This window comes from Gynuella sp. (assembly GCF_050297175.1).
GTDB lineage: Bacteria > Pseudomonadota > Gammaproteobacteria > Pseudomonadales > Natronospirillaceae > Gynuella.
On sequence record NZ_JBNKSF010000035.1, the window covers coordinates 402,985 to 460,655 of the forward strand.

Consider the following 57,671-nt stretch of genomic DNA (forward strand, 5'->3'; position numbering starts at 1 on the left):
TTATAGCTGTCAACATAACAGCAACCGCTCCCCGACCAAGCATGGTAACAATATCCAGTACACCACGCTGACGGTTAGCACTATGCGATGCACTGACGATCTGATCAGCTACATCGAGCCGTTCAATACTATGCTGAAACAGACCCTTGATCTCCTGTTCCAGCTTATCTTCCCCCAAATGATTCAAATCATACCTCTCAAATCAATAACAACGTCGCCGTACCTAAAAAAGCAAAAAAACCAACTACATCTGTGACTGTCGTTAAAACCACCGACCCAGCCAGAGCCGGATCAATTTTCATCCGGTCCAGAATGACCGGCACCAGAATCCCGGCACAGGCTGCCGCCAGTACGTTGATCCAGATCGCAATTGCAATCACAAAAGATAATCCCGGATTACCGAACCACCATGACACCACAACGCCGATAATCAATGCCCATATCAGACCATTGATCAATCCAATACGAACTTCTTTATGGGCCAGCAGAGTCAGGTTGGCATTATTGATCTGACCGGTAGCCAATCCCCGAATAGTCAGGGTCAGGGTCTGGCTCCCGGCAATTCCCCCCATACTTGCCACAACGGGCATCAGAACGGCTAACGCAACAATTTTCGACAACGCCAGCTCAAACAAGCCGATAACCCAGGAAGCTGCCAGCGCGGTAATCAGATTAATTCCCAACCAGACGGTCCGTCTGGCGACAGAAACTTTAACCGGCGCGAACAAGTCTTCGTCATTCATCCCCCCCTGGGCCAGCAGTTGGTTTTCATAAAAATCCACTGCCAGTTCCAGCGCTTCACGAATAGTGATCCGTCCCAGCAGTTCATGTTGCTCATTGACCACCGGCATCATCGCAAACCCGGAACTTTTCATATCCAACGCGGCTTCACCATAATCCTGGTCAGCCAGCAGCATATGTTTCTCATCGAGATCAGATAATTCTGATAATGCCTGCCTTGCGGGTGCTGACTGTAATATTTCCAGATCAACACTGCCTTTGAAAATGCCTTTGTCATCTACAAGCAGTAGCCGGTCAGTGTACTCAGGCACCTGTTGCTGTTTTAGCGCTGTTCGGGCCATAGCTGCGGTCGCTTCGGGTGTAACCGTCAATACCGCTCTGGAAACATAACGACCAATTTTCCGGTCGGTATAGGACAGCGCTTTCTGAACCAGTTCCTGTTCGTCAGAGTCCAGACGTTTTATGGCACGCAACAACACATGGCTGGGCATCATACCCAGGACTTCAACCAAGTGTTCTGACGAAGTCGATTCAGCCAGATTGTACAGCTCAGTCGCACTGAGCTGCTCAATCAGTCGCCGCCGTACGTCATCATTTGTGACGACCAGCACATCTCCGCGCAACTCCAGAGGGATTTCCTGGAACAACCCAAGACGATGGTCTGGATACATCCCTTCGATAAAAAAAGCCCAGTCATTGGGACTGAACTCCGGCGTCTCCAGCGGAAGAGCCGGTACACTTTCAGCAAACTGATCCAACAGCCAGCCGAGCAAAGATTCTCTTAAATCCGGATTAACCATAAACAGGTTCCTTAATTCTTTATGGTTGACTGATGTCGGTCATGACCACAATTGGAACGCAACTTAATACCTCGAAGCTCGTATCATCCACCTAATTACAGGAAATACGATTGAGTTGGACCATAGCACACCTGCTCAGGCCACATTCCGACAATGGCTGATTTATCATTCGTCCATCATGTCTGCTGATATTCATTTTTTTTTAACGACACATTCAGATTGTTTCTCTTTTTTTGTACCTGAGTTATTTAAGAGAATGTACCTCAACAAATCAGTGTCACAACGTTTTTTTTGGAGAGTAAAATGGCAACTTTATTACAAATTAATTCTGGCGTTTTTTCAGATAACTCCCAGTCGAGCAAACTGGCCAATCAAATTGTATCAACATGGTCTGCCAAGAACCCTGAAGGTACAGTGGTTAAACATGACCTGACGTCTTTTGACGTTCCCCATCTCGACAGCGCAACCGTTGGAGCTTTTTTTACTCCAGCAGACCAGCGCAGTGACGAGCAGAAACAAGCCGTAGCCCTGTCTGATCAGCTGATCGCAGAAGTAAAGGCAGCTGACATCATCGTTGTCGGAGTACCGATGTACAACTTGTCAATTCCTTCTCCATTAAAAGCTTGGATAGATCATATCTGCCGCGCAGGTGAAACTTTCAAATACAACGAACAGGGCCAACCTATCGGCCTGGTAGAAGACAAAAAAGTCATCATTGCAGCTGCGCGAGGCGGTCTTTATGAAGGATCTGCTTACGACACCCAGACTGAGTGGCTGAAGCACATTTTTGGTCTGATCGGTCTCACCAGCCTTGAATTCGTCTACGCTGAAGGCTTGGCAATGGGTGAAGAAAAAGCCAAAGAAAGTTTCTCAAGCGCTGAGAAACGTATTGAATCACTGGCAATCTAATTTAATCGGAGTGACTTATGGGCCTGTTAGTAAAAGGAGAATGGAAAGACCAGTGGTATGACACAGATGCCAACGATGGCGAATTCATCCGCTCCAAGGCCCAGTTCCGCAACTGGGTTACCAAAGATGGTAGCCCAGGCCCCAACGGCCGGGGAGGCTTCAAAGCCGAATCCGGACGTTATCATCTTTATGTATCGCTTGCCTGTCCCTGGGCACACAGAACTCTGATATTCAGAAAGCTGAAACAACTCGACGATCATATTTCAATATCTGTAGTGCACCCGGACATGCTTGAGCACGGCTGGAGTTTTGACGGTAATCCGAGCGCGGCTTATGGTGTTGAAATCAAAGACCATCTGTTTAACAGCCAGCACTATTACGAAATTTATACCCGCGCTGACAACCGCTATTCCGGTCGGGTAACTGTTCCGGTTTTATGGGATAAACAGAACAATACCATTGTCAGCAACGAATCGTCTGAAATTATCCGCATGTTCAATTCTGCATTTAACAAGGTGACCGATAATCAGCAGGATTTTTATCCGCCGCACTTGCGCGATTTGATAGATCGTTTTAACGAACGCATCTACGATACCGTCAACAATGGTGTCTACCAATGCGGCTTTGCGACGACTCAAAGAGCCTATGAAGAGGCATACAACAAGCTGTTTGATTCACTGGATTGGTTAGAAGCACATTTCACCACATCCCGTTATCTTTGCGGCAACGACCTGACCGAAGCCGACTGGCGGCTGTTCACCACGCTGCTACGCTTTGACCCGGTATACTACGGTCACTTCAAGTGCAATAAACAACGGATCAGTGACTATCCCAACCTTTCCGCCTACATGCGGGAACTGTTTCAATTACCTGGTATCAGTGACACATTCAATCTGGAACACTGTAAAAGACACTACTATTACAGTCATAAAACCATAAATCCGACTCAAGTGGTTCCCGTCGGGCCAAAAATTGATTATTTTGCCCCCTTTGATCGACAACAATTGTAAGCCTGACATGCCTGACTCAAAACTTATTTATATCATGGACCCAATGTGCAGTTGGTGTTTTGCATTTGCAGAGCCACTGAGACAATTACAAAAACAGACCGGATTGGATACAGAGTGGATCATGGGAGGGCTGGCAGAGGACAGTGATGAACCCATGAGCGCGGAAATGCAGTCTACGATTGCAGGATATTGGCGCAAAATCTCTGAAGTCACTGGGGTAACCTTTAATCTCGACTTCTGGACCCAAAATACACCGAGGCGATCTACTTACCCATCCTGCCGGGCAGTGATTGCAGCGGAAAAAATGTCCAAAGGAATGAGCCAGCCAATGGCGGAAGCTGTTCAACAGGCCTATTTTCAAGGTGCTGAAAATCCTTCAGACATTGATACACTGATTCAGTGCGCGAAAAGTATTGGGCTTAACCCTGACCTGTTTTTGAAAACAATAACAGCAGAAGAAGTTGAGACAACATTGCAGCAGCACTTGCATCTGGTGCAACAATGGGGCATTCAAGGGTTCCCGGCGTTACTCCTGACCAGACAACAAAAAGCCGTACCACTGGCAATGGGATATTGCTCAACGGACGAACTGCTCACCCATTACCAGAAAGCGCTAACACTATTGCAATAGGCTTTTTCTGACAAATGCTCTTAACTGATAACCATCCTGCTTGAGGCTTTTAGCCAGTAAAACCGTCTGTTCTTTACTGGTGAAAGGCCCAAGAAAAAGCTTTTCAGCTCCATCAGAATCACTAATAAACCAGTCAGCACCGGAAATTTTCCGTCCGATTTTAGCCATAACCTTGGCAACTCTGGCATTTTGCAATTCTATATAGTAGTAAGGCCCGGCTGCCGGAAACACAGAGTGAATAGGAGGCTTATACTCTGAACTCTCCAGTCTCCCGGATTTACGAAAAAAAGCCATTTTGGAGAGAGAGTTTTTCAAACCCGCAATACTGCTACGATCAGACAACGGACCGAGGAAAATGCGGTGTCCAGACTCATACGATGTTGCTGTCAACGGCACACCAAGAGCCAGAAGTCGTTTGTTCGTAAAATAACTGATCGTTGCTTTATCAGAATCTGTCACACCGAGATGAATAAAATAATGGCTACCTGATTTTAAAGCGGTAAATGGCTTAATATTACTGGCCTGAGCCGTATGGGTTTTGGGCTTTTTGGGCTTCTCTGCTTTCGGTTTTGACGCCCGTGACTTGACTGCAGTAGACCCACCCCAACCTTGTTGAATGCCCAGCGCCACTTGTAAACGCTGATCTTCTTCAAAACCAGTCAGACTTTCCGCCCGCAGCTGAAACAACCATGTAGGAGACACAGAAAAATCAGCAGACAGGCCATAACGGATACCTAGGGTCCCCAAATCCACTAACGTCAGATCCGTCCCATCCAGTACCACATCTGCCAGTGAATTTTGAATCCCTAGAGAAGGACCAACAGCGACTCGTCCAAACTTCAAAAATGGCCAATCTACACCAATATCTGAATACAACAACGCATGCTCAACATCGATACCATTATAATCGTATTGCAGACTGGGCAGATACTGAACAGTCGCATCCAACCTCGGCCCAACACCCGACTTACTCCCAAACACCAGGCCCAACCCGACTCCAGGAGCACCATTTGAAATATCGGAATAAGTGACCTGACCTTTCACACCAACACCCACACCTCCAACAGATGCAGCCTCAAGTGCTACAGAAGCAACAGAAAACAATAATACCAGGACGCAGGATTTGGTTTTCACAGTTATATTCCTTTTACAACACAGCAAATTGAGCAGTATATAGACCGCAGCCAGGATAGTTATCCCTTGAATAGTAAGCAGGTAAACAGCCATCAATATAAAACCAGAGAGTACAATATATGAAAGCCGTCACATCGCCAACGACGAAATCTGAATGTTGGGATTGATTTCTAAAAAAAGCTGCCCTTAAGTCACCCCCGGCCAAATTAAGAGGACTGACTCCCTGGATTAGAAAATGTCTTCGAACTGTCATTGTTGTAACCTGATTGTGCAGTTAACATTCCGCCCATTCAAACCTATCAAAAGGCTCCGCAATGCTTACCTACCCGAAAATTGACCCTGTTCTGATTCACATCGGCCCTGTGTCCGTCCACTGGTATGGAGTGATGTATCTACTTGGTTTTATCGCCGGTCTGTGGCTTGCAAAGGTCAGAGCCCGTAAGCCAGGCAGTGGCTGGACAGTAGATCAGGTCGATGACCTGCTGGTTTACATCGTACTTGGAATCATCCTCGGCGGACGCATCGGTTATGTTTTCATCTACCACATCGACCTGTTTTTTCAGAACCCTCTATACCTGTTTAAGATCTGGCAGGGAGGCATGTCCTTCCATGGTGGATTCATAGGCGTCACGGTTGCGCTATGGCTGTTTGCCCGCAAACACAACAAAAAATGGATTGATGTTGGTGATTTCACCGCCCCTCTTATTCCTCCTGGACTCGCATTTGGCCGTTTAGGCAACTTTATCAACGGCGAATTATGGGGCAGAACCACGGATGTTCCCTGGGGCATGGTTTTCCCAAATGCCGGAAATCTACCCAGACACCCAAGCCAACTTTACCAGTTCGCTGGAGAAGGAGTGTTGCTATTCATCCTGATGTGGTGGTTCAGCTCCAAGCCACGACCTCGATATGCTGTTACAGCGATGTTCATGATCGGTTATGGTGCCTTTCGAACAATGGCAGAGTTTTTCCGCCAACCAGATGCTCAACTGGGTTTCCTGGCGTTTGATTTTCTAACTATGGGAATGCTGCTGTCTGTGCCCATGGTGGTCATTGGCACAGCCCTGATGATCTATGCCTACCAAAAAGGGGAATTACGTCAAAAGCCGAACAAATTATAACCATACTGAGACAATATATGATGTTTTGTCTCAACTGTGTCAAACCTGAGTAAAACACTCTGGAGACTTATTGCGACAGTCGCAGTTAACCGTTATCTAATATCTGCCTTCAAGTTTGTTATGAGAAACAACTGATAATTATGATGCGCTCTGTCTTATTTCTGGCAACCAACCTCGCGGTTGTCCTAACGTTCGGTGTATTCCTGAACATCATTCTTCCGGCACTGGGTATCCAGACCGGAAACATGATGGGCTTACTCATATTTTGTATGCTGTTTGGTGTTGGCGGCTCATTTATTTCGCTCATGCTGTCGAAAAAAATGGCCCTAATGTCCGTCGGCGGCAAAGTCATTAATACCCCCCAAAACAGTGAAGAACGCTGGCTGATTAACACAATAGCCCGGCTGGCCAAACAGGCCGGTTTACCCATGCCCGAAGTCGCGTTATATCAATCCCCGGATATCAACGCTTTCGCCACTGGTTCCAGCAAAGATAAATCTCTTGTGGCGGTCAGTACCGGGCTGCTACACAGCATGAATCAGGATGAACGGGAGGCTGTCCTTGCCCACGAACTCAGCCATATAGCCAATGGAGATATGGTAACGATGGCGCTCGTTCAGGGAGTTTTGAACACATTTGTCATGTTTTTTGCGCGTATCGTTGCAGAAATTATCAGTAACTCAGTCAGGAATAACAGTCAAAGCGGAGAAGGTCTTGGGTTTCTCGCCAGAATGGGTATCATTTTTGTCATGGAAATGGTGTTTGGACTGATTGCCAGCATCATTGCAATGTGGTTTAGCCGGCAGCGGGAATACCGGGCAGATGCTGGTGCCGGATGCCTGGTTGGAAAGGAAAAAATGATCGCAGCTCTACAGCGCCTGAAACAGAGTCAGCCATCGCACCTTGAAGGCCAATTAACCGCATTCGGCATTATTGGCCGGCCACGGGATCTGCTTTCCTCACATCCAAGTCTGGATGATCGCATCCGGGCGCTGCAGTCACCCTCCTGATGCCCATGCCGTGGAACATGCTTAAACAATCAGTTCCATGGCTTTTTACTAAGATTTTTGATTGCACTTTCGCCTTCCAACACTTTTTGCAATCCCCCCTATTTACGAACACTACTCTCGTCAACCAATCCGCAGATAACCTATTCCATTCACTGAAAGTTACGTTACTATCGTCTCAGGGAAGCCAAATAACAACGCAGAGGCCTGACGACTTGGGCCGATGCTACATGTGGGGTTTTTATGCATCTGATTAAAGATTTGGAAGCGGCGTTGATAGCATGTCCATTCGATATTCTCGGCTGGCAACAGCACCAGGGAGTTGACCTTATACGAGCCTGGGTCCCCGGAGCTCAAAGCATTGCCATTAGCCCTCTGGAAGAACACAGTGAACAAATGGAAATGCAGGCACTGGGCGAAGGAGGACTATTCGAATTACCCTGGCCCGATAACAAATCCAAATTCACCTATCGACTACACATCACCCGTTCAGACACCACCTTCTCCATTATCGACCCTTACCAGTTCAAAGAGCGCAGTTTTCAGGATTTTCCCCAGGACGAAGACCATATCTATCAAAACATGGGAGCACATCTTTGCCAGGCCGAGGGAGTGGATGGTCAAACTGTCAACGGTGTCCGGTTCGCACTATATGCCCCGAACGCGAGAACTGTCAGTGTGGTGGGCGACTTTAATAACTGGGATGGCAGACGTACTCCCATGACCAGTGGTCATGATGGAATATGGCGTCTGTTTATACCTGCCCTTCAGGCAGGAGATCTCTACAAATACGAACTAAAAAACCAACAGGGGCATCTGCTGCCATTGAAGTCAGACCCTGTCGGCTTTTACCACGAACAGTATCCCTCATTTGCTTCAGTGGTGACCGACCACTCCAGCTATCAGTGGCAGGATCAAAAATGGCAGCAACAGCCTCTACCGACCTGGAAAGAAATCCCCATATGTGTTTATGAAGTTCATGTTGGCAGCTGGAAACACAACAAAGGCCAACCCCTTAGCTGGCTGGAACTCAAAGATCAATTGATTCCTTATGTAGTGGAAATGGGCTTTACCCATATCGAGCTGCTTCCGGTCATGGAATACCCTTACGATGGTTCCTGGGGTTACCAACCCCTTGGATTGTTTGCACCAACCAGCCGCTTTGGCAGCGTAGATGACTTCAAAACCTTTATCGATGCCTGTCACCAGTCTGGAATCGGAGTCATTGTCGACTGGGTTCCGGCGCATTTCCCGTCCGATGCCCATGGTCTTGCAAGGTTTGATGGCACCCCTCTTTATGAATATGAAGATCCACGTCGAGGCTGGCATCCTGACTGGAATTCCTACATTTATGACTTCGGTCGCAAGACTGTCTGCGATTTTTTGATCAGCTCAGCAGTAGCCTGGTGCGACCTTTTTCATATCGATGGAGTCCGGGTCGATGCAGTCGCTTCAATTTTGTATCTGGATTATTCCCGCGAAGAAGGGGAATGGATACCTAACATCCACGGTGGAAACCACAATTACGAAGCGATCAACTTCATTCAACGTTTCAATACCGCCGTTTACGCTCACTTCCCCAAAGCATTTACCGTGGCCGAAGAATCAACATCATTTGATGGTGTCAGCCGGCCGGTACACAACGGCGGCCTTGGATTTGGCTTCAAATGGAATATGGGGTGGATGCATGACACTCTGGAATACATGAAGCATGAACCAATACATCGTAAATACCATCACAACGAAATCTCCTTTCCGATGGTTTATGCCTATAGCGAAAACTACATTCTGCCACTCTCACATGACGAGGTGGTGCATGGCAAAGGATCGATTATCGGTAAAATGCCCGGAGACGAGTGGCAACAGACGGCCAACCTGCGTGCTTATTATGCATTCATGTACTGCCATCCCGGGAAAAAACTCAATTTCATGGGCAATGAAATTGGCCAGGTTGGAGAATGGCAGTACCAGCAAAGTCTCGATTGGCATATTTTAGAATTTGACCGTCATCGTGGCATACAACAGCTGTTTAAAGATCTAAACCATCTGTATCGCTCTGAGCCGTCGCTTTATCGACTGGACAGCAGCCCTTCCGGATTTCAATGGCTTAACTATGGCGATGCAGACGCCAGTGTTATCAGTTTTATGCGGTTTGACCATGAGCGCCAGAACCCGATCATCGTTATCACCAATTTCACTCCAGTTCCCCACGAACGTTATCGCCTCGGAGTGCCAGAGTCTGGGTCGTATCAACTGATATTTAACTCAGATGCCAAAGAATATTGGGGCAGCGGTTTCGATACAGGTATAGCCTTCAAGGCCGATGAGATCGCCCAGGACGATCAACAATTTTCCATTGAAGTCCGCTTACCGCCTCTGGCGACTATAGTTGTAAGAAAGCAACCTTAAATCATAGCCGGATCAACCGCTAATAATCGGGCAAGAGAGAATATTGGCACCATGACGATCACTTACGCGCATACGATCACCCAAGGGAAACTCAAACCTTTGGGTGCGACCCTGAATCATGTGGGATGCAACTTTGCAGTACATGCCCCCTGGGCCACCAAAGTTGAACTGTGTTTATTCAATAATGAAGACAGCGAAATTGACCGGCTGGCTCTGCCAAGCCGGACAGGCTCGATCTGGTATGGTTTTGTTCCGGGGATACAGGCCGGACAACGTTACGGCTATCGGGTGCACGGTACATTTGCTCCCAATGGCGGAATGATGTTCAACCCAAGTAAATTGCTGATCGACCCATACGCCCATGCCTTATCAGAACCCTGCGCGTTTGGCAGCCTGCAATTCGGCTATGATCGTAAACACCCCCATTCAATTAAAAAGTGTACCAAAGATTCGGCTAAGCAAATTCCCAAATCAGTGGTGGTTGACCATGAATTTGACTGGCAGGGAGTCGCCAAGCCCGGACACAGCTGGAACGACACGATTCTGTATGAAACCCATGTCCGTGGCATGACTAAAAAATTTACTCAGATTCCAGAAGAAATACGAGGTACCTACCTGGGAATGGCCCACCCAGCCACAGTGGCTTATTTAAGGCTGCTTGGGATCACTGCTGTACAACTGTTGCCGATATACGCATTTGTATCCGAGGAACGACTGAACAATCTCGGACTATCCAACTACTGGGGCTACAATCCAGTCAACTTTTTCTCACCCGATCCCCGATATGCCTATAAAGATGCCGTAACAGAAGTGAAGACTCTGGTCAGAGAACTTCATAAAGCCGGTATCGAAGTCATCCTGGATGTTGTCTACAACCACACTGCAGAAGGCAATATGTCTGGTCCAACCTACAGCTTCCGTGGGATGAACCGGGGGTTTTACCGCACCCAGCCTCATGATCGCACTCAATTTGTCGACTACAGTGGTTGTGGCAATACACCCAACATATACCGAACTTCCGTGCTACGCATGGTTATGGACAGTATGAGACACTGGATTACCCACTATCACATAGATGGATTCAGGTTCGATCTGGCTGCCGCGATGGGGCGCGAACAGTGGGACTACAACAAATCATCGTCATTCTTCAAAACCATTGCCCAGGATCCTGTTCTGACCGATATCAAACTAATTGCCGAACCGTGGGATATCGGTATGGGAGGCTATCAACTGGGTCAGTTCCCAGAACAATGGTACGAATGCAATGACAAGTTTCGTGACACCGTACGTTCATTCTGGCGTGGTGATCAGGGGAAACTACCTGACTTTTCCACCCGGATGATGGGGAGCCGGGACATCTTTCGCAAAGGCGCACGGGAGACATCCACCAGCCTGAATTTTATTACCTACCATGACGGTTTTACGCTTGAAGATCTGGTGAGTTATAACTTTCGCCACAACCATGACAACATGGAAAACAACAACGATGGGCACGGCAACAATATCAGCGCTAATTATGGCATTGAAGGCCCGACCACCAATCCACAGATCAGACATCTTCGTGCCCGACAAAAACGCAACATGATCGCAACCCTGATGCTATCCCAGGGCAGCGTTCATTTTCTCGGCGGTGATGAAATCAGCCGCACCCAGCAAGGCAACAACAACGCATATTGCCAGGACAACGAAATCAGCTGGTACAGCTGGAAACTCAATATTGAGGAACTGCGAATGCTGGAATTTGTCCGGCAAATGATCAATATCCGCAAAGCCTCTACATTGTTTGGGGACTTAATCCTGAACTCCAAACAAACCGAACACGAACCAGTAACCAGCGATGAAGTTCACTGGTTTCGCCCGGATGGTGAGGCAATGACCATTGCGGACTGGCACAACCCAGGCATGAATTCCATCACCATACTGCTCTCAACCAGTATTGCCAGCTTTAGCAAAGATGTTTTGAAGGAGTGTCAGGAGTGTTTTTTACTGCTCATTAACGCTGGCCGGACAAAACAGACGTTTACAATACCGGCCAGCCCAGCAGGTGGATGGAAAATGGTGTTCAATACAGCTGAAAACGACGGCCTGAGGCCTGCGGCCTGGTGCTTGATCAGTGATCAGATTGACTTATGCGATCATTCCCTGACCCTGCTAAGCCATCCAAACTGGGTGATCGGCACAGCCTATGACCCCTCAACCTTACCAATTCAGCTTGATGACCATACATCTGATTAAGGCCAGTTAAACATCACTTCCGACAATGGCTGGCGGCTCTGATCATAGCTTTTCCATAAATCCGCATAACTGATCCCACTGTGCGGATGCATTTCTGTCGGAGCCAGATCCGACAGCGGCTTTAAGACAAACGCGCTAGTCAGGATTTCTGCTCTTGGCAAAGTAATTCCGTCAATTTCACCAACAGCATCACCGTAAGTCAGAATGTCGATATCGAGAGTTCTGGCACTGAAACGCGCCATGGAACGGTCACGCCCATGTAAATCCTCAATGGCTTTTAACTGTCGGCTCAACTCACCACAGCCAATCGTAACATCCATAGACACCACCAGATTCAGAAAATCATCGCCGTCGAATCCTACTGCAGCACTTTCATAAACCGGCGATAAATCCAACTTGCCAAAATGTTCACTCAGCATATTCAGACCACTGGCCAGATGACGATAACGATCAATATTACTGCCAAGACTCAAATACACACGAATCATTGCGACGCCCCTACCTGACCATAATTCCGGTAAATCTGCACACCAACCGTCTGTGCGGCTTTAACTGCACCAGGTTTATACAGTGTCAGCAAAACAGCGGGAACAAAAAACTCTTCATGAATCAGTCTGGCAGTTTCTTCTGCCAGAGTTTCAATCAATCCGTATTGAGAAGCGCCGACAAATGCCAGCAACCGCTGGCTCAAGCGGTCATAATCCAGGGCCAGACTCAAATCATCATGACGGGCAGCCGGGCAATTATCCCAGTCCAGTTCAAGATCAAGAACGAGCTTTTGGGTAATATTACGCTCCCATTCGTAAACCCCAATAACCGCTTCAACTTCCAAGCCCTTGATAAGCACCTTATCCACGTTATACCTCTCTAACTGCGGGAATCTGTAATTCGGTTAACGGCCAACGGGCCCGTGGGCGGACAGCAAGATCAGTGTGCTCACCGGCCATTAGACGCTTGGTTCCAGCATACGCAATCATGGCACCGTTATCGGTACAAAACTCAACTCTTGGATAAAACAGCCGACTGCGCTGTTTAACTGCCATATCGGCAAGTTTTTCACGCAACCGCACATTGGCACTGACACCACCGGCAATCACCAGTGTTTTATGGCCAGTATGCTGAAGCGCCCGACGGCATTTGATCGCCAGTGTATCGACAACTGCTTCCTGAAAAGCCCATGCCACATCCGCCATATCCTGCTCGGCCACTGCCTCATTCACCGCCAACGCAGCAATCTGTACCCGCACAGCAGTCTTCAAACCACTGAAACTGAAATCCATTCCCGGACGATCCACCATCGGCCGTGGGAATACGAATCGATCCGGATGCCCCTTCTGCGCCAGTTTCCCCAGCAATGGTCCTCCCGGATAAGGCAATCCCATCATCTTGGCAGTTTTATCAAACGCTTCACCTGCCGCATCATCAAGGGTTTCACCCAACAAAGTATAGGCACCAATGCCCTCCACATTGATCAACATGGTATGTCCACCACTGACCAGCAATGCCACAAATGGAAAATCCGGGCCATTCTCCTCCAGCAAAGGAGCGAGCAAATGCCCTTCCATATGATGGACACCGATTGCAGGTACGTCCCAGGCAAACGCCAACGAACGTCCGACCATACCACCGACCATTAGCGCACCGATCAACCCAGGTCCTTCTGTATAAGCGACACCATCGATATCGCCCCAAGCCAAACCCGCCTCGGCAAAACATCCCCGGATCAAACCAGGCAACTTGCGAATATGATCGCGACTGGCCAGTTCAGGTACAACACCACCGAACTCGGCATGCATGTCGATCTGGCTGTATAACTGATGAGCCAGCAAGCCCTTCTCACTGTCATAAATGGCGACGCCGGTTTCGTCACAACTGGATTCTATGCCCAATACCCGCATTGGAACCTCGTCTGTTAATCAGGGCGGGCATAATAATCGTGCCATCTCAGACATTAAAGCGTTTATCGCGTTGAACCCATGATTTGATGGCCGTCACAACCCGTAATTATTATTATGTCAGGGAAATCTGGCAGGAACCGCATAACTCAGCTTTACTTAATCGCGACAGATCAGTAAAATCCGCCCCCCTTGGTCTACGCATCCCTGTCGATACCTGTGGAGTATCAATGCGATAACACCAAGGAACTCACTCATTAAATTAATTTGGTTGATCAACAAAGGTTTATTGAATGCCAAGCGTAAAAGTTAAAGAAAACGAACCATTTGACGTAGCCCTGCGTCGTTTCAAACGCTCCTGTGAGAAAGCAGGTGTTTTATCCGAAGTTCGCCGTCGTGAATTCTACGAAAAACCAACCTGGGTTCGTAAACGCAAAGCTGCAGCTGCTGTAAAGCGTCACCAGAAAAAACTGAGCCGCGAAAACCGTCGTTTACAGCGCCTCTATTAACAGTTTGATCTGTTAAATAAGTAATATCCCAACAACTTCCACGGAGTCCGGCATGAGTCTTAAAGAAAGACTGCAGGAAGAAATGAAGTCAGCCATGCGAGCGAAAGACAAAGACCGTCTTTCAACCATACGCTTGATGCTGGCTGAATTAAAACGCGTGGAAGTGGACGAAAGAATTGAGCTGCCAGATGAGCGCATTTTAGCCATACTTGATAAGATGCAAAAGCAGCGCCGCGACTCGATAAACCAATTCGAGCAGGCGAAACGCGAAGATCTGGCCGCTAAAGAAAGATCCGAACTGGAGGTGATCGCTGAATTCCTGCCCGAACCGTTGGGCGAGGCTGAACTCAATGCGCTGATAGATGCAGCCATTGCAGAAGTCGGTGCCAGTTCTATGGCTGATATGGGTAAAGTCATGGCATTGGTAAAACCAAAGGCTCAAGGTCGTGCAGACATGAGTGAAATCAGTAAGGCGGTGAAAGGCCGCCTTGGCTGAATCTTCCCATCCTGGAATAATATTCTCGCCCTGATATACCATCAGGTTAAACTGTGATCGGTTATAGATCTAAGAATCCATTGCCAGATAAACTGCTACTGGCATTTTTGTGATGCTGTGTTGTCGTCCACCCTTCATGATCGATTACTATATGAAAACAAAGTTTTTCCGTTGTACCCTGTTCGATTTAACTTTACACCGTTTCGTTTATGAACAGCGGTAGAATCCCACAAAGCTTCCTTGATGACGTATTGGGTCGGGTCGACATCGTCGACGTGGTTGGTTCACGCGTCAAACTCAAAAAGTCCGGAAAAAACTACATGGGCCTGTGCCCGTTTCATCATGAAAAATCCCCCTCTTTCAGCGTTAACTCAGACAAACAGTTTTACCACTGTTTCGGGTGTGGTGCCGGCGGCGATGCCATTCAGTTTTTGATTGAATATGAACGCCTGGATTTCACAGCCGCCGTTGAAGAGCTTGCCCGCTTTGTCGGTATGGAAGTACCTCGGGAAGAAAGCCCACAGCAACGGGAACAGCACAAACTCCAAAGCCAGCTCTATCAAGTTCTGAAACGGGCGAGCGAACTGTACTATCAGAATCTCAAAGCCCATGAACAGCGCCATCAGGCAGTGAATTATTTAAAAACACGGGGACTAAGTGGCCAGATTGCCAAACATTTTCAGATTGGCTTTGCACCTGAAGGCTGGCAAAACCTGAAAGACCAATTGCTCAAAGAAAATCATAGCAACGAACAACTGTTACTTGCCGGATTAACCGTCGAATCAGAACAGGGCACTCAATATGACCGCTTCCGCAATCGCATCATTTTTCCAATCCGCGATGCCAGAGGCAGAACAATCGGTTTTGGCGGTAGAGTACTGAATAATGACAAACCCAAATATCTCAATTCCCCGGAAACACCGGTATTTCATAAAGGTCAGGAATTGTACGGCCTGTATGAAGCCAAGCAGATCAAAGGCAAACTTGAGCGTATTTTAATTGTCGAAGGTTATATGGATGTCGTTGCACTGAGTCAGCATGGTATCCACTACGCAGTTGCCACACTAGGGACTTCTACCAGCGATACACACCTGCAACGACTGTTCAAACTGGTTGACGACGTCACATTTTGTTTTGATGGCGACGCAGCGGGTCGTAACGCGGCTTGGCGCGCATTGGAAATCGCCATCAACCATTTACAGGATGGTCGTCAGATTCGCTTTTTATTTCTACCCGATGGAGAAGACCCGGATTCACTGGTACGAAAAGAAGGCCCAGAACAGTTTGCTCTGCGAATTCGTGAAGCAACCCCACTGATCGACTTCTTATTCAATAAAATCAAAGAAAACATCAATATCAACACCCTGGATGGCAAGGCCAGTTATGCCAAACAACTGCTTGGCTGGCTGGATCAGCTACCTGGAAAGAGCCTGATTCGGGCATTAGCAACGACACGCCTGGCAGATATTACTGGGCTGGCGGAAGAAACCCTGAAATCGCTGACTGCAACCCAACCCGAACAAACAGCAGAGACTCTCGAGGAGGCAGAACAGCCACAACAGGCACCGACGTTCACGCCTGAAAAAAAGACTCATAACGATTTCTTCGGGGAAAACTATAAACCTAAACAATCTGCTCTCAATCAGGCACAAAAATTAATTGCCAACCTGATCAGACAACCACAACTGGCCAAAAACCTGACACTGCCGGAAGACTTCCAAAATACTACGGATGTTGACACCCAGCTGCTGTTACAAGTTATCAAGCTATTGAACCAGGCTCCGGCAGAGCATCTTATAAATCCCTTTCTAACCTGCGACTGGCTGCACAGTCAGGGACTGGACAAAATTCTCCGGCATATCGAAAACTCCGACTACTTCTGGCTGGTGAAATATAAGAAGCCAGAGGAACAAGCCAACTGGGAGGAATCGGAATTACAAAAAAATCTGCAGGATTTACAAGAAAAATTGCCTGATAAAGAGTATCTGCACTTGAAAAACAGGATCACACACCATAGTTCTGAGGTCACGGAAGAGGAACGCAATCGCTACAAAGAACTATTGGTTCAACGTAAGCGCTGAGGGCTATGACCCAGGACACTCCAGGCTGAGAGAAATCATAATCCAGCCAATCCACCGGCATTCCATGTTCGCCAGTTAAGTATTTTCAACTGGAAAATGAACCAGAAAAAACGTTATAATGCGCGGCTAAATTTTTCCCTTCCGATTTCATTAACCAAACATGGATCCACAGTTTATATGGCGGATAAGCAAAAACAGCAGTCACGCCTCAAGGTTCTGATTGCCCGGGGTAAAGAGCAAGGTTACCTTACCTACGCCGAAGTGAACGACCACTTGCCGGATGATATAGCCAGCCCGGAACAAGTGGAAGAAATCATTCAAATGATCAACGACATCGGTATTCAGGTGTTTGAACAGGCACCGGATACTGATCAGCTCATGATGGAAGGCGCCTCGTCACCAGCCGATGACGACGACGCAAGCGAAGAAGCTGCAGCCGCACTTGCAGCGGTAGAATCAGATACTGGTCGAACCACCGACCCGGTACGCATGTACATGCGCGAAATGGGTACTGTCGAGCTGCTAACTCGCGAAGGCGAGATCGTTATTGCCAAACGTATCGAAGAAGGCTTGCGTGATGTCATGCAGGCACTGGCTTTATTTCCGGGTAACGTCGAGCAGATTCTGGCCGCTTATGCCATGTCCCAGGAAGAAGAAGGTCGGTTATCAGATGTATTGGTCAGCTTCCTGGATCCGGATGACAACAGCTTATCCGTACCACCAGTGCCCGAAGAAACGCAAGACGACATCGCTGATGACGACGACATCAGCGATGATGATGACGATGACGATGACGACTCCACGGATGAAGAAGAAGATGTCGGCATTGACCCCGAATACGCCAGAGAGCGTTTTAATGAGCTTGCAAATATCTATAAGCAATGCAAGTCGGTCATCGAGAAACATGGTCGCGCATCCAAAGAGGCTGGCGTAGTACTCAAAGAGCTTGGCCAAATCTTTGCTCCATTCAAGCTCGCTCCCAAACAGTACGATGACATTATGTTGCGGACCCGCGGCGCAATGGCGATTATTCGTGAGCAGGAGCAGAAGTTCCTGGAGATCTGTGTTCGTAAAGTCAAAATACCGAGAAAAGTATTCCTGTCCGGTTTTATTGGCAACGAAATGAACGAAGAATGGCTGGAAAGTCTGCTTAACAATCCTACCTACGAAGATGCTCTGGTACGTTACGAAGTGGAATTGCGCCGGGCACAGCGAAAACTGCGTCAATTGCAGGACAAAGTGGGTCTGAGTATTGCTGAAATCAAAGACATCCATCGCAGCATATCCATTGGTGAAGCCCGTGCCCGCCGTGCCAAAAAGGAAATGGTGGAAGCCAACCTGCGTTTGGTGATTTCGATTGCCAAAAAATACACCAACCGTGGATTGCAGTTCCTGGACCTGATTCAGGAAGGCAACATCGGTCTGATGAAAGCCGTGGACAAGTTCGAATATCGTCGTGGTTATAAGTTCTCAACCTATGCCACATGGTGGATTCGTCAGGCAATTACCCGTTCAATTGCCGATCAGGCCAGAACGATCCGTATTCCGGTTCATATGATCGAAACGATCAACAAACTGAACCGCATCAGTCGCCAAATGCTGCAGGAGATGGGACGCGAGCCCACACCGGAAGAGTTATCCGAACGCATGGATATGCCGGAAGACAAAATCCGCAAGGTGCTGAAGATTGCCAAAGAGCCTATTTCCCTGGAAACCCCAATTGGTGATGACGAAGACTCAAGCCTTGGCGATTTCATCGAAGATGGTTCCATGGACAGCCCGGTGGATACCGCAACCGGTTCCAGCCTCGAAGAGTCAACCCGCGAAGTTCTGGCTGGTCTGACGGCTCGTGAAGCCAAGGTACTCAGAATGCGTTTTGGTATCGACATGAACACTGACCACACCCTTGAGGAAGTGGGCAAACAGTTCGACGTTACCCGTGAACGTATTCGTCAGATAGAAGCCAAGGCTCTGAGAAAGCTCAGGCACCCAAGTCGCAGCGATCACCTTCGCAGCTTCCTGGACGAATAGAGCCCATACGGGAGAGACAAATCGTCCATCCAAAAAAACCGGCCAAAAAAGCCGGTTTTTTTATGCCTGTCAGTTGGTCACGACTCAATTATTCTATTCGGCCTGGCGGCAATATTGTCACACTGGCTGGCGTCATAATACGCTCCAGCATTTCCATATGCTGACGCTGGGCCGTCAACGTTGGCGTTTTCTGGTACTCTGCGTAGTTCAGCAACAGTCTCTGCGTATCCCCTTCCGCTTTCTCCCGTTGTTCAGAGGCCCAGGCCTGAGACTGCAGCGTGGTCCTGTTGGCCTGACTGCGGGCTTCAGCCAGCCTTGAACTGCGCTCCCCCTGCTCTTCCTGTACCAGACGTTGACGTTCAGACCGGGCACTGTCAACGTCATCAAAAGCGCGCTGAATGGATCCCGGCGGGTCCAGTTTCTGGATCTGCACTGCTGTCACCTTAACTCCCAGATTCAAGTCATAGGCCTGCTTTTGAATCGATTGGCGTAGCGTCTGCTGTAACTCGTTGCGGCCGGTCGTTAACAACGTATCGATATCCAACTGAAGCAAACTGACAACCGCAGAAGCCATCGCAACATTTTTCAACAACTCTTCCGGCGCCTGGCTATGAGTGGCAAAAATACCAGGCTGCTGAATGGTGTATTGAACATTCAGCACCAGATTGACCAGGTTCTGATCGCCCGTGGTAACCTCACTCTGTACATCAACCTCACTCAATTCATTAAAATCCAACAGCATCGAACGTACTGACGAAACGGACAACAACTGAATACGTTCCAATGGCCAAGGCAGGTGATAATGAATACCCGGCGGAACCCGATCATCGACGATACGACCAAACCGATAAAGAATGCCGGCCTGTTCAGCTCCAACCGTATAAAACCCACCCAATATATATAACCCTGGCAACACCCCTAATATTAACACCCAAGCCAGCCTGCGGGTCTGCCGCCAGACCCGGCTGAAATCTGTTTCAACGCGCATGATCGGACTCCGCTGGCGGCGACCAGAAGTACTTCAATAATGGCGAATCCGTCGATAACACAAAGCGGGTGTCTTTGTTGAGGATTTTGTCATATGCATCCATCAGACGATAAAAACGGTAATATTCCGCGTTTTTCTGATAGGCATCAGCATAGATTTTCGCGGCTTCCGCCTCACCCTGACCTTTAACAATCTGACTGTCACGCCGTGCTTCCGCCAGCAGCTTGCGAACTTCCAACTCTGTTTCAGCTTTAATGCGAGCCGCCTGCTCCTGCCCTTCAGCCCGATACTGGCGGGCAATTTTTTCCCGCTCAGAAGACATGCGATTATAAATGGCTTTGAGATTCTGCTGCGGAAAACCAATACGGCTCGAACGCACCGCCAGAATATCGATACCAAAGGATTCCGTTGAACGCACCCGCACCGACTCAGTCACCTCGGTAAACAAAGATTCCGTTTGATTCTGTTCTGCTGCGGCAGTGAGCAGGCTGCTCAGGGGAGTACGACCGATGGCACTGCCAACCTCAGAACCAGCCAGATCCGCGAGGCGAATCTCGGCTGTGGTCGCATCCCGCACCGAGGCCAGAAATTTTTCCGGATCCTGTACCCGCCACACCACAAAACTGCGCACCACCAGATTACGACGATCACGGGTAACAAACTCTGCCGGCTCCAACTGCAATAGCTGCAATCGGCTGTCTACCCGTACTGCGGTCTGAACCGGATCAGGCCATTTGAATGCCAGACCGGAATCCTCTATCACCCGCACCGGTTTACCAAACTGCGTAATCACCACCTGCTCGGTGGCCGGAACAGCCAGCATTGATGTCGAAGCCAGATAAATCAACACAATCAATACACCCAAAGAGATCAGATACTTTCGCATTACGGTTTTAACCTTATGTCCGGTAACAACACATCTTGTTTTACTCCACCCCAAACCCGAAGATCCCGGTTATCGAATGACTGGTCGATAATTGTCAGCTGACGATCCGCCAGAGTGTTCTGAATGTGTTCAAGATAACGATTGAATTCGATGAGTTTCGGAAATATTCGATAAATATCAGCCATACTGGAAAACCTGCCAGCATCACCGGTGGCCATAATCTGCTGTTCCAATTGGCTGGCACTGGCTTCAGAGGCCAGCAGGATTTTTTCCGCCAATGCCGTATGCACCTGCTGAAAATTCTCCGCCTCCGCCAGCAGTTTAAGACGTGCACTTTCCTGCTGGGCCACAAACATATCCCGATAGAGAGCGACCGTCTGATTAGGTGGCTGCACCTTCAGTAAATGCATATTGATAATGGTCACCGTCAAACCAACGGCTGCAAGGGATTGTTCAACCTGCCGCCGTATGGTCAACAAAAAACCATCCGGAACACTGTTAAGCAAGTCATCGAAACGATGGCAGGCAACCGCCTGAGACAACGCACTGGTGGCATAGGCATTAATCATCGCGTCGACCTGATTGACCGAATTCCACTGCCGCCCCCAGTCTCCCAACCGATACTGCATGGCAATCGTGACATTGACCAATGCCTCATCCGCGGTAATGAAGTGCTTGCCGATGTCACGGGGGTCATCAGTGGATTCGCGCCACTGCTGCCACAACAACGGACTACCCGACTGTTCAACCGCCAGTGGTGTACCAATCAGCATTCGATGCACTTGTTGTTGTGGTACCTGTTTTATCGAGCCCATCGGCCACGGCCAGTGATAATGCAACCCAGTATCCAGCGGTTCACCCACAACCCTGGCAAACACCAATTTCACGCCTTGGTATCCGAGTGGGATCTGAGTAATACCTGAGGCAGCATAAGCCGATAGCAACCCAACGATATACAGCATCGGGGGAATCATCCTGATCCCACGCCAGAAACGCCATACCGCATCAACCAGTTTTCGCCCCGCAACCGACTTCTGCAGCAACGAAAAAAAAGCATCCGACACCGATAACTGCACCAGTGCCTGACCTAATAACAGGCTTCGAAGACCGGAAATCAACAGCTCTATGCCAGCAATTCCCACCAGCACGGCAATTAACACCGCCACCAGATGATCCAGGTACAACCCCATCAGCATGCCCACAAAAGACAGCAACACTGCCAGCGACGACAAAACATCCAGATGACTGTGATAGCCATCAGCCTCCAATGCCGGTGACTGGGTATCACGCCCCACTGAGGTTTTTAACTGCGCCATGAAATAGGCAATCAGAATCGTGATGATCACCCCAACGATACCAATCCAGATTCCGCCGACATTCCTAGCCACAGCGGTATCGGCCTCGCGCACCTGAGTGATAATTTCGTAAGGGACGTACAAGATACTCAGCGCCACGAACAGCGCCATCAGAGATTCGATCCGATAAGCCTTCTCGACACCTGTGGCAACAACTCTACGTTCTTGCACATAGCGGATCACCAGACTGGCCAGCAATACCAGAGATATGAGCAGGTCGGTAACCGAATGCAGAGCATCAGCCCATAACGCCGTACTACCGGTAAAGACAGCAAGCCCTGCTTTCAATCCGATCAACAGACTGTCAGCAGTGATGGCCACAAGAGAGGTACGAATACGACGATCAGACAAAAACGACATGGAATGAGAATGATTAGCAACCTGATTTTTGACAGGCTACCAATCAAATATGACACCGCCATGACAATGTCATAAGTTCGTCACATTACATTCTTTGCAATGCAACGCCGCTATCCCCTATGAAAAACAGCGGCGTTAGAGGTTTCGCCTCTGACAGGCGAAAATCAATGGCTAATCAAGTACTTTAATCAGCTTTTCCCGACAGATCTGCGCCAGCTCTCTGGGTTCGGAACTGGACAGCTCATTTGCTTCCGGTATCGCAAACATCCAGAGACCTATATCGTAACGGCTTTCCCATATGCTCCGGTGGCCGACAAAATACTTAATGAATTCACCTGTATCATAGTCACCATGACAATCCGGAATAATTTCCGTGGCTTTGACATAACCATTAGCATCAGTAATGGCGGATGCTACCACCGCATCCTCACCCAGTATGGGCAGAGAATATAAAAACTTAACCGTTGCACCACTGACACCCTCGCCGGCCGAATCGGTCAGCCTGGCCTGCCAGTTCAACTCATTGTGGACCTGGATGTAAGGACTCATACCATAGGGCAATCCAACCAAAGTCTCCGTGGTATCAATATCAAAGTTGCCGAAAGATTTTATCGGCGTAACCATGTTCAGGTGATAATACTGGGCCGGGTCATTTTCAATACCTGATTTCTGCGTCACCCGAAAATACAGAACATCTCCAGCCTTAGCGGGTAACGAATAACTTTTGCCCGTTTCCAGCACATACCATTGCGCATTGAGATACACAGCAGCATCCTGATCTGTTCCCGAAAATCCAAAGGCAATATCTTTATTGTGGGTGAGTGTATAACGGTAATAGTCCACGTCTCCGGACCAATCCAAATTGGCTTCGATGTAATTCATATCCTTGGGCATATCGTAGGCATTTGCCGGAGTATCATTGCCCTCATAGCCATCGACGTTGGTGTTCACCGCTACCGCAAAATGAACATCTGCACCATCGGACTCAACCGTCAACATCTGCATATAATAATGACCACGTTCTGCATAGATAGATACAGAATCTTCTGCCGAGGACAAACGGGAAGCCCCCAGCTGAGTAAACTCATAGTTCCCCTGAATATCCTGGTAGACCTCCAGATCCATCTGCCGGCCATCCGCTTGGTCGTAAACAAAAAAATCAGCTCTGGCATTTTCCGGCATATCAAAATAGGCACAATAGACACCATCGGTTTCCGGCGCCAGTGTATAAATGGTGTTGGTTTCCATTTGTGAACAGGCGGGTGTGTATTCATTGCTGTAACTACGGGCATGGAGCTCTTTGTTCACGGGGGAACGCGTCCATGGATGAACTTCTGTATCAGCGTTTTCCACCTCAGCGGCATCAAAATCCAGAGAGATGGAGGGCAATTGAAAGTTCTCTTCAACCGTCGCTGGCGCTACATCGACCATTCGGTCCGTTACCCTGATCGAGCTACCGACCTGCTGACTACCCTCCTGACAGGACAGCAGCAACACACCACAAGTCATCAATATAAATATTGTTTTTATATTCATCTATGTCTATCTCCATGTTAAAAACCCCAATTATTTTCAGGGTATATCAACATTCTTATATATCAATATTTACTAATTAAAAAAACACAGGCATTTACGACACAACCCAAAAAAACCTTCTGATCAAGTAAAAAAATCTTTTGAAACCCGGCTATCCATCGGATATCTCAAACAAACAGAACATTCATTATAGACAGCAATAATCCGTTATCATCAATTAGTATGAGGCATAAATTCCAAAGATATTTGATAGCCCGGCAAATAGCCGGCCGACAAACAACTCCCGGATTTTCACTCCAAACTCTCAGCTTCAAGAACACAAAAATTTACAGCCAGACAAAAATTTCACCGCCATGATAAATCGGCAAATGAGAATCCAGCTAACAACAAGAACCATAAGACAGTGCTGACTTGAAGAACCATCAGAAAAAGAGAGAGAAATAAACATGCTCATAAAATCTGCAAAAATCTGGGCGGGATGCATCATGCTAGTCACGATCATGTCCTGTAATGACACACAGAACTCATCTGCAAATACCCGCGTTGCGAGTATTCTGTCGTCCCCCATAACGGTCCAGGAGAACCTGTCAGTGCCAAGCAACCAGGCTTTGACCATTGACATGACCCCTACTCAGGCAAGTACCTGGCAGCCAGACCATTTCGACTCTTTGTCCGAAAACAGATCTGCGGTACCGGCTGTCCGTACTTATAGTTCCAACTACACCCCCTACTGCAACAAAGCTGAACTGAATACTTTGTACACGCTGACTCCCGCTGTGGGTAACACCTATTGCGTCTACTTCGACGTACCGGTCGACGCGCGAACTGTATTTTTCGTCGAAAACCAGACCAGTAATCGTCAGGTAGACCTGCAATTAATTCAGGATATCCAGGCCAACCATGTATTCACCGGTATTGGTTATTCCGCTCAATCCGGAACCAGCGACAACATTTCCCTGTTTGCTGATGCCGGTCACTACTATATACAGATCAGCGCCAGCGCAGCCGATGGTCAGTCAGTACAATTTGGTGTCTCCGCCAAAAACCTGTTTACTCTGAATCAGGACATGAATTACATCCAGCACACCCTCGACTACAACACCGATGTCGACTATTTCCGCATCAAGTCTGATCACGCCAAGGAAATGGTGCTGAAGTTTCTGACCGCAACAAATGAGTTTGACCCTGCTGACTGGCATCTGGAGATTTTTGATGGTGTGGATAGCTGGATGCAGGTGAGTGCCAGTACCGAAGCAAGCTTTAATGTACCGGCAGATCAATATGTGTATATGAGAATTTACCGCGACAATACCGCCAGTGTGGCCGGCACCGGGCTAACCTATCGCTATGCTCTGTTGACCAGCATTCATCACATGACAGATATGACCGCCAAGCCACCCGTCGGCAGCAATGTGACACGTATGCCATATGGCTCAACGTCACCCTATTTTCCCACTCAGTTTTATGACCAGCTGACCTTTCAGACCCGCGTCACTGATTCCGCCGGAGAACCCGTTGAAGGTGCCAATGTCAATTTCTGGATGGGCGTTCCCCCCATCATTCTGACGTTGCCGTCTCAAGGACCCGTGGCAACGGCCATATCTGATGCCAATGGCCTTGCTGTAGCGACCATCCAAGTGGACGACTGCAATGCAGACAGTGTTAGTGCCGTCTACAGCACCTATATCAATAACGGCTCCACCAGAGTCACCCAGCGGACCCATTATCAGCACCTGCAGTGGTCCATCACGGTTCCTGATGCCGCCGCTAACAGTGAGGTACTGAAGACACCGGCAGACTGGACGGCCAACACCACCCAGGAAGCCGCCGAAATCTGCGGCTCCGATATCATCAGTACCGACTGATTCACCGTTAACGGGCCGACAGGATTTGCGTCAGGCCCGTTTTATCACCATCTTCAAGAGACTGATGAACCGTGTCGAACAACGGCTCGATGACACCATCACGACCCTCAATATAACTTTGCTCATTGACGATCACCTTATACGCTTTGTTCAGCATCACCGCGCGTTCAGGGCTCGGTACCAGTAACTCACTGATATCGGTTCGCAGTCTGGCAAACGCATCATGTTTCGGCTGACCGTATTGATCAAAAAACCGGGCAATCACCTCATCGTTAGTGCGAAACTCATTACCCGATAAGTTGGCTTTCAGATAATAACTGTACTCTGGCTCACCATCGGATTCGCGCAAGGGGTCCGCAATGCCAGCAAGGCCTTTTTCCTGCCAGTGATACCAGCCAGACCGATAAGCCTCAAAATCAAACTTGCGGTCAAACGCAAACGTAGTATCCACCGTTACCCCGATGCCACCATGGCAGCCAAGACAGAACCCATGCTCCTCATAGGTTTGGGGGCGTAATTGTCCGTCCTTCTCTTCGATAAATCCCTGCAATACCCAGCCCTGGAGGTTTTCCACCCCCTCTTCCGGGTTGCCATAAATGGTTTTGGTGCGCGCGGGAAAATCATGGCGTTCCTTGGTTTCGTTATCAGCGATCACCCGGTTATCGTAATAATTACGCCACAGTTTTTTACGGGAATAACGCAGCTCTTTCATCCTCGGGGCCAACACCACCTCATCACTGGCATTCACATCCAGATAACGGACACTGTGCAGAAACTCGGTTCCCAGAGGATACAAACCACCGGACAAATGCTCACCCCCTTTTTCAAACAGAACCCTGGCCTTGCCAACATAAGACATAAAGCGCTTTTCTTTGGGAGCCCAGTCATAGGTCACCTGTGTGGCCATAGCCAACTGACCGTCCTTATCCAGATCGACCTTAAGCAGACGTTCATCCACAGCGGCTATTCCAACACTACGACGCTTGATCAACGCCTCTACAATTGCCAGATTAACCTTATACACCTGCAGGTCAAACTGCCCGGCCTCATTCTGCTGAAAACGCTCCGGCAGCCGGATCATCACATCATCCATCGAACCATTAGTCGGCATAAACGTGCCCGGGAAGGGATAATAGGCAAATACCCGCCAGCCACTGTAATCACCATTGGGTTTGTGATCAAAGCCATCCTGATCGAAGTGGTAATACATATCGGGCGTGTAGCCGTCCCAACGGCCATTCTGATTCACATCCCACTGCGGAAGATGTTGCTGGATGCGCTCTGCCAACAGCAACCGGCCGTCGGCATCGATATAGTTACTCTCTTTAACATAATCCATAATGCCCAGATCAGACATCATGGCAACCTCATGGCTTCTATCCTTAAACAGATTAGCCCAATGATTCTCTCTCGCCGGTTCCGGCAACGTCAGCTCAACCTGAAGACCACTGTCATCCAGATAATTAGGCACCTTATTTTGAGTATGACAAATGTAACAAGGGTTATGCCCATAACCATGACTATCAATCGTCTTGGTATAACACTGTGGCACCAGATACGCCGTTGGGTTATGCAACGCCGTAGACGCCAGCCGAACATCCACCTTGCCCAATACCGGTGCCACGGTGGCTTTCGACTCAGTGACCTGAACCGGATCAGAAGATTCACAAGCGGACAATACCGCCATCATAGCGAGACACACAAAACTGAAGGGATGTTTGATCATGGAATTATTCTTACAGAAAAAGGAGTTCAGATAGCTCTGAACTCCGAACGCGATTAACCTCGACATTAATCGAATGTTTTTTACTATTTCATTTTCTTGGCAGGAAATGGTCCGATATATCCGGTGTAAGCAGACGCTTCACCGTGACCGGTATTCTTGTCTTCATCAGACTCACCGTAAGGGTGCTGTACCACACTCATCAGATACGCCCAGCCATTGATATTAGGGTACCAATACGGAGAAGTGGTTTCAGAACCGTAAGGAGTCGTCTCAATACGAGTCAGTTGAGAGTTTTTCAGGTTATACGCCCAAATCGCATCATTCTGGTGACCGGAACCAGTATCTTCACCAATGATCAACGTGTCATAACCGCTCATATAAGTCAGGTTATCGGGGTTGGCAATACCATTCATATGACACGTATTGTTCGCCTCAAAACCTTCCACCTGCGGCGCACGGTCAGTCACAGGACGACCCACTACCAGACCAGTCATGCTTTTCACAACATAATCAGAACCGATGTTTTTATCTGTTCCAACCGGCAACTGATACACCGCACCACACTTATTAGGGCTATCCAGACGAATATCATTCGGTCCACCCAGGTCATAAGATTTGCTTGGCTTACCACCTTTCTTGAAATCCTCCATGCCACGCTCAACTGAAGACATAGACATGAAAATACTGTTGTATTCCGGCGCAAAGGTAATACCCTCTTCCTTCCGGAACTCAGTCGTCGCCCCCATCATCGCCGCATAACGACGAGATTCCAGACGTGAAGCCACCTTCTCCATACCCGGCTTAACCTGCAAACACTCAAAGCCATAACCCCCGGTATTCACACCAGTAAAGCCCGTTGGGCACTGACCCTGCTTGTTGCCTTCGGCGGTTGCAAAGATATCATCGAACGTGACTTTCTTAGGACCCTCCAGATAAGGCTTGATCTCCTCATCGGTCGCGTGGCCCAGATTGATCCACTCAATATCCGCTGCGCCCACACCGTAAGAACTGGTTTGATTCCACTTCAACGCATACAAGGTACCGGCAGACAGATCTTTCTTCTTATCGGCAACAAACATAAACAAGCTAACGTTTGTACCGTCATCGGTGATATACGCAGTTTTCTTATCCGGCATCACATAAGACAACTCAATCGCCATACGTCCCATGGCAAAGTGCTTTTCAATCGTAGTGGTTGGATCTTTCTTACCCTTGGCCTTAACCGTAATTTCAGTATTCCAGCCATAATAATAAGGGTTCCACTCCATACCGTTAGTGTAATAATCCAACTGAGTTTTGGAGTAATCGTCTTTTGCCACATCAGCGTTGGTTTTCAGTACCGCCGCATTCGGCTCATACTCTTCAGACGCCAGATGCGTATTCCAAGGCGTCACCGACGCAGCACAATGCACCCAACCACCCCAAGTCTTGGACTGATCCAACTGCCACTGATTAATCGGTGTCAGCTCACCGGTTTTTTTATTCTGATCCAACTCCAGCAGGAAGAACGCACCCGGACGGGTTTCATGCTGGGAAACAGAGAACAAGCGCTTACCGACTGGCAGCAGAGACGTATGCTCATTGGCATTGGAAATTCTGATTTCACCGTCTTCACCGCGGATAGGATTGCCATCAGCATCGATGATCTGACCAAACTTAATACCGTTCAACTCCTGACCAGAACGCATCAACGTATGAAAACCAAAATTGGCAATAGGCTGACCATCGATCTCAGCCGCAGAAACACGCACCTCACGCTTTTCGGCGTCAGTCATTGGAGCCGAAACACCATCGAAAGTCAGAACCGCGTCGGCGCTCAGCTTCTTGGCGGCATACGCAGCAGTCGCCACAGACATGCCAACAACGCCAGCTATCGCAACGGCAACCGCTAGGCCCTTCACAGCAAATTGCTTGTTCATGGAAAGTACTCCTAAATCATTGTGCTGCACGAATTGCAGTCTTGTAGTCGGGGGAAATCCGAGTCGTTCAAATATCCGGATGGCGACACACTAAAGGGAAAAAATGACAGAAATATTGCAGAACGCTGACAAGATAATTTTTCAGCCGGAAAACCCAGAAATACCAACAATTGCTCAAAAAACAACCAAAAAGCCGTAACAAAGAGCGATAACAAAGCTCATAAAGCCCCAAACGACGCGAAACAAACCCTTTTAAATCAAAGCACTAGCACTTCAGCAAAAGCCCCGTTATAATCCCCGCCCGCAGCTGAACGAGGCACCCGCTTCAGACATCAGCTGAACCTACCAAGGTTAAATGGGCCCATAGCTCAGTTGGTTAGAGCATCCGACTCATAATCGGCAGGTCCCCCGTTCAAGTCGGGGTGGGCCCACCATTTTTCCTGATTGTTTTTTTACTAAATGTTGTTGCGACCATAGATTGTCCGCTTTGGCCAAACTTTGGTCCCATAGGGGACCTAAATTGTCCGCCTACTTTCTGGTATTGAAACCACAACTTGGCCGCTTTAGCCGGGTTATGCTTCCATAAGTAAGCAAATTTGGCCGCAAGCCAAATAGTAAAATCCAGCCATAACCCCCAATCCTCTTCACCTTCGACAGTCAAGCCGTCCTTTCCAATCTCCAACTTAGCCATAACTTTTCCCCTACGCAGGCATGAATGTCTTCACTCAATTAAAATTACGCACGATTACGCATGGTTTGCGTAATTACGCATATGGCGCGCAACTCTGTGTAATTTGAAAAAGTCGCAGGTTATTGGGGAACGTCATAAAGGTTGGCCTGAATTGGGATTCAACCAACCCATCAAAAATGACAAAGGCCGGAAAAATCAATCTGTTATGATTTTTCCGGCCTTTGTCATTAAATCTACCAACTTCAACGCTTTTAAACACCTAAAACGTTAGAAAGATTCACAAGTCTTGGCCAGGAAATCTGCGTATCAAATTAGACGCTAGTCGTACTAATGTACACATAACCGCCAAACTCCACTTAACGACTTGGACAACCAGCTTAACCAACCTTCGCCGCTCACTAGCTGGACGTGTATCCAACGAAGCTAGCTTTGTTGTTGCATTTGCTATTTTCCCTCCGGCAACCAGTGAAAACAATAGAAAATACAACCATTTAAAATGCCTATTGCGTAAATCGCTTTTGACTTTGGAAACCAAACCCTCCTGGATTGAACGCGACCTTACTAGCGTAGGAACAATGCATTCGCTTGCCAAAGCCACCGTCTGAAGAGCAATCGACTCATTGACAAAGCCTTTAGGTGGCTCAGGAAATGATCGGCAAAAATTGGCAGGCGCTCGTTCGCAAACAGTGGAAGACTTTGAGTACTGCCTGGAGGTGAAGCTTAATTGTCTAACGGGGCACTTTAACTCATTGTAGGCTCTAATCTCCCCCCGGATTTTTAAAGCATCCTTCGAATTAACTCCATTTAAAAACGGGAAATAAATGTCCGAAGTTTCTTTTGGCCCAAATTCAACAAATATCACGGGGTCAGAATAAATATAATCGGTAAGCGTTTGCTGAACATTGGATGCCCATGCGCACGAATCAGAATCCGTTATATCTTTCTCAATACAGAAGCGATGATAATCTCTAAGCTGTCTTGCCAGGTAGGCACTAGCTTGCTTGCTGAATTCACTTTCCATTGCCAAATCTTGATTGTGTTTATTGACGCTCGAATCAGCAATAAAAAAGAGGCCGGCCGCTATGGCTGAACAATACCAAAGATGGTCATACACGTTTCGAAACTTATCACTCAGGGAAAAAGAGTCATAAATGATTACAGTAATACACCACCCAGTTATCAGTCCGACAATAAGTAACGGAAGATAGCCAAATGCTTCACCCATGACCCCGGCACCACTTATAGTAAACTCCTCTGGCGCAAAATTTATACTTGGCCACCAACCGATCAGATTAAGAATGCCAGGAAGCATCAAAATGCCTAACGAAAATATGGCTCCCTTCCTTCTATTCAGAACGTATCCCGCCGAAAGAGCTAACGGCAGTAATACGAAAACGAAATAGGCGGTCATAAAAAATGCAGGAACAAGTGCAGCTTGAGCAGGAGACCAATAACTTTCAACAATCTTGCCGGAGCCATCAAACTCAAGAAAATTTGATGAAGATAATCCATATCCCTCTAGTGATTGCTGGATGTTATAAGCGGCCCCGTAGAACATCTGAATATACGGCTTGATAAACTCATTGATCACTATATACACTCAACTTACCTTGACTTTCTAATGAATCCAAAATAATTCTAACTTCCCGAATCATTCGGCTTTTAAACGGTGATTTCGCAATTTTCTTGGATTCAGCAGGATGGCAGCGTAAGGCTTTTTTCCCGCTTCCGCAGGCACATTTTTCATGAGGCCTGTAACCGTCTACTAACAAACCAATCACGCCGCGCAGTACAGAGTTCACATTTTTTGTATTGAAGAGGTCTAGGTAGTACTCCAAATAGCCTTTTGCACCGTGACTCCTCTCTCCATACGGCATTTCTTGAAACTTTTCCCAATAACAATAACTGTACAAGTACGGGATCAGCAGGTTATCGACAAAACCAAGAAGGCTTGGGTCATTACTAAGCACTTCATTAATATCCAGCGGAAGTGCAAGACAGAAACTTCCATCAATGTTGACATGAGTAAAATCCTTGTTTATTCGACACCCAGCCTCCCAAACCACTGGATGCGCGTCAGGAAACTCATGGGGAATAAACATCTCAACATCGAATACGTCGGAAATTTCGCGGCCTCCAAATGAGGCCTCAAAAGCCACTGATCCGGAGACAGTTACACCAAACTTTGACTGATTCGTCTCGCTCAAACCTGGGTAAAATTGAATCAGCTCTTGAATCTGCTCCTGAAGCAACCTAACCGTTCCTCCAGGGTTTTGGGGCTGCCGATATGCTCACATTCCTTACTGGTGGAGGAACCACTTTTGGTGTGCTATTGGGTAGGTATTTGTTAGCAATTGCATTATCAAAGAGACCTTCCATTTTCTCCTTAAAAACCGCATCACCAAATGTGGCTGCACTAACAAAGTCCTCTTTAAGCATTTCTACCCATTGAAAAAAGGCTTTTGCCCTGGCATTGCCATCTTCATGCCATCTGTCAGCAAAATTCTCATCGGGGTTAACAGGATTTCCGATATACCAGGTTCCGTCAGGCAATCTGTGGATGATCTTTTGGTTGAAAAAATTTGCACTTACTTCTCGTCCATGCAGTAAAGGAACATGAGCATCAAGGCTTAATATGATATTTTGCAAGGCCTGAAAAACATCACTTTCATTTCGGTAAAGATGTGCTGCGATCGTTGTAATGATCATTGAGATTGGTGCGCATTTCCAGTTAGCTCGATCGCTAAACCTTACATCCCTATGTCGCTTTAGTAGCTGTATTGCACGTTGCAACGGCGTCCTTACCAGAAGATCGGGCACATCTTCAATAGAGGCATAAGTATCTTGAAAATTTAATGAAATAGACCGCTTCTGACGCAGCGCATCGCGTTCGAATGCTACTCGGTTTCGATGCTTGAACCATTCCGCATACCCTTTTGGGTCGCTGGAACACCATTCGTACCCATCGTCGATCTTGCTGGTAATTGAAATCGTTGTTTGAGACACACCCGTCAGGGACAGCACAGATGGAAGCACATCCATATGAAAACCGACACCATCTTGTTCTGCATAGTTCAATGTCCAACACCGCTTACCCTCTTTATCCAGCATCTGCCGATAACGCTCGTGTTCTTTTAATCTGTTACCCACCAGATGTTTGGTCTCTTCTGCATCAGAAGATGTAACTGCAGCGCCTAATTCACAAACAAGGTCTATATCGTAGTCCTGATCTTTATGGTCCTTATAGGGGCGAATCACCGTGCCAAGCCGGAAAGAACCTTGCGGGTATATGCACACCCCTTCAATCTGACCATTATATTCTCCACTTTCCAACCAAGTGCCGACCGCTTCATATCGAGAAACAGCCTGCTTATATTTACTTGGTGGTATATCAAGTGCTTCTGCCGCTTTTTCCAAGAAAATACTGTACTGCTTACTCATCAAAACCATCCTCCAAACCAATGTCGACAGCCTTAATGAAGCCATCACGTTTTTTACTCTGATCATAAATACGAAGTGAAAGATCGGCCTTCGGCATATGAACTCGTCCGAACTCAATTGCGGCAGAAACCGGCATCGCTGGAAATACATGGAGAACTTTCCGATCACCAGCAAGCCTTTTAATCTGATCGAGAACAACTCGGATCTTCTCGCGCAACATAATTAGCTGAGCTTCAGTGCGTATCAGATCACGATGAGGAGAGTCAACAGTCAATGTCCAGATGGAAACATCATCACCAAGGACACGATAAATTCGATCATTGTTGATTGAGGCACTTAGCGATAGGTTAATCGCTATTTTTTCACCTGGGTTTTTCGGCACTTCAAGGATAAAGTGCAATTCAGACTCATTATTCTGCCATTTCCATGTTTGTGGCTCTCGGTGCCTTTGGAATACTCTTATTTCTGGAATATCGGTAAGGAGCGATCCTAGTTTCATCAGCAGTGGCTGTGGGGCAAGGCCAAAAATGGACAAGTGCGATATAGCTCCGGAAGTGATCCCTGGCTTTACCTTTTCGTTAAAGGCTTTCGCAAGGTGTTTGCTTTCCAAGTCCCAATAGAAGTCGTCGTGATCCTGAAAATTGCTGTTTTTTAAACTGATTTCCAATGGTAGGTTACTTACTGGATAGTAATCAGGAATCATAGCCGCCGCTGTATTTTCAAAACGCAGTACAGCGCCTTGATCACCAATATTGGCGCCATATAAGAGTAGGTGAGATTTCATGTTTTGCTCAACCGAAGTCACCAACTCAACTCGATGCTCATGTTGCCTTTTCATACCCTGGAGCAACTGAACAGAGAACGTGTCCCCATCTAAATCATCATCAATCAGCTTGTGGCAGCCATGACAAACAAGCATCAGGTTGTCGATACTATTGATATCTTCCTCTGCGATGCCTTCATTTCCTCGTGGCCCATCATCGCTGAATGACCAAATATGTGCTTTCTGTGCAATGTTTGCTTGCAGATTGGTTGCTTCGTTTTTCCAAAGCGGCTTATTACAACCGCGAAACTGGCAACGGCCAGCCGCAACACCCCAAAGCATGTTTTGCACCTGTGGCTTAATGTTTCTGGCTGGCTTAGCTCTCATAATCACACCTCAACCAAGCTTACCTAATACCGGTAACGAGCGTGGTGTTGCGGCATCGCACAGCAAGTGGCTAACGTAGGCACATCCGGCAATCAACCCCAGACCTCTGAGGCATTTCTGTACCCCGTCATCAGGATGCCAGTCATACATTTGCTTTAGCCCAAACCCCAAGGTTGTCAAAACCAATATGCTGTGGCAGAACTGACGATGATGTGGGTTGCCGAGTGAAGGTTCCAGAATATCTGGAACCTTTCCGAATAGGGCTCCCAACGCTATGCCAGTACCTGGATGGTGACTTACTTTGTGTTTTTTCTGATCCGCAAGCGCAACGGTTAAGCCAACCGCTGCACCCACGGCCAAATGCGTCTTACCACTGGCCATTATTTTTTCTCCTTACGGACACCTTTAAATGGTGTTTTGTCAGTCGTTTTAACATCCATAAAGCGGCCAGTATCAGCATCACGCTTTACCCAGTGGCCACTGGGAGTCTGAGTTTGAGAGCGATCACGAACTGCACCATTGCGGTGGCCATCGCCTTTGGGTGGATTTGTTGCCATTTTTCTTCTCCTAAAATATAAACATACAAAAAGTTCAATACACAGAACCTAATATATGGCCCTTAAATTATCTTTTCAAGCATTTTTTGTATGTCTATAATGAACTTTTAAGATTTAGCCTAAGGAGACAATTCTGTGGCCAACCTATTAGGAGCAAAAATCAAAGAGCTCCGCAAGAAAAAAGGCCTTACATTAGAACAACTTGCGGAAAAAATCGGGTCCGGCAAGAGCTACATTTGGGAGATTGAAAACAAGGGGGTAAAACGCCCGTCAGCAGAGAAACTTACCCTGATTGCTAAAGCATTAGATGTAACAACAGAGTTTCTTGTCGATAATTCACAGGCTGAAATCACCGAGGATCAGGAAAAAGAGGTCTTTTTCCGCAAACTGGGTGGATTGGATAAAGGTGACCGAGACAAGATCATGGATATGATAGATGCCTGGAGCAAGAAATAATGTCTGAAGAGAAGCGCCCCCTGAAAGAAGCTAATAGGCTTACCAAGCTTTTAGACATGGGCCTTTCTGATTCTGATCGCTTTCCTGTTGATGTGAAAAGGGTTGCGCTGGAGTTAACCCCCTCATTTAATCCAGACCCAATAACTGAAGTTCAAGGTGGCAGCATCGGAAAAATTGATGGCGTACTCGCTCGGCATGAAACCAAGAATGAATGGGCAATTTTCTATAATACCGATGTTGAACATCAAGGTAGACAAAACTTCACCTTGGCGCACGAGCTAGGACACTATATGGTTCATCGGCACAACCGAGCGTCAGGACGCTTCGAATGTGGTGAGAACGACATGCTAGGCAAAGATCAAACAACCGTTGATATTGAGGCTGAAGCAAATGCATTTGCCGCCTCTTTATTAATGCCCGCACACGATTTCCGAAAACAGGCAGACAATCAACCCTTCTGCTTTGACCTAATGTCTCATTGCGCAGATCGATACGGAGTGTCATTAACTGCTGCAGTACTAAGATGGCTGGAGTTTACAAAAAAGAGAGCCATTGCATTGCTATCAGAAGAAGGCTTTATGCATTGGTCAAAATCGAGCAATAAAGCCTACAAGTCGGGCAGGTACTTCCCAACGAGGAAAAGATGTATTGAAATTCCAGAAAACTCAGCCGCTGCCAGGGAGTGCTATGACCCAAACGCTAGGAATGGGTTACAGCACGGTCCTGGAATATGGTTCTCTGATGAAGAGGTCATTGAGCACAGCATCTACTCCGAGGAATATGGAAAAACGTTAACGGTGTTGATCCTTAGTGACACTGTGGTTTACACAACAAAAAGCGAAGATAACGAAGAGGAAGCCCTGCTCACGGATACCTATTCAAACTTCATTAAGAATGGGCAACTTCCTTATAAAGGATTTAGATTGCTGAGCGACAGGAAAAAGCTGCCACCCAAGTAGCATGAAAAATCTATGTAACTAACTTCAAACTTGGCCGAGGTCTTTGAGTCCGATCTACTTGAGAGTTGCCGCTCAAAGCATTCAACATTAAGCCAAAGGTAAGCTCATCCAGCTCTTCCGGCTGAACCAGCAGCTCCCTAGCAACATCACTTTTTGATATGCCGTCTTCACGAAGGCTAGCAAATACCTTTTTGAGTACTTGCGATGTTTCAAAAGGTGAAGGTTCCGGCTCGTGATCCCGTCCTAATTTGGCCAAATCAATACATAGCGTTCGATAGGTCCAGTCGGTTGTCAGGTTGAGCGAGTGTAGCCGGTAGTTAAGTGCAGCAGCAGACACATTCCAGTACTTTTTATGGGAGATGAGGCTTTTTAAAGTCGCCGATCTCGGCGCATTGGCCAGAACACTCCTCCGCGGCATCAAAAAGGCCGACGCGAAGGCATTCGCTTCTTTTTCCGCTTCTTGTCCTTGGGGAGCACCGTGACGATGCATAACCAAATGACCGAGTTCATGTGCCGCATCAAAACGGCAACGTTCCGCTGTTTTCTTGGTATTGAGAAATACAAAAGGAATGTCGCCATACCACATGGAAAAGGCGTCAACTTCCCTGGCATCAACAGATAGCGAGAAGACACGCACACCCTTAGCCTCAAGCAATGCGATCATGTTTTTGATTGGAAGCTCACCTAAATCCCAGTAGCGGCGAAGCATTTCGGCGGCCGCTTCCGGGTCATTGCCATGACTCCCGCTTGGGTATTGGTCTCCTTCAGACGATTGCTGTCCTTTATCCGTTTTTGACCTTTTATCCAAAGAGATTCTGTAATCCTCTGGAAAATCTGGCGCAGGCAAATCAAATTTGTTTTCGATCCATTGGTTCAAAAGTAACGCAACAGATCCAGCAGAAAGCGCGATGTCTCTTTGGGCAGCTGTCATTTTGGTAAGCGCACGAAAGCTAGCCACCTCAACGGGTAGCTCTTCTACGTCATCAGCAAAGAAAAATTCGATCGGAAAACGGAGTGCGCTCGCGATCTTTTCAATAGTCTGGCTTTCAGGCACGGTTTGACCGCTCTCATAAGCAGTAATCGACCGATCTGTTACACCCACTTCTTTCGCCAATGCCCGCTTTGTTAGCCCTCGGCGCTTTCGCGCGAGAGCAAAACGAGTATTGTTAAACATGTTATGCCTTCTTCTTGATAGGTACTTCTATATCTGGCAAATCAGGTGCTTGAATTTCGATTGAGTCATCATTCAACGGCATGCTCGGTAAAATAATGCGTTCTTTCCAGCCATTGATCTTGCCATTAGATATACTGGATGGCAGTGAGAGCTCGCAACGCACCTCATCAGTAGCCAAATGCATCAGCAATACCCACGTTGTAAGGCCTTGAATATCTTCAATTGCAGGTAATAGCTCACTGAACATGTCCAGCTGATTGTTGGTCTCAACGGCTTCAGCCGTATTTACACCCTTAGGGCACTTATTTGAAGGCATCGCCCCGATCATGCCGGTTGCTTCATCGCCAGTAGTAACGACAATGGCCAAACCTGCTTTCTGATTCACAGAGAGTTCGTAGTTGCCTTTATCCTCTTTAATCCAACCATGGGATATAAGCTGCTCTCTCAAAACTGCAACGACTTCTGCCCACATGATGATCCCACGAGCGATTCGAGGGTGATTACTCGTGGTGCGAGACCGTGCAAGGTAACCTTGCCATACGGACTCTGTGAGTGCAGTCATCGGAATACCCAGCTGGGATAACCGATCTAGGGCATTTTCTTCAGTGTGTAGTTGATCGTTCATTCAGCTGTCTCCGGGATAAAGCTTCAGTCTTCCGGTTTTTATACCTCAAATGAGGAAAAAAAACAAGAAGAGACTCCAGCCCCCCCCTGAATCTACTGGTAGATTACCCGGCTCCCACCTGTAACACCCTGTATGCGGTCTGAATGGCATTCTTCAACACCCACTTGGGCAAGCCGGTTTCCTCCTTTAGCACCCGATACGCCTCTTTGCGGGACTGGATGTGGTCCGCATAGCGTTCCTTAGTAAAGAACTTGAGTGCGGCAGCTTGGGCGCGGTAGCGATTCACTAAGGCGGTCTGGGATCGGTAGGCCTGATAGCACTCAACAATTCGCCGAACTAGACTGGGGAAGCGGTATTCAAGATATCCCGGTGATACCTGCGCAAATCTTGCCGCCTGCTTCAAACTTGGCGGTATTTGCTGCCCCTCCAGATAGAGAACTAGCTTCTGGTATACATACTTGTGATTACGCACGGTCTTCTTGCGGCGCCTCAGGTGCTCGGGTAAGGACTTTAGTTCAGGAGCGCTATACGGCAGCGGGTAGGCTGTGCTGGAGCAGGTTAGTAAATCGTAAAGTGACATATTCATCAGGTAAGCCAACCGCCGGAGGCTAATCAGGCGGCAATTGTCTCTCCAATTGCGCCTACACTCGTAGAGCAGTTCTCGTAGCTCACCAGTAATATGTGAGTTCCTCCTTCCGTGGTCAGCCGATACGGCCATTGAGTGGATAAACGAACGTGCTTCCAACCATCCACTGACTGTCATTCCTGGCCTTGCAGCCTTTTCAAAAATTTCCAGTACGTCATGCGAGGGGCATTCCCATGATGGCTGAATATCTTTTGTTGAGAGAGGTGTCCGTCGATTGAACAGCGGCTCACCACATTCAGCACAATAGCCAACGGGATGCTTTGCCTTGAGGGAATGCTGTTTGCTTCCGCAAAATTCACAGCACTCGCTTAAACGCACCCGATGAACCGGGCAATGACCAACCGCTGTCATATGCCATAGCTGCTTGAAGTAAAGTGGCGCATCAATACGCGCCATTTCGGCCAAGCATTCAGGGCACCAACGAAAGGTCCCAATCTCTGTGCTGATGCAGTACACCTGACTGTCTAGAAAGCGCAGGGGCTCGCAGCTCATATCGTGCCCCGTAAACTCTGCGAGACGATCGCGCAGCTCCCTCGTAAACTGATTTACCCTCGCCAGGGTAGCTATGCCATGCTTACCGGCAATGCATCTTGGTCTAGTCTTCTGGCTACACCCACCCAGTTCATGAATCACCTGGAGCAGCACTCCACCCGAAGCACCATGAGCGTAGGCGCTGCGAAGCAGGTATGACGGCAGCGACTCGACTTCCACAGTGCTCTGGCCCTGCATGGGAATCGGAAACAGCTTCCACGTAGGCATGATGCGGCCTCCTTACAGCCGATTTCCAGCATCGTAGCGCTTCGGTTTTCGTTGAAATGGCTTCCCGGAAACTTTGCCCCTCGCGATCGCGGTTTGGGTCATAACCACTTCTTCAAGAACCATACAAGGCTCACTCCCAAGCAGTCGCTCGCCATCCCAGATCTCCATTGCTGCTGTAACAAGTTGATTTGGGGATTTCAGTCCTCGCTGGATATGGGACAAGTTGATTTTTTTGTGTTCTAGCGCAGCATAAACTGAAGCTCGGTACAAAATTGCCCTGACAGATCCTATGCAGCCAAAGCTTCCTTTGTAGAGTATCTCCGCGCAATTTCTTAATGACCCTAGCGGTGCGGCAAGGTCCAGATTGGAGCCATAGTTATCCAGTATCCAGATAAACTCCTTCAGATCATCATCAGTATTGCGATATCTCGCTAAATGCACATCATGTTTACGATTTTCGAGATGTCCCGAATAATTTATTGACTGCAATACTGGGTAAGTTCCACAAATAACAAGGACGACACTGGCTTTTTTGGCAAGATTTTTTATTGCATCCATTACACCAGAAGCTGCTAAGACATCTTTCCCGGCATACCGAACATGCTGAGCCTCGTCCAACACCCAAAACAAGGTATTCATATTTTTAAGCGGTTCAACCAGCGCCTGAGCAAGCACCACTTCTGTTGCACGTTCGCTCCTTTTACTCTTTGTGAAATCTGACCAACCCCCAGAATTTCTTGTTGAATAAATCGGATGTTGAATTAGTTCTAGCATGTCCAGCAGAAATGCTTTGTAGCTAAATGCTGCCTTGCCACCATTATTGGCTATTTCAAGCAGCACAAATGGCATCTCATTCTGGTTCTGCTTGGGGTTGCCGCAGATCGCATTTCTTAGCTCTAGGAGCATCGACGACTTTCCTGCGCGAGACGGCCCATAGATACAAATAACTTCGCCAGGCATCGCTGTCGTCATTAGTATGTAGGCTTCAGCCAACGCCTGCTTCCAGTTTCGATGGGGAATTTTAAAGTTGAGGTTCGTCACGCGGGTAATATCGATGTTATTCAATTCATCCATGATCAGGCACTCCATTGCTGAATGTTGATGGGGCGCACTGTGGCGTTGGCTAATTGGCTGAATAGACTTTCGGTGTTATCCGGCTCACCCTCGGGAATGGGCACCTCCAGCACTGGGGTGGTTTTGGTCTGCTCCTTGAACTCATCCAGTTCGCGAATCTTTCTGGCCAACTCCAAGTCATGTTGCTCACTGATTTTTTCTCTGAGGCCAAACGTCTCATGCTTGATCATGCCTTCCACAAGCTGGTGAACTGCACATTTGGCCGAATATGCGTTGATACCGGAGCTATAGCAGGGCTCCCATTTATCCTCTACCCGCGCAAAAATCAGGTTGGGATTCTCCGGGTCGAGCCGTACATCCACCTTTTTCTTGCGACCATTCAGCTTGCGTAGTGCCGGGGTGTAGTACCAGGTGTTTTTTATGTTGATGCCGCGCTGGTAGCTAAAGCTGTACTTCTTAGTTTCCACCGCAGTCACGGTGATGAACTCAGCATCGTAGTTAATGGATTTGGCATAGAAGGGATACAGCTCGGCCCCCTCCGTAAAGGCGACTTCGATTGAATTGGCTCCCGTTCCCCGGCATTTGTTTTCGCGCCATTCACAAAATGCCCAAAGCTCCTGATAGAAATCCACCGGTTGGAGTATCGCGGCCTTCTTCGGTGCCTTGCTGCCATCGACGGAGCGCACTTCTTTGTAGTCCGCCAAGTTGCCGGGGCGCTGGCATAACCACTGCTTCACAAACTCACCAAAGAAACCCTCCATTTCCCCTCCAAATTGTGGGTATCCAGACGGGCGCAGGCTGAGTATCAAGCCGTAATGGGCCATGAAAGATGCCAGGTACACCGACTTAAAGTCTGGACCTCGGTCTACGATGATTTCTCTCGGCAGTTTGCCGTGTCTGCGCACACAATCACGCATTACCTTGGCTACAGACCGACGCGATGGAGAGCTGAACGAGATGGATAACCCCAGAATTTTGGACGTGGCAAGATCCACCATGGCCGTTACCCAAGGGCGCTCTACATAAACCTCACCCGTACGGGTAAACACCACGAGATAAATATCGGCAAGGTAGTGGTCAATTGCCGCCCTTTGCCAGGGAATACTGGCCTTTAACCCGCGCTTTTCTGGGTCAGTTGGTGCACCCATCGCATTGCGTTTGCGCTTACCACCTCTGGCTTCGCCAATCACTTCACCGGGGATCTGCTCAAGACGGGTCGTAAAGGTATGGCGCGAGACAGGTCGAAACTGCGGGTGAGTATCCAGCGCCAGAGATTTGTAGCGCATGTACCCCCGATAAATAGACAAGCCCTGCTCGTGAATGTAAGTGCTCAGCAGGAACTCCATTAAGAGCTCATCGACGACTGCTGGAATCTTACGATTACAGTTCCCGCGAAGATGTATCATCGGGATCAGCGATTGAAATTCAGTCAGGTTATTCTCCTGCCCGATTCTGAGTTGATGCTTCCAGCGGCGGATACTTCGACTAGAGCGCTCGGATTTTATTTTGTCCAACCTGGTGATAGCTTTCTCAGCGGCCTCTAAGGTCGGTATCAGCGTTAAGTCACTGTGCTCAGACAATCCATCCCAGTACACCCGTTGCTTGTTACGCAGCTCGATAGCGTGGTCAAGCAGGTCTTCATTCAAAGAAACCAGACAGTTTCTGGCATCGGCTAGCCGGTGCTGCTTGAGATCAGCGGCCAACAGCCCTCGTTCGATGGCGTGGATGAGCGGGGTCATATCTTTGAGCTTTAACTTTACCCTTAGATCATGAAGCGTCATCGCAAATGCATTGTGCATTAGCTTGGTTAATCGCTCCTCATCCAGAACCAACTCGGCTTCGTGCTTTCTGGACAGGAGCAACTGATCCAGATTCTCAACCAGAAATCGATCCTCCTGGCGGTACACATACACCACATGCTCAAGATCCATTTCGGCAAAGGCTTTCCGTGCTGGCTCAAACACAATTTCACCCGACTCATAGCGTTTCCAGTCTTCTGCTTTGCTGACAAGAAAGTCGTCCACCTCGGTAGAGGCTTTTACCTCAACAACCTTCGGGCCATTTCGGGTGAGGATCAGGGCATCCGGGGTGTAGCCTCCCCAGCGTTTGATGCCGTTCTTGATGGTCTGTTGTATCTGTATTGGATCGGGCTGATCCAGGGCACAAATAACGTCCTCGTCAAACTCGCACAGAATCAAGAAAGAGCGTTCCGGTGAGCGGCTCTCAGTGGAGTAGGTTTTGCCATTGAGTTTTCGGCTGGGCACAAAGGAAACTACATTGCTCTGCGCATAAGCTCCCACCATCCGAGACGGATTGATCCAGCTCTGGCGAATGTAGTCGATGGCAGCCAGCGACAGGTTGTGGCCGCTACGGTAGAGGTAGTCGTGTAATTCATTTTCAGTATGCATAGGTATCCCCTCGCCGGGGCCGGATGCGCGTTTCTCTGGGTGCAACCAAGCCTCGAACATGACTTCGTGAAGTTGAGGGCTTGACGGTCGGGAATTTGGGAGGGATACTTTGATTACCACATCGAAGGTAACCCTTCACAAATAAGCCGAAAGCAAGCCATTGTTTTCGGCTTTTTTGTTTCTAGATCATGGATTTAGCTCCTCTATTGGTTAGCGCTGTTACCGGTTCGCCCCGCCAAGGCGCAGGGCATTGGTCATAATGGCCAATTCTTCCCCACTCAAAGAACCAAGCCTCTGTCTGAGTTCCCACAAAAAGGCATACTCCTCCAGGCTGACGCTTTCCGGGACACGGAAAACGCGCTCAGATGGGCCAATGGAAGATGTTAGGGAATCGGCTTCTTCAGGGGAAAGTTCGAGTGCTTCGATCAGCTTGTGCATGACGGCTTTTGAAGGTGGTCCCTTCTTGCCGCCTTCCATCGCGGAGATATAGCAAGGCTGAACGCCAATACGTTCTGCCAACTCACGCTGCTGGAGTTTTCGGCTATGCCGTAATTGTGAGAGGACATTACCAAATGGTGTCATCACTTCACTCGATCCAGTAATTTTTAAAAAAAATTATTGGATCAAATAGAGCGAGTAAAGAATAATAGAGAAAATTTCTCTTTATTTTTCAATATGTTAATAAATATTGCAGTTTCTCGGCTGGAACTGCTTCAAAGTGTAATTTATATTGCACTTTCGGCGGCCAAGATATGGTTACAAAATGCGGACAGGTTATGATTGTAGCAGCATTTCAGCAGTAGCCACACAATGAAGCGCGCCAAAAAATGCTTACATGCGCTTACATCTGGCTAACGACCTGAACAGCAAGAAAAAATCACTACTATTTTAAGTTGCCAGTGTCTATACTGCTGTAGTGGGTACCATATGCCCCCTTCAAGGAGGTCAATATGAAAGCTGCTAAAAAAGATACGAAAAATAAAAGCGCAGTCACCAAGGTAGCAATCTCAGTCAGCTTTAGCTCTGATCGTTTATCAGGCAAAAAGACTGTGTCAAAAGACCGGGAGCGCTATATCAAAAACGTATCGGCAAAGGCTCTGTCAGCTATCAGCGCCTAACAGTTAAGCAAGTATTTCAAGCGCCCCATTATTGGGGCGTTTTTATTTTGGGGAACAAACTTGACTAAAAAATGGGTTTTTGAATCGCTCGTTAAGGATGATCAGGATTCAATTGGCCTGATAGCTTACGCTCTTTACAAACACAAGAAGCATACTCTTGCCACATCCCTTAGAAAGGAAGGCAAGAACGAAGAGTACATCCAGCAGCAAGTTCAAACCTTTCACGACCAGACCCTCCAGAATAACTCGCTCGATGATTATCGAGAAAAAGCCAAGAACTTCTTGAATAAGATATTCAGCGAACTCGAAGCAGATATCAGCGCAGGCTTCGAGAAAGAAAAAGCCCAGCTAGAGAAGCAACACAAAAAAGATCTAGCCAACGAGAAGCGGAAGCTCTGTCAAAACATCAAGAATTACCAGCACGCCAATCGAACATGGTATGAAAAGCTCGGCGCATGGTTGCTATCAGGCATTCCAGGCATAGTCTCCTCATTTCTTGTCACCTGCTTAATTATTGGCGCATCAGTACTACTCATTTCCGAAGATAAACGGCAGGACATGCTACGGAGCCTCTGGGCGGAATATTTCGGGGTGCAACAGCAAGCCCCAGCCGCACCCGCAAAACCTAGCGCAGGCACGAAACCGTAAAGCCCATACCCTAACAGCGATGACCGCCGAAATCCGCCAGCGCCGCCCGCAGCGACCGCACAACCCGACTCTTACGCAGGCGACGATCAGCCACTCACCCTCATATTGTTATTGAGTTCGATAAAGCCTGCACAAAGGCGCTGTGCGTCGGTGCTATCGACATAGACAACAAAGCCCTAGACATTTCTGCCTAAGGCTTCGAGGGTCAGGTCACGGCCAGTGTTTCGGTCAAGCCGCCCTGACTGGAGAGGTTGGATTAACATGCGACTCACTCCTATGGCAGCACGCCCCCTAGGCGGGTATCATCGGCTCGACACCAATTCTAACTTCGGAAGACATCCGTAATCCGGTGGCGCGTCAGTTTTGACATTTGTCTTTAAAACGGTCTGCATCTTGGCCACCAGCTCTCCCCATTCATCAACGGGCAACATTTTCGGCACTCGTGCCCTGAGTCAGAAATTCGCAAACAAAATCTACTGATACTCTGAAGAATATCCTCGGCCGTTTTGGTCCAGATATACGGCTTTGGCGACTCATTGTTGAGAGTCAAAAATTATCTCATGGCTTTTTCCAGAGCCTGTTTCGATCGATGCGTACCCCTCTTTATCTGTTTTTCAGTCAATGTAGCGAACCATCTCTCAACTTGTTTCAGCCAGGAAGCTGAGGTCGGTGTAAAGTGAACTTGAAATCTCGGATGACGTGCAAACCAACGCTTAATTTTTTCAGTTTTATGTGTTCCGTAATTATCCATGACAAGGTGTATGTCCAAGATCTCCGGAGTGTTCTTGTCTACCGTTCGCAGAAACTTTAAAAACTCTTCGCTTCGATGCCGTCGATGTACTTCCCCGATGACTTTGCCTGTCGCAATATCCAGTGCTGCAAACAATGTTGTGGTTCCATGTCGCATATAATCATGGGTGGCACGCTCTGGAATACCAGGCATGATCGGTAAGATCGGCTGAGTCCTATCCAGGGTTTGTATTTGGCTTTTCTCATCTACGCAGAGCACCATGGCGTTCATAGGCGGATTTATATATACAAACCGACTATGTCCCGAGTTTTCTCAACAAATAGAGGATCTGTCGACAGTTTGAAGGCTTCTTGTCGATGCGGCTGCAACCCAAATGCTTTCCAAATTCGCTGCACACTTTTTTGAGAAACACCGACCTCAGCGGCCATCGTTCGAGTACTCCAATGAGTCGCATTTTTAGGCTTGCTTTTCAACGTACGAGTAATGATATCTTCAATCTTCTTATCATCGATGCTGCGAGGCGTGCCAGATCGGTGGGCATCCATAAGTCCATCTAAACGATATTGAAGAAAACGACTTCGCCACTTACACACGGTTTGATTCGACGTGGAAAGCCTCTCGGCAACAACGGTGTTACTTTGCCCTCGTGCGCACTCTAGAATGATTCGAGATCGAAAAGCGAGTGCTTGTGATGTTTTACGGCGACGAGTCCAGGACTCTAACTGATCAATTTCATCGTCATTTAATATCAATTCAGCGAGCGGACGACCAGCCATAGTAAGCTCCATGAAGGAAAGGGCAACAGCCAACACAATACCATCTTTTATTTAATAAATTTCTGACTCAGGACACTAGATATTTTTTAGACATTTTGGCCACCCCCAAAAACCACTCACCCAAAACTATCAATCTTCTCCACACATAGCTTTTCAGCGAGAGTTTGCAGGTAGCTGACGTGTTCGGCCAGCCATTGCAGTTGTTCGGGTGTGATGTGGTAATCGGGGTTGTAACGGGAGTCGACGTAGGCGTGTCGCAGTAGTTTGAAGCAGGTGCGTTCGAAGGGGGTACTTTGGGGAAATGCGGATAAAAACTGTGGTTCGATACTGGCGGTCAGGGCTCGCAGTTTTTTGATGTCGTGCAGTTTGGGTTTGTAGTGGGTAAACACCAGCAGGATCATGGAGTAAAGCCGTTCGGTGACTTGGTGCAGAAAAAAAGCAGCTTCCCGAAAATCACTCTTGGACATGGCGATTTCGAAGTATTCTTTTTGTTTTATGGATGACTCATACCAATAATCAAAATTCGTCTGCGCCACGGTTTTCCGTTCTGACAAGGTCAGTTCCCGGGGTTCCACCAGGGTCAGCCTGCCACTGTCGTGCAGCAGGATGCCTTCGCGGTAGATATCGGCAAAGAAATATTGGCCTTTGGTCAGACGGGCATTCACAAACTGGATATCTTCGGCAATCAGGCTGATGGTGGTGGGAATCTCAGCCAGTAACCGGTCTTCCAGAGCATTATTGAGCTCTATCTTGTTGGCCTGTCGCTTGCCTTTGGTCACGGCCAGCAGATCCATATCGCTTTGATAACGGTAATGAATGCCGTCCTCTTCCATATGCTCCACCCAATCACCTCGGGCATAACTGCCAAACAGGATCAACAGATCCGGCTTTACGGTGGCTACAATAATCTCCACCGCCTGGCGAAGCTGCTGTTGTTTGTCTTGGGGGAGATGATCGAGTGTTGTTTTCATCGGGGCATTCTATCGGCTTAAGGTAGAGGTGCCAATATGGCGGATGGGCTTGGTTCATCTGGCCGCTGCTACGTATTGTTAAAACTCTCACAAACTCATCACACGGCCATAGAGCCGTTGTCATATTTCTGTTACAACCCCCGATACAACGAATGGCGGGAGCTGTGCCATTGCAGGATAAACCAACACTCAAGGATTATGGACATCATGAGTACCCCCTCTCAGGACATCAGCGCCCTGCCTCAAACCGTTAAAGATTACATTCTCAGCCGTGGTTATTCTCTTAACCCTTTGTGCTGGCAGGCGACTTACCAATACCCCATAGATGCAAAAGCGTTTACTCCAAAGCAAAGCAAACTGCATGTTTTTGTGCTGCAAGCGGATGGGCAACTGTCACTCATGGCTCATCATGATCTGCAGAGACAGGGGATTGTCTATGAACTCGGACCTCGCCAGGCACACGGCTCCACTAAGCCGGCCCAACCCAGAAGTAATCTGAATAAACCAACACCAGTCTGGACAGCAGACATTACCGATACTTTGCCAGCTGGCAAGCCGGGTGTGGATGATATTTATAATCCTGAATACTTTGCCCAGTTGCAGTATCTCTATCCAGACTTGAGTACCAGTGTGCTCAGCGACTATCTCATCACCACACCAACCCAAACCTTTCAAAACCGTTTGAATGGCAGCAGCGGCAAGCTGTCATTGTTTGGTCCGGAACAGATTCATTATGAAGTGGGCACAGCAGTGAGTGCCGAACAGTGGCAACAGACTCATGATGGCCTTCAGCAGGCCTGCGAACAGTTGAGCGAACAACGACAGAATGCCAAAGCGATCCAAGACTGGCCCCGCACGGTTCAACCGCTACACCTGATCAACACCGAAATATTGCACCCCGGTGATGCCAATAAAATGGATGCGGCGTTATTCCAAGACGACGGCCAGCCTTTGACGCCACTGTTCAATACCGCCCGTGAAATATGGGAGCAAAAAAGCCAGCGCCCGGACGTATTTTCCAGACGCTTCAGTCAAGCCCACAGCACTGAAAAACAAATACTTACCAACCAGTTAGAACAAAGCCTGGGTGTACAGGGCATTATCCTGCCCAATGTCGGGCTGTGCATGGTTGACCTTGTTTACCTGCAAGCCCACGAAGCATGGCTGCAACCTTTGAATGCCGTCGCAAAACAGCTGGGGTACAGCGACCCAGCCGCCTGGAGCAGAGAAGCCGCACTGACTGCGTTGATATGTCAGAGCACCCAGCCAAGGCCGGAACATCTCTCAGGCAACCGTTCCCCTTACTTCAATAACCTGCAACAGATTGGCCTGCATCTGCATCAGCTGGCTGAGTTACAACGTCAACAGGACAAAGTATTCACCCTGACCGGGCCACACAACTGCCTGATGCAGAAAACCCTGTCGGTGCCTGGCATCGGGGCCAATTGGGCGTATCAACCCTCCAAAAACCTGTCCAAACCCAAACGTATTCTGAGACTGGGTTTATTTTTCGATGGCACCAATCAGGATCGTTATAACGACGAAAAACTGCCTGACCGTGATATCTCCAATGTGGCAAAAATGCATGACCTTTATCAGGAGCAGAGTATCCAGCAGGGTAATGAAATCATCACTACACAGGCAATCTATATTCCGGGGGTTGGTACCATTACCGGTCATCAAACCAAGGATGGTTTCAAAGCCAGGGATGATAAAATCGGCCTGGGGTTTGGTATGGGGAAAACGGGTGGGTATGCCCGGATCGAGCGGGCACTTAAACGAATGAATGATTACTTAAATGAACAAGAATACGACGAAGTGGTGTTCGATGTTTTTGGTTTCAGCCGTGGTGCGGCTCTCTCCCGGCACTTTGTCAATCTGATTAACGAGTGGCCGGCACAAATTTCCATTTGGGAACTCGAGGCCGCTAATCCATTGTGGAGCCTTGCTTTTCCGATACAACCGGTGAAAAAACAAGTCAAAGCCTTTCCACAACACCTCAAAAGCAGGGTCAGTTTTGTCGGCCTCTGGGATACCGTTGGCAGTTTTGGCTGGCCAGGTGATGAAAAAAATCTGGATTTTAATTTGAATCTGAACGAGCACAGCGCTGAGCGTATTATGCATATCGTGGCAGAACATGAAGTACGCCATAATTTTCCATCCACCCGATTGGCCGATGTCACTCATCGCCTGCCCTCCAATGCCATTGAGTTGATTGCTCCAGGCGTACATTGTGATGTCGGTGGGGGCTATGAAAACCCCACGGGCAAAGGCTTTGAAAACTGGGAGGTCATTCCCGTCAAAATACATGGTGGCTGCAATGATGGCAGTATTCTGTTGCGCGCCAAACAACGGGAAATTGAAGCCCGAGGTCATTATGCGAATGTCACCAACCTGGATATCATTGAGGAAATTCGTAAGGCCACCTTGAAAGAACTGGCTGTTTATCCCTTACATCACATGATCGATGAAGCCCGGCAGCATGGCGTTCCGCTCAAACCGATCCCCCCTGATGATGTGCGTTATGTGATTCCTCAACGTCTGCAAAAAGTATATGACATGTGGCAACAGGCCGGCGGTCATATGAGCACCGCCCGACAGTATCTGATTGAATATATCCACACCTCGGAGCGGGAGGGTAATCCAGTGGATCGCCCCAATGTGGTCAATGGCCATAAAAAGCGGCAAATATTTGATAACCACCCAGAGCAGGCCACCGCGCCGGAGACTCAACATGAACAGCCTTAAATCTCTGCACTGGCTATTGTTACTGTCACTGTTATTCAGTGGCTGTGAAGAAAAAACCTATGACTATGGTTTCCGGGAAGGGGGGATAGGCGGCCCCGGCTGGCCGGTTTGGGTGGAGTATTTGATCATCAATGAGGCTGGCCAGGTTCCTGTGGGTTCGTTATCAGGGGGAACCGGAGATGTCAGCAAACGGCCACCAGGTGGCAAGTCTGCCAATATAGGATGGATCCCCCTACCTCATACGGTACGGGCGCGTTGGTTTTCCTATCGTAATCAAACCTTTTATGAAGCGACTGTAGAAATCCCTAAAGACAAACAAAAACTGATTAAACAGTCGCTAAAAAAGTATGGGACGGAAAAGTATCTTCAGGATCTATCGGTAGGCTTTGCCGGACAAGGTGAAATTCAGCTTTGGTGGTATGCAAGCTGTGTCGGACTCGGATGCCCGGAAGGCCCGAAAAACTTTGAGTTTCATTTCTTTGAACTGACTCCCCGCATCAAAGCCACAGTGGCGGAAGGGGATGTTCATATCTACAGCGCGGATACCCGGGAGCAGGTAAGAACAGGTTTTCTGCCGCCAGAGGTGCTGGATCTGATTCCTCCAAAACCGGACAAAACCGAGTGATCCGTCGTGATGGCAGATAGACGCGGTATGAACAGCCTTAAATCTCTGCACTGGCTATTGTTATTGTCACTGTTACTCAGTGGTTGTGAAGAAAAAACCTACGACTATGGCTTTGACACTGGAGGGCTTGGCGGTCCCGGCTGGCCGGTTTGGGTGGAGTATTTGATCATCAATGAGGCTGGCCAGGTTCCTGTGGGTTCGTTATCAGGGGGAACCGGAGATGTCAGCAAACGGCCACCTGGCGGAGCATCTGCCAATATAGGATGGATCCCCCTACCTCATACGGTACGGGCACGTTGGTTTTCCTATCGCAATCAAACCTTTTATGAAGCGACGGTGGAGATTCCTGAGGACAAGCAAAAGCAGATTAAGCGATGGTTAAAAAAATATCCCAGGGGAAAATTTCTGCCACTTTTATCAACCGGGATTAGCGGCAAAGGAGAAATGCAACTTTGGTGGTATGTTGGTTGTATCGGATTCGGATGCCCGGAAGGCCCGAAAAACTTTGAGTTTCATTTCTTTGAACTGACTCCCCGCATCAAAGCCACGGTGGCGGAAGGGGATGTTCATATCTACAGCGCAGATACTCGGGAGCAGGTAAGAACAGGTTTTCTGCCACCAGAGGTGCTGGATCTGATTCCTCCAAAACCGGACAAAACCGAGTGATCCGTCGTGATGGCAAATAGACGCGGTATGAACAGCCTTAAATCTCTGCACTGGCTATTGTTGCTATCACTACTACTCACTGCCTGCGAAGAAAAAACCTACGATTATGGCTTTGACACCGGAGGGCTTGGTGGCCCCGGCTGGCCAATTTGGGTGGAGTATTTGATCATCAACGAAGGATGGCAGATTCCGGTGGGTTCGTTATCAGGGGGAACCGGAGATGTCAGCAAACGGCCACCTGGCGGTAAATCTGCCAGTATGGGCTGGATTCCCCTACCTCATACGGTGCGGGCGCGTTGGTTTTCCTATCGTAATCAAACTTTTTATGAGGCGACGGCGGAGATTCCTGAGGATAAGCAAAAACAGATTAAACAATGGCTTAAACGCTATCCTTCCAGTAGATATTTTCCTTCTTTAATCACTGGAATCTCCGGTCAGGGGGAGATCCAGCTCTGGTGGGACGAAAGCTGCGTAAAGCTCGGATGTCCGGAAGGCCCGAAAAACTTTGAGTTTCATTTCTTTGAACTGACTCCCCGCATCAAAGCCACGGTGGCGGAAGGGGATGTTCATATCTACAGCGCGGATACCCGTGAACAGGTAAGAACAGGTTTTCTGCCGCCAGAGGTATTGGATCTGATTCCTCCAAAACCGGACAAAACAGATGCTATAGAAACGGAATAATCATTGCGATGGTAGAGCGTAGAGCGAATCCGGGTAGGAATGCGAGACAGGGTGCCATGGCGCACCCTGTTTTCGTTTTCAGTAGCGCCCCTGTTCTGAGCCACAAAAAGGATCAACGGGATTTGAGCGATTGAACGACTCACGACCAAGCAGACCGGACAAAACCGATGCCTGCATTTCTGCCGTTGCACAATAGGCATTTATGTAGGTTGGTACTCTGGGCGCGTCGTAAAGGTAATATGGATGCCCAAACGAGACCATTACCGTAGGAATATCAACCCAGTAACGGGTCATCGCGGGCATGAATCCACCGTGTAGCCGAAACCAATCGATGTAGATGTGTGAGCGCAGCAAGCTGGATTCTTCGGCCAGCAGGTATAGAACCCAGTCGTAATCACGGGTTTGAACATCCATTTCCGGCGTAAACAGGGTAACTTCAAATCCTTCTTCACGGAGCAGATCCGGTAGTTGCAGCGGTAATGGCTGTTCCTGCATGACGTGCTGAATGCCTGGAGAGAATACCAACACGCGAGGATGTCGTTCTGCGGAGATGGGTAGAAAGTCGGTACGGTCTTTGACCAATGTAGGGCAACGGGCGAACACCTTGGACATGTCTGTCTGTTGCGCAAATACAGCGATATCGGTTTTCGGCGGCGTGCGATGTAATCCCAGCGCGGCTTTCATGGCCAGCACCCGTAATACGGCTTCCTCAATGCGTTGTTCCGATACATCGCCACGTCGCACAGCGGCCAGCAGATAGGCCATGTCTTCCACCGGTTCGCGACAGAACAGAATCATATCGCAACCATTTTCAATCAATTCGGCAATAAGGGTGGCACGGTCCGTCCACCCACTGAGTCCCGCCATGACCGATGCATCAGAGACGATGAGACCGTTGAAACCCAGCTCTTCACGCAGTAACTGTTGATTGAGTGCGCGATTGATACTTGCCGGCCGCCACCACTGCTCAGGATCGTCGGTGTACAGTTTCATATATTCAGGCAGGGCAATATGTGCCGACATAATAGACATGACGCCCTCTTTAATCATGGATCGATAGAGGACTCCGAACTGTTTGTGCCATTCCTCAACGGTCAGTGGATTCACCGATGTCACCAGATGCTGGTCGCGATCATCATAACCATCGCCGGGCCAGTGTTTGGCCGTTGCGGCCAGGCCATTGCGTTGAAAACCACGGATATTGGCGCGCCCCATTTGCATCACAACCTGATGATCAGAACCATAGGAGCGGGTACCGACGATGGCGCTGCGAAAACTATGATTTAGATCCACCACTGGCGTGAATGTCCAGTTGATGCCGAGTGCCCTGGCCTCGCGGGCCTGAATCGATGCACAGCGTTCAGTGACTTCGGCATCATTCAATGCCGCCAACGCAAGCTGATTGGGCATGGAGCTGCCAAACGCGAAGCTCATTTGTCCGCCTTCCACATCCGCGCTGACCAGCGGTGGGCAGTCGAAAGCCGCCAGCAGTGACTGCATGTAGTTGATTTCGGTTTGCAGTTCCCGGCCCACTGAGCGGGTTATGCCACCAGGCTGCAGGTGACGAATCAGGGCCAATTGTTCATCGGATTCCCCCATCACCAGCAGATTGAACAATTGGCCCAGTCGCTGCTGCAGATCCATATTGTCATACTGCTGTCGTACCCAGGCGAGTGCAGTATCATCCAGATTAAACGGTGCTCTTTTTAATGACTCAAACATGATGATCTTCCTTTATCTGGTGTAAAGAACGCCTTGATCAGAAGCCAGTGTCGTGTCTTCGCCGGACGTTTCTGATATTGCCAGGCTGCGTCGCACTGTCAGCTCGGCCTGAGCCTGTTCACTTATTTTGCGGGTCACCGGGTAAAACGAGGTAATGAACGCAATCACGAGGGCTCCAGCGCCCGGCACCAGGCTCATGAACAACAGAATGGTATTTAATGCTTCGGGCGTTTGTTCTGCTCCGGCTACATAACCAGAGGAACTCAAAGCAAAACCAACCAGTGCGCCGCCCAGCCCCATGCCAAACTTATGGGAGAAAGTCGCTGAGCTGGTCGCCAGTCCTACCACCCGGCGCCCGGAACGCCACTCAATGTAATCAGCGGTGTCTCCGACCAGCCCCCACAGGTTGGTGGCACTGATACCCAGGAAAAACTGGTTGATGAAGATAATGGTATAGATACCACGAAGATTTTCGGGATCCAGCCAATAGATCTGACTGATAGTCAGGGAAGAACCGATCAGCGCGATGATCATCAATGTCCGCTTACAGATTTTTTTGACCGCAAAAATACACACCACGGCTCCGGCGATCATTCCCAATGTACCCAGGGTAAAGAATGGTGCCGCCGCCGACTGATCACCCACGTTATAACTGAAAAAATACATGCCAACTGCAAATGGTGCCATCAACAGAGCAAACACTGGCACACCTATCATAATAATGGTCCAGTAGGCCCGGTTTCGCATCACGACTTTAAAATCCGATTTCAATGAGCTGGTTTGTGTCAGTGGTGGAACACGTTCGCGGACAAGTGCGAAACAAACAAAAAACAATACCATCATTATGACGCTGAACAACATCATCGTGCGCTGATATCCCAGTTGCTGATTACCATCACCGAAGTAATTCATTAATGGAATGGTGCCGGCATTGACCAGCAGGCCTCCGGTAAATGCGAGCAGCATTCGGTAGGATGCCAACTCACCACGCTCCACAGCACTATCGGTAATCATAGGTGGTAGTGATGAGTATGGAATATTGATCACAGTATAAAGTGTCATGAGTGCAATGTAGCTGGCGAACGCCCAAATTACTTTGCCGGATTCACTGATGTCTGGTGTGGTAAATGTTATAACAGCGACAATCGCCAGCGGTACCGGTGTGAATAGCAGATACGGCCTGAACTTGCCCCAACGGCTTTCGGTACGATCACCAATGATGCCCATGACAGGATCAGAAATGGCATCCCACATGCGGGTAACAAAAAACAGTGTGCCGACAATGGCTGCCGATATGCCAAATACGTCGGTGTAAAAAAACATCAGGTAGGTACCCACGGTGGTAAATACAACGTTGCTGGCCAGGTCACCGAATCCATAGCCGACTTTCTCGATCATGGTGAGTTTTTTCATGGTCAATCTCTTTTTTTATATTTGTTGTCATGACCATTGTCACCATGATCCTGCTTTCGAACTATCCCATTTTTGACCTCGATTATGGTCTTTTTTTGATACCGGCTATAAATAAAGTGCCTGTTGATCCAACCACGGGGTCAACAGGCGAATGAGATTAGCGGGATCATAATCGCCATAGATACGCCCGAGCGCAATGGGCTCATGCTGTTTACGATGACGAAATTCACCCGGAGTACAATGATATTCACGTTTAAATGCGGTGTTATAGGCTTTGATGGAAGGAAAGCCATGACTTAATGCAATAGCTGCAATGGAATGGCTGCTCTGTATCAGCTCCACCATACTTTGTTCCAATCGCAACAGGGTTAAATATCGGTGAAAGGTGTGTCCGGTGTGTTCTTTGAAATAGCGACTCAGATAAGCCTCCGACAACCCTTCACGCTCTGCCAACTGGCTTAAGGAGATATGCTCGCTATAATGCTGTTCAAGATAGTGAATCAACGCATTCAGCCGTTTATGTTGATCAGGTAAAACGACAGAAACCGGATGTTGCGGAGCTGGAAAATACCGTTGAAACAATAATTGTATTTCAGCCAGATAGCGTTGAACCGCCAGTTCCCAATGCGGTTTACGATATTCATGTTCCCACCAGATATGAGCCATGCTGCTGCGCAGGCATTTCATTCTGGCCAATTGCACCGGATTACGGAGCCATGGCCCGCAGTCAGTATTGATCATTGGATCAAACTGGTTCTGCACACAAATCACAATATTATCCTGACTGGCGGCGCGAGTTGCATGCGGTACATCGCCATTGATAACGATGATATCCCCACCGGACAAATCATACACCTGCTCATTCACCTGCACTCTGATCTGTCCTTTGAGTACCCATAGACACTCATGAGCACGGTGACGATGGATACCACATTCAAAAATGCGATGACCGAACACTTTCCAAACCTGATCCAGAAGCTCAGTTTGACTGGACAACAAATACATATGAACTCCGGCAATTAAACAATTGGGTTAACATACCAGATAAATAACTATTTATACGTTAAAGATTTTTCGAACAGAGCCGACCACGAAACCAGAGCGAGGCAAACCGCGATAACCAATTCGCCGGAAGCCGGTTTGGCTGCTCTGTTGTTCAGTGCAGATACATCCTATGTGCGAAACATAACACGGAAATTTACCACCATAGATACCGGCTGGCGCTGTTTAGCCCAGCACAGATTATGCACATAATTACTCAATCACACCTTAATACAGTAATATGTTGTCATACTCATACCGGTTAAATGCAAAACGCCATGAGATCATTAAAAACCAAACTCATTGTTGCTCTGATTGGTTCTAACCTGCTGGTTATTACCCTGTTTGCGCTGATCACTCCATGGAAAGTACAACAACATTTTATTGAAAGCGCCAAACAGCTGCACTATCAGAATTTCGCCCGCATGATCGAGCGATATATTGACCATGAACATTCCTGGAACACCGAAACCGATGCCACCCGCCTGGCCCGCATAGCTCTGGACAATCGACCACCGAATCATGCCGACAGGCCATTCAATAATTTGGCATCCGGGCAGAGGGGGTCGGAACAGCCAGCCGACCCGAGCTTTCAGTTCGCTCTGTTTGATCCTTCCGGGCGTAATATTATCGGCGGTAAAACCTATCAACCCGGTGAACAGGTTGATCAGCAGACACTCACAGACGCAGACCCGATCATGATCAATCAGAAAGTGGTGGCCTATGTCTTGCCCAGCGGCACAATACCACTGACCCGATCCGATACAACCTATCTCAATACTCTGAAAGAATCACTACTGTACGCCACCGGACTGTCTTTATTGATCCTGATTCCCTTCGGTTTTTGGGAAGGTAGCAAACTGGTCAGATCTCTGAAACAACTGACAACCGCGGTGGAAAAAATGAGCGCCAGCCATCTTGAACAGC

At 48.2% G+C, this 57,671-nt stretch carries 50 protein-coding genes, 1 tRNA gene and 1 pseudogene (2 of these 52 only partly in view); 22 read left to right on the forward strand and 30 right to left on the reverse strand.

Features of this window, described 5'->3' with window-relative positions; all coding sequences use genetic code 11:
* Together ACQY6I_RS14900 and ACQY6I_RS14905 are read right to left on the reverse strand one after the other, a co-directional pair.
* Positions 1-187 carry the 5' portion of a hypothetical protein gene (locus tag ACQY6I_RS14900; protein WP_428242288.1) on the reverse strand. Its footprint begins 50 nt before the window's first position, so only the first 187 of its 237 coding nucleotides appear in the window; it begins with the start codon at positions 185-187; its stop codon lies off the left edge, out of view.
* A 10-nt stretch (positions 188-197) separates the two neighbouring features.
* Entirely contained in the window at positions 198-1,541 is a 1,344-nt protein-coding gene (locus ACQY6I_RS14905; RefSeq protein WP_428242289.1) for a magnesium transporter, read from the reverse strand.
* 303 nt (positions 1,542-1,844) lie between these two features.
* Between ACQY6I_RS14905 and ACQY6I_RS14910 the strand changes: the two genes are divergently transcribed.
* Genes ACQY6I_RS14910 through ACQY6I_RS14920 form a run of 3 tightly spaced genes read left to right on the forward strand, consistent with a single transcriptional unit; the run spans position 1,845 to position 4,091 of the window.
* On the forward strand, positions 1,845-2,450 hold the full coding sequence (locus tag ACQY6I_RS14910) for an FMN-dependent NADH-azoreductase (protein WP_428242290.1): 606 nt from the start codon (positions 1,845-1,847) through the stop codon (positions 2,448-2,450).
* A gap of 17 nt (positions 2,451-2,467) precedes the next feature.
* Complete coding sequence (locus tag ACQY6I_RS14915; RefSeq protein ID WP_428242291.1) at positions 2,468-3,460, forward strand: glutathione S-transferase family protein; 993 nt, start codon at positions 2,468-2,470, stop codon at positions 3,458-3,460.
* 7 nt (positions 3,461-3,467) lie between these two features.
* Positions 3,468-4,091, forward strand: a complete 624-nt coding sequence (locus ACQY6I_RS14920) for a DsbA family protein (protein ID WP_428242292.1) — start codon at positions 3,468-3,470, stop codon at positions 4,089-4,091.
* Here ACQY6I_RS14920 and ACQY6I_RS14925 read toward each other — a convergent pair.
* Positions 4,080-5,225 carry a hypothetical protein gene (locus ACQY6I_RS14925; RefSeq protein ID WP_428242293.1) on the reverse strand — a complete coding sequence of 382 codons (1,146 nt, stop codon included), beginning with the start codon at positions 5,223-5,225 and terminating at the stop codon, positions 4,080-4,082. The two genes, ACQY6I_RS14920 and ACQY6I_RS14925, sit on opposite strands and share 12 nt — an antisense overlap.
* A 314-nt stretch (positions 5,226-5,539) precedes the next feature.
* Between ACQY6I_RS14925 and lgt the strand changes: the two genes are divergently transcribed.
* The 4 genes from lgt to glgX all read left to right on the forward strand — a co-directional run bounded on the left by lgt (position 5,540) and on the right by glgX (position 11,997).
* Positions 5,540-6,346 (forward strand): prolipoprotein diacylglyceryl transferase, encoded by an 807-nt coding sequence (gene lgt / locus ACQY6I_RS14930; protein ID WP_428242294.1) that lies wholly within the window; start codon positions 5,540-5,542, stop codon positions 6,344-6,346.
* Between the two features lie 140 nt (positions 6,347-6,486).
* Positions 6,487-7,356 (forward strand): protease HtpX, encoded by an 870-nt coding sequence (gene htpX / locus ACQY6I_RS14935; RefSeq protein WP_428242295.1) that lies wholly within the window; start codon positions 6,487-6,489, stop codon positions 7,354-7,356.
* A gap of 240 nt (positions 7,357-7,596) precedes the next feature.
* Positions 7,597-9,762, forward strand: coding sequence for a 1,4-alpha-glucan branching protein GlgB (glgB, locus tag ACQY6I_RS14940; RefSeq protein WP_428242296.1), 2,166 nt, complete (start codon positions 7,597-7,599; stop codon positions 9,760-9,762).
* Positions 9,763-9,813: 51 nt separating this feature from the next.
* A complete protein-coding gene (glgX, locus tag ACQY6I_RS14945) occupies positions 9,814-11,997 on the forward strand; it encodes a glycogen debranching protein GlgX (RefSeq protein ID WP_428242297.1) in 2,184 nt (727 codons plus the stop codon).
* On the opposite strand, the gene folK is transcribed toward glgX, so the two are convergent.
* Genes folK through tsaD form a run of 3 tightly spaced genes read right to left on the reverse strand, consistent with a single transcriptional unit; the run spans position 11,994 to position 13,895 of the window.
* Positions 11,994-12,485: a 2-amino-4-hydroxy-6-hydroxymethyldihydropteridine diphosphokinase gene (gene folK, locus ACQY6I_RS14950; RefSeq protein WP_428242298.1), complete on the reverse strand. Its 492-nt coding sequence runs from the start codon at positions 12,483-12,485 to the stop codon at positions 11,994-11,996. The two genes, glgX and folK, sit on opposite strands and share 4 nt — an antisense overlap.
* Complete coding sequence (gene folB / locus ACQY6I_RS14955) at positions 12,482-12,853, reverse strand: dihydroneopterin aldolase (RefSeq protein WP_428242299.1); 372 nt, start codon at positions 12,851-12,853, stop codon at positions 12,482-12,484. The genes folK and folB overlap by 4 nt, the downstream gene beginning before the upstream one ends.
* 1 nt (position 12,854) lies before the next feature.
* Positions 12,855-13,895, reverse strand: coding sequence for a tRNA (adenosine(37)-N6)-threonylcarbamoyltransferase complex transferase subunit TsaD (tsaD, locus tag ACQY6I_RS14960; RefSeq protein WP_428242300.1), 1,041 nt, complete (start codon positions 13,893-13,895; stop codon positions 12,855-12,857).
* A 290-nt stretch (positions 13,896-14,185) separates the two neighbouring features.
* On the opposite strand from tsaD, the gene rpsU reads away from it, so the two are divergent.
* The 4 genes from rpsU (at position 14,186) to rpoD (ending at position 19,009) form a co-directional block, all read left to right on the forward strand.
* Positions 14,186-14,401, forward strand: a complete 216-nt coding sequence (rpsU, locus tag ACQY6I_RS14965; RefSeq protein WP_044618799.1) for a 30S ribosomal protein S21 — start codon at positions 14,186-14,188, stop codon at positions 14,399-14,401.
* A 52-nt stretch (positions 14,402-14,453) separates the two neighbouring features.
* Positions 14,454-14,897, forward strand: coding sequence for a GatB/YqeY domain-containing protein (locus tag ACQY6I_RS14970; RefSeq protein ID WP_428242301.1), 444 nt, complete (start codon positions 14,454-14,456; stop codon positions 14,895-14,897).
* A 209-nt stretch (positions 14,898-15,106) separates the two neighbouring features.
* The gene (gene dnaG, locus ACQY6I_RS14975) at positions 15,107-16,978 is read left to right on the forward strand and encodes a DNA primase (protein ID WP_428242302.1); all 1,872 of its coding nucleotides are present in this window, start codon (positions 15,107-15,109) and stop codon (positions 16,976-16,978) included.
* Positions 16,979-17,155: 177 nt separating this feature from the next.
* Positions 17,156-19,009, forward strand: a complete 1,854-nt coding sequence (gene rpoD / locus ACQY6I_RS14980; protein WP_428242303.1) for an RNA polymerase sigma factor RpoD — start codon at positions 17,156-17,158, stop codon at positions 19,007-19,009.
* An 88-nt stretch (positions 19,010-19,097) separates the two neighbouring features.
* On the opposite strand, the gene hflK is transcribed toward rpoD, so the two are convergent.
* The 4 genes from hflK to ACQY6I_RS15000 all read right to left on the reverse strand — a co-directional run bounded on the left by hflK (position 19,098) and on the right by ACQY6I_RS15000 (position 24,134).
* Entirely contained in the window at positions 19,098-19,997 is a 900-nt protein-coding gene (gene hflK, locus ACQY6I_RS14985; RefSeq protein ID WP_428242304.1) for an FtsH protease activity modulator HflK, read from the reverse strand.
* On the reverse strand, positions 19,987-20,883 hold the full coding sequence (gene hflC, locus ACQY6I_RS14990; RefSeq protein WP_428242305.1) for a protease modulator HflC: 897 nt from the start codon (positions 20,881-20,883) through the stop codon (positions 19,987-19,989). The genes hflK and hflC overlap by 11 nt, the downstream gene beginning before the upstream one ends.
* Positions 20,883-22,598 carry a cation transporter gene (locus ACQY6I_RS14995; protein ID WP_428242306.1) on the reverse strand — a complete coding sequence of 572 codons (1,716 nt, stop codon included), beginning with the start codon at positions 22,596-22,598 and terminating at the stop codon, positions 20,883-20,885. The genes hflC and ACQY6I_RS14995 overlap by 1 nt, the downstream gene beginning before the upstream one ends.
* 171 nt (positions 22,599-22,769) lie before the next feature.
* Positions 22,770-24,134, reverse strand: a complete 1,365-nt coding sequence (locus ACQY6I_RS15000) for an Ig-like domain-containing protein (RefSeq protein WP_428242307.1) — start codon at positions 24,132-24,134, stop codon at positions 22,770-22,772.
* Positions 24,135-24,619: 485 nt separating this feature from the next.
* Between ACQY6I_RS15000 and ACQY6I_RS15005 the strand changes: the two genes are divergently transcribed.
* On the forward strand, positions 24,620-25,999 hold the full coding sequence (locus ACQY6I_RS15005; protein WP_428242308.1) for a hypothetical protein: 1,380 nt from the start codon (positions 24,620-24,622) through the stop codon (positions 25,997-25,999).
* A 7-nt stretch (positions 26,000-26,006) separates the two neighbouring features.
* On the opposite strand, the gene ACQY6I_RS15010 is transcribed toward ACQY6I_RS15005, so the two are convergent.
* Both ACQY6I_RS15010 and ACQY6I_RS15015 read right to left on the reverse strand, forming a co-directional pair.
* Positions 26,007-27,725: a hypothetical protein gene (locus ACQY6I_RS15010; protein WP_428242309.1), complete on the reverse strand. Its 1,719-nt coding sequence runs from the start codon at positions 27,723-27,725 to the stop codon at positions 26,007-26,009.
* An 83-nt stretch (positions 27,726-27,808) separates the two neighbouring features.
* The gene (locus ACQY6I_RS15015; RefSeq protein WP_428242310.1) at positions 27,809-29,644 is read right to left on the reverse strand and encodes a PhoX family protein; all 1,836 of its coding nucleotides are present in this window, start codon (positions 29,642-29,644) and stop codon (positions 27,809-27,811) included.
* A gap of 357 nt (positions 29,645-30,001) precedes the next feature.
* Between ACQY6I_RS15015 and ACQY6I_RS15020 the strand changes: the two genes are divergently transcribed.
* Positions 30,002-30,078, forward strand: a tRNA-Ile gene (locus ACQY6I_RS15020).
* Here the strand turns inward: ACQY6I_RS15020 and ACQY6I_RS15025 are convergent.
* The 7 genes from ACQY6I_RS15025 to ACQY6I_RS15055 form a co-directional block, all read right to left on the reverse strand.
* Positions 30,057-30,335, reverse strand: coding sequence for a hypothetical protein (locus ACQY6I_RS15025; protein WP_428242311.1), 279 nt, complete (start codon positions 30,333-30,335; stop codon positions 30,057-30,059). The two genes, ACQY6I_RS15020 and ACQY6I_RS15025, sit on opposite strands and share 22 nt — an antisense overlap.
* Positions 30,336-30,612: 277 nt before the next feature.
* Positions 30,613-31,935: a hypothetical protein gene (locus ACQY6I_RS15030; protein WP_428242312.1), complete on the reverse strand. Its 1,323-nt coding sequence runs from the start codon at positions 31,933-31,935 to the stop codon at positions 30,613-30,615.
* On the reverse strand, positions 31,916-32,587 hold the full coding sequence (locus ACQY6I_RS15035; protein ID WP_428242313.1) for a hypothetical protein: 672 nt from the start codon (positions 32,585-32,587) through the stop codon (positions 31,916-31,918). The genes ACQY6I_RS15030 and ACQY6I_RS15035 overlap by 20 nt, the downstream gene beginning before the upstream one ends.
* 1 nt (position 32,588) lies before the next feature.
* Positions 32,589-33,776: a nucleotidyltransferase domain-containing protein gene (locus tag ACQY6I_RS15040; protein WP_428242314.1), complete on the reverse strand. Its 1,188-nt coding sequence runs from the start codon at positions 33,774-33,776 to the stop codon at positions 32,589-32,591.
* Positions 33,769-34,926: an SAVED domain-containing protein gene (locus ACQY6I_RS15045; RefSeq protein WP_428242315.1), complete on the reverse strand. Its 1,158-nt coding sequence runs from the start codon at positions 34,924-34,926 to the stop codon at positions 33,769-33,771. Before ACQY6I_RS15045 ends, ACQY6I_RS15040 begins: the two co-directional genes overlap by 8 nt.
* 9 nt (positions 34,927-34,935) lie before the next feature.
* The gene (locus ACQY6I_RS15050) at positions 34,936-35,307 is read right to left on the reverse strand and encodes a metal-dependent hydrolase (RefSeq protein ID WP_428242316.1); all 372 of its coding nucleotides are present in this window, start codon (positions 35,305-35,307) and stop codon (positions 34,936-34,938) included.
* A complete protein-coding gene (locus ACQY6I_RS15055) occupies positions 35,307-35,483 on the reverse strand; it encodes a hypothetical protein (RefSeq protein ID WP_011399984.1) in 177 nt (58 codons plus the stop codon). Before ACQY6I_RS15055 ends, ACQY6I_RS15050 begins: the two co-directional genes overlap by 1 nt.
* Positions 35,484-35,618: 135 nt before the next feature.
* Between ACQY6I_RS15055 and ACQY6I_RS15060 the strand changes: the two genes are divergently transcribed.
* Entirely contained in the window at positions 35,619-35,939 is a 321-nt protein-coding gene (locus ACQY6I_RS15060; RefSeq protein WP_018013692.1) for a helix-turn-helix domain-containing protein, read from the forward strand.
* Positions 35,939-36,898 (forward strand): ImmA/IrrE family metallo-endopeptidase, encoded by a 960-nt coding sequence (locus tag ACQY6I_RS15065; protein WP_428242317.1) that lies wholly within the window; start codon positions 35,939-35,941, stop codon positions 36,896-36,898. The genes ACQY6I_RS15060 and ACQY6I_RS15065 overlap by 1 nt, the downstream gene beginning before the upstream one ends.
* A 10-nt stretch (positions 36,899-36,908) precedes the next feature.
* On the opposite strand, the gene ACQY6I_RS15070 is transcribed toward ACQY6I_RS15065, so the two are convergent.
* The 6 genes from ACQY6I_RS15070 to ACQY6I_RS15095 all read right to left on the reverse strand — a co-directional run bounded on the left by ACQY6I_RS15070 (position 36,909) and on the right by ACQY6I_RS15095 (position 44,166).
* The gene (locus tag ACQY6I_RS15070) at positions 36,909-38,072 is read right to left on the reverse strand and encodes a helix-turn-helix domain-containing protein (protein WP_428242318.1); all 1,164 of its coding nucleotides are present in this window, start codon (positions 38,070-38,072) and stop codon (positions 36,909-36,911) included.
* A gap of 1 nt (position 38,073) precedes the next feature.
* Positions 38,074-38,697 carry a hypothetical protein gene (locus ACQY6I_RS15075; protein WP_428242319.1) on the reverse strand — a complete coding sequence of 208 codons (624 nt, stop codon included), beginning with the start codon at positions 38,695-38,697 and terminating at the stop codon, positions 38,074-38,076.
* Between the two features lie 103 nt (positions 38,698-38,800).
* Positions 38,801-40,102, reverse strand: coding sequence for a TniQ family protein (locus ACQY6I_RS15080; protein WP_428242320.1), 1,302 nt, complete (start codon positions 40,100-40,102; stop codon positions 38,801-38,803).
* A 12-nt stretch (positions 40,103-40,114) separates the two neighbouring features.
* Entirely contained in the window at positions 40,115-41,176 is a 1,062-nt protein-coding gene (locus tag ACQY6I_RS15085) for a TniB family NTP-binding protein (protein WP_428242321.1), read from the reverse strand.
* Between the two features lie 2 nt (positions 41,177-41,178).
* On the reverse strand, positions 41,179-43,584 hold the full coding sequence (locus ACQY6I_RS15090; protein WP_428242322.1) for a DDE-type integrase/transposase/recombinase: 2,406 nt from the start codon (positions 43,582-43,584) through the stop codon (positions 41,179-41,181).
* A gap of 219 nt (positions 43,585-43,803) precedes the next feature.
* Positions 43,804-44,166: a helix-turn-helix domain-containing protein gene (locus ACQY6I_RS15095; RefSeq protein ID WP_428242323.1), complete on the reverse strand. Its 363-nt coding sequence runs from the start codon at positions 44,164-44,166 to the stop codon at positions 43,804-43,806.
* 368 nt (positions 44,167-44,534) lie between these two features.
* Between ACQY6I_RS15095 and ACQY6I_RS15100 the strand changes: the two genes are divergently transcribed.
* Positions 44,535-44,702 carry a hypothetical protein gene (locus ACQY6I_RS15100; RefSeq protein WP_428242324.1) on the forward strand — a complete coding sequence of 56 codons (168 nt, stop codon included), beginning with the start codon at positions 44,535-44,537 and terminating at the stop codon, positions 44,700-44,702.
* Positions 44,703-44,762: 60 nt separating this feature from the next.
* A complete protein-coding gene (locus ACQY6I_RS15105) occupies positions 44,763-45,350 on the forward strand; it encodes a hypothetical protein (RefSeq protein WP_428242325.1) in 588 nt (195 codons plus the stop codon).
* Positions 45,351-45,726: 376 nt separating this feature from the next.
* Here ACQY6I_RS15105 and ACQY6I_RS15110 read toward each other — a convergent pair.
* Positions 45,727-46,877 (reverse strand): annotated as a pseudogene (locus tag ACQY6I_RS15110) (IS630 family transposase).
* A gap of 116 nt (positions 46,878-46,993) precedes the next feature.
* On the reverse strand, positions 46,994-47,848 hold the full coding sequence (locus ACQY6I_RS15115) for a HEPN domain-containing protein (RefSeq protein ID WP_428242326.1): 855 nt from the start codon (positions 47,846-47,848) through the stop codon (positions 46,994-46,996).
* Positions 47,849-48,055: 207 nt separating this feature from the next.
* Between ACQY6I_RS15115 and ACQY6I_RS15120 the strand changes: the two genes are divergently transcribed.
* Genes ACQY6I_RS15120 through ACQY6I_RS15135 form a run of 4 tightly spaced genes read left to right on the forward strand, consistent with a single transcriptional unit; the run spans position 48,056 to position 52,568 of the window.
* Positions 48,056-50,596, forward strand: coding sequence for a T6SS phospholipase effector Tle1-like catalytic domain-containing protein (locus ACQY6I_RS15120; protein WP_428242327.1), 2,541 nt, complete (start codon positions 48,056-48,058; stop codon positions 50,594-50,596).
* Positions 50,583-51,221, forward strand: a complete 639-nt coding sequence (locus ACQY6I_RS15125) for a DUF2931 family protein (protein WP_428242328.1) — start codon at positions 50,583-50,585, stop codon at positions 51,219-51,221. The genes ACQY6I_RS15120 and ACQY6I_RS15125 overlap by 14 nt, the downstream gene beginning before the upstream one ends.
* Positions 51,222-51,230: 9 nt before the next feature.
* Entirely contained in the window at positions 51,231-51,887 is a 657-nt protein-coding gene (locus tag ACQY6I_RS15130) for a DUF2931 family protein (RefSeq protein ID WP_428242329.1), read from the forward strand.
* A 9-nt stretch (positions 51,888-51,896) separates the two neighbouring features.
* Positions 51,897-52,568 carry a DUF2931 family protein gene (locus ACQY6I_RS15135; protein WP_428242330.1) on the forward strand — a complete coding sequence of 224 codons (672 nt, stop codon included), beginning with the start codon at positions 51,897-51,899 and terminating at the stop codon, positions 52,566-52,568.
* A gap of 78 nt (positions 52,569-52,646) precedes the next feature.
* Here ACQY6I_RS15135 and ACQY6I_RS15140 read toward each other — a convergent pair whose 3' ends face one another.
* From ACQY6I_RS15140 to ACQY6I_RS15150, 3 genes are all read right to left on the reverse strand, one after another.
* On the reverse strand, positions 52,647-54,290 hold the full coding sequence (locus ACQY6I_RS15140) for a glycoside hydrolase family 3 protein (protein ID WP_428242331.1): 1,644 nt from the start codon (positions 54,288-54,290) through the stop codon (positions 52,647-52,649).
* A 12-nt stretch (positions 54,291-54,302) separates the two neighbouring features.
* A complete protein-coding gene (locus ACQY6I_RS15145) occupies positions 54,303-55,703 on the reverse strand; it encodes an MFS transporter (protein WP_428242332.1) in 1,401 nt (466 codons plus the stop codon).
* A gap of 105 nt (positions 55,704-55,808) precedes the next feature.
* Positions 55,809-56,708: an AraC family transcriptional regulator gene (locus ACQY6I_RS15150; protein WP_428242333.1), complete on the reverse strand. Its 900-nt coding sequence runs from the start codon at positions 56,706-56,708 to the stop codon at positions 55,809-55,811.
* A 314-nt stretch (positions 56,709-57,022) separates the two neighbouring features.
* Between ACQY6I_RS15150 and ACQY6I_RS15155 the strand changes: the two genes are divergently transcribed.
* On the forward strand, positions 57,023-57,671 hold the beginning of the coding sequence (locus ACQY6I_RS15155) for a GGDEF domain-containing protein (RefSeq protein WP_428242334.1). It continues 650 nt past the right edge of the window; 649 of the gene's 1,299 nt are visible here — the first part of the coding sequence; it begins with the start codon at positions 57,023-57,025; its stop codon lies beyond the right edge, outside the window.

Bases quoted from the DNA above. Each gene is read 5' to 3' on its own strand.
- ACQY6I_RS15115 (WP_428242326.1), bottom strand. From the start codon at position 47,848: ATGAAAACAACACTCGATCATCTCCCCCAAGACAAACAACAGCAGCTT.
- ACQY6I_RS15085 (WP_428242321.1), bottom strand. From the start codon at position 41,176: ATGGATGAATTGAATAACATCGATATTACCCGCGTGACGAACCTCAAC.
- rpoD (WP_428242303.1), top strand. From the start codon at position 17,156: ATGGCGGATAAGCAAAAACAGCAGTCACGCCTCAAGGTTCTGATTGCC.
- ACQY6I_RS15090 (WP_428242322.1), bottom strand. From the start codon at position 43,584: ATGCATACTGAAAATGAATTACACGACTACCTCTACCGTAGCGGCCAC.
- ACQY6I_RS14910 (WP_428242290.1), top strand. From the start codon at position 1,845: ATGGCAACTTTATTACAAATTAATTCTGGCGTTTTTTCAGATAACTCC.
- ACQY6I_RS15150 (WP_428242333.1), bottom strand. From the start codon at position 56,708: ATGTATTTGTTGTCCAGTCAAACTGAGCTTCTGGATCAGGTTTGGAAA.
- ACQY6I_RS15065 (WP_428242317.1), top strand. From the start codon at position 35,939: ATGTCTGAAGAGAAGCGCCCCCTGAAAGAAGCTAATAGGCTTACCAAG.
- ACQY6I_RS15130 (WP_428242329.1), top strand. From the start codon at position 51,231: ATGGCAGATAGACGCGGTATGAACAGCCTTAAATCTCTGCACTGGCTA.
- ACQY6I_RS15055 (WP_011399984.1), bottom strand. From the start codon at position 35,483: ATGGCAACAAATCCACCCAAAGGCGATGGCCACCGCAATGGTGCAGTT.
- ACQY6I_RS15015 (WP_428242310.1), bottom strand. From the start codon at position 29,644: ATGAACAAGCAATTTGCTGTGAAGGGCCTAGCGGTTGCCGTTGCGATA.
- ACQY6I_RS15070 (WP_428242318.1), bottom strand. From the start codon at position 38,072: ATGTTTAACAATACTCGTTTTGCTCTCGCGCGAAAGCGCCGAGGGCTA.
- ACQY6I_RS15125 (WP_428242328.1), top strand. From the start codon at position 50,583: ATGAACAGCCTTAAATCTCTGCACTGGCTATTGTTACTGTCACTGTTA.
- folK (WP_428242298.1), bottom strand. From the start codon at position 12,485: ATGATTCGTGTGTATTTGAGTCTTGGCAGTAATATTGATCGTTATCGT.
- ACQY6I_RS14970 (WP_428242301.1), top strand. From the start codon at position 14,454: ATGAGTCTTAAAGAAAGACTGCAGGAAGAAATGAAGTCAGCCATGCGA.
- ACQY6I_RS15095 (WP_428242323.1), bottom strand. From the start codon at position 44,166: ATGACACCATTTGGTAATGTCCTCTCACAATTACGGCATAGCCGAAAA.
- glgX (WP_428242297.1), top strand. From the start codon at position 9,814: ATGACGATCACTTACGCGCATACGATCACCCAAGGGAAACTCAAACCT.
- ACQY6I_RS15005 (WP_428242308.1), top strand. From the start codon at position 24,620: ATGCTAGTCACGATCATGTCCTGTAATGACACACAGAACTCATCTGCA.
- ACQY6I_RS15120 (WP_428242327.1), top strand. From the start codon at position 48,056: ATGAGTACCCCCTCTCAGGACATCAGCGCCCTGCCTCAAACCGTTAAA.
- rpsU (WP_044618799.1), top strand. From the start codon at position 14,186: ATGCCAAGCGTAAAAGTTAAAGAAAACGAACCATTTGACGTAGCCCTG.
- ACQY6I_RS15135 (WP_428242330.1), top strand. From the start codon at position 51,897: ATGGCAAATAGACGCGGTATGAACAGCCTTAAATCTCTGCACTGGCTA.
- ACQY6I_RS14915 (WP_428242291.1), top strand. From the start codon at position 2,468: ATGGGCCTGTTAGTAAAAGGAGAATGGAAAGACCAGTGGTATGACACA.
- ACQY6I_RS15100 (WP_428242324.1), top strand. From the start codon at position 44,535: ATGAAAGCTGCTAAAAAAGATACGAAAAATAAAAGCGCAGTCACCAAG.
- ACQY6I_RS14905 (WP_428242289.1), bottom strand. From the start codon at position 1,541: ATGGTTAATCCGGATTTAAGAGAATCTTTGCTCGGCTGGCTGTTGGAT.
- ACQY6I_RS15075 (WP_428242319.1), bottom strand. From the start codon at position 38,697: ATGAACGATCAACTACACACTGAAGAAAATGCCCTAGATCGGTTATCC.
- ACQY6I_RS15080 (WP_428242320.1), bottom strand. From the start codon at position 40,102: ATGCCTACGTGGAAGCTGTTTCCGATTCCCATGCAGGGCCAGAGCACT.
- ACQY6I_RS15040 (WP_428242314.1), bottom strand. From the start codon at position 33,776: ATGAGTAAGCAGTACAGTATTTTCTTGGAAAAAGCGGCAGAAGCACTT.
- ACQY6I_RS15010 (WP_428242309.1), bottom strand. From the start codon at position 27,725: ATGATCAAACATCCCTTCAGTTTTGTGTGTCTCGCTATGATGGCGGTA.
- dnaG (WP_428242302.1), top strand. From the start codon at position 15,107: ATGAACAGCGGTAGAATCCCACAAAGCTTCCTTGATGACGTATTGGGT.
- ACQY6I_RS15000 (WP_428242307.1), bottom strand. From the start codon at position 24,134: ATGAATATAAAAACAATATTTATATTGATGACTTGTGGTGTGTTGCTG.
- tsaD (WP_428242300.1), bottom strand. From the start codon at position 13,895: ATGCGGGTATTGGGCATAGAATCCAGTTGTGACGAAACCGGCGTCGCC.
- ACQY6I_RS14920 (WP_428242292.1), top strand. From the start codon at position 3,468: ATGCCTGACTCAAAACTTATTTATATCATGGACCCAATGTGCAGTTGG.
- glgB (WP_428242296.1), top strand. From the start codon at position 7,597: ATGCATCTGATTAAAGATTTGGAAGCGGCGTTGATAGCATGTCCATTC.
- hflC (WP_428242305.1), bottom strand. From the start codon at position 20,883: ATGCGAAAGTATCTGATCTCTTTGGGTGTATTGATTGTGTTGATTTAT.
- ACQY6I_RS15140 (WP_428242331.1), bottom strand. From the start codon at position 54,290: ATGTTTGAGTCATTAAAAAGAGCACCGTTTAATCTGGATGATACTGCA.
- ACQY6I_RS15145 (WP_428242332.1), bottom strand. From the start codon at position 55,703: ATGAAAAAACTCACCATGATCGAGAAAGTCGGCTATGGATTCGGTGAC.
- ACQY6I_RS15025 (WP_428242311.1), bottom strand. From the start codon at position 30,335: ATGGCTAAGTTGGAGATTGGAAAGGACGGCTTGACTGTCGAAGGTGAA.
- hflK (WP_428242304.1), bottom strand. From the start codon at position 19,997: ATGCGCGTTGAAACAGATTTCAGCCGGGTCTGGCGGCAGACCCGCAGG.
- ACQY6I_RS15045 (WP_428242315.1), bottom strand. From the start codon at position 34,926: ATGAGAGCTAAGCCAGCCAGAAACATTAAGCCACAGGTGCAAAACATG.
- htpX (WP_428242295.1), top strand. From the start codon at position 6,487: ATGATGCGCTCTGTCTTATTTCTGGCAACCAACCTCGCGGTTGTCCTA.
- ACQY6I_RS15050 (WP_428242316.1), bottom strand. From the start codon at position 35,307: ATGGCCAGTGGTAAGACGCATTTGGCCGTGGGTGCAGCGGTTGGCTTA.
- lgt (WP_428242294.1), top strand. From the start codon at position 5,540: ATGCTTACCTACCCGAAAATTGACCCTGTTCTGATTCACATCGGCCCT.
- ACQY6I_RS14995 (WP_428242306.1), bottom strand. From the start codon at position 22,598: ATGTCGTTTTTGTCTGATCGTCGTATTCGTACCTCTCTTGTGGCCATC.